41 protein-coding genes and 3 tRNA genes are annotated in these 48,661 nt (G+C 29.1%); 20 read left to right on the top strand and 24 right to left on the bottom strand.

All coding sequences use genetic code 11. The annotated features are described in order from the left end of the window. Positions 1-297: 297 nt before the first annotated feature. Positions 298-1,629 (bottom strand): hydroxymethylglutaryl-CoA reductase, encoded by a 1,332-nt coding sequence (locus GFV01_RS08330; RefSeq protein WP_160566413.1) that lies wholly within the window; start codon positions 1,627-1,629, stop codon positions 298-300. A gap of 301 nt (positions 1,630-1,930) precedes the next feature. Here GFV01_RS08330 and GFV01_RS08325 point away from each other — a divergent pair, with 301 nt between their 5' ends. Then, positions 1,931-4,102, top strand: a complete 2,172-nt coding sequence (locus GFV01_RS08325) for a helix-turn-helix domain-containing protein (protein ID WP_160566410.1) — start codon at positions 1,931-1,933, stop codon at positions 4,100-4,102. Between the two features lie 27 nt (positions 4,103-4,129). Here GFV01_RS08325 and GFV01_RS08320 read toward each other — a convergent pair whose 3' ends face one another. Beyond that, on the bottom strand, positions 4,130-4,828 hold the full coding sequence (locus tag GFV01_RS08320; RefSeq protein ID WP_160566407.1) for an OmpA family protein: 699 nt from the start codon (positions 4,826-4,828) through the stop codon (positions 4,130-4,132). A gap of 344 nt (positions 4,829-5,172) precedes the next feature. On the opposite strand from GFV01_RS08320, the gene GFV01_RS08315 reads away from it, so the two are divergent. Further along, positions 5,173-6,273 carry a hypothetical protein gene (locus tag GFV01_RS08315; RefSeq protein ID WP_160566405.1) on the top strand — a complete coding sequence of 367 codons (1,101 nt, stop codon included), beginning with the start codon at positions 5,173-5,175 and terminating at the stop codon, positions 6,271-6,273. A 646-nt stretch (positions 6,274-6,919) separates the two neighbouring features. Here the strand turns inward: GFV01_RS08315 and GFV01_RS08310 are convergent. The 3 genes from GFV01_RS08310 to GFV01_RS08300 all read right to left on the bottom strand — a co-directional run bounded on the left by GFV01_RS08310 (position 6,920) and on the right by GFV01_RS08300 (position 9,947). Then, positions 6,920-8,134 (bottom strand): hypothetical protein, encoded by a 1,215-nt coding sequence (locus tag GFV01_RS08310; RefSeq protein ID WP_160566402.1) that lies wholly within the window; start codon positions 8,132-8,134, stop codon positions 6,920-6,922. A gap of 242 nt (positions 8,135-8,376) precedes the next feature. Continuing rightward, positions 8,377-8,796 carry a DUF6384 family protein gene (locus GFV01_RS08305; RefSeq protein ID WP_160566399.1) on the bottom strand — a complete coding sequence of 140 codons (420 nt, stop codon included), beginning with the start codon at positions 8,794-8,796 and terminating at the stop codon, positions 8,377-8,379. Further along, positions 8,796-9,947 carry a merozoite surface protein 3b gene (locus GFV01_RS08300; RefSeq protein ID WP_160566396.1) on the bottom strand — a complete coding sequence of 384 codons (1,152 nt, stop codon included), beginning with the start codon at positions 9,945-9,947 and terminating at the stop codon, positions 8,796-8,798. The genes GFV01_RS08305 and GFV01_RS08300 overlap by 1 nt, the downstream gene beginning before the upstream one ends. A gap of 1,068 nt (positions 9,948-11,015) precedes the next feature. On the opposite strand from GFV01_RS08300, the gene GFV01_RS08295 reads away from it, so the two are divergent. After that, positions 11,016-11,921, top strand: coding sequence for a DUF5655 domain-containing protein (locus tag GFV01_RS08295; protein ID WP_160566393.1), 906 nt, complete (start codon positions 11,016-11,018; stop codon positions 11,919-11,921). A gap of 1,290 nt (positions 11,922-13,211) precedes the next feature. On the opposite strand, the gene GFV01_RS08290 is transcribed toward GFV01_RS08295, so the two are convergent. The 7 genes from GFV01_RS08290 to GFV01_RS08260 form a co-directional block, all read right to left on the bottom strand. Then, a complete protein-coding gene (locus tag GFV01_RS08290; protein ID WP_160557685.1) occupies positions 13,212-13,856 on the bottom strand; it encodes a hypothetical protein in 645 nt (214 codons plus the stop codon). Between the two features lie 20 nt (positions 13,857-13,876). Next, positions 13,877-16,213 carry an N-6 DNA methylase gene (locus GFV01_RS08285; RefSeq protein ID WP_160566390.1) on the bottom strand — a complete coding sequence of 779 codons (2,337 nt, stop codon included), beginning with the start codon at positions 16,211-16,213 and terminating at the stop codon, positions 13,877-13,879. Between the two features lie 185 nt (positions 16,214-16,398). Then, a complete protein-coding gene (locus GFV01_RS08280; RefSeq protein ID WP_160566387.1) occupies positions 16,399-17,016 on the bottom strand; it encodes a hypothetical protein in 618 nt (205 codons plus the stop codon). Positions 17,017-17,049: 33 nt separating this feature from the next. Beyond that, entirely contained in the window at positions 17,050-17,664 is a 615-nt protein-coding gene (locus GFV01_RS08275; protein ID WP_160557688.1) for a hypothetical protein, read from the bottom strand. Between the two features lie 376 nt (positions 17,665-18,040). After that, positions 18,041-18,114, bottom strand: a tRNA-Arg gene (locus GFV01_RS08270). A gap of 18 nt (positions 18,115-18,132) precedes the next feature. Further along, positions 18,133-18,205 (bottom strand) — tRNA-Pro (locus GFV01_RS08265). Positions 18,206-18,226: 21 nt separating this feature from the next. After that, positions 18,227-18,311 (bottom strand) — tRNA-Ser (locus tag GFV01_RS08260). Between the two features lie 135 nt (positions 18,312-18,446). Between GFV01_RS08260 and GFV01_RS08255 the strand changes: the two genes are divergently transcribed. The 3 genes from GFV01_RS08255 (at position 18,447) to GFV01_RS08245 (ending at position 20,994) form a co-directional block, all read left to right on the top strand. Further along, on the top strand, positions 18,447-19,370 hold the full coding sequence (locus GFV01_RS08255; protein WP_160566384.1) for an N-acetylmuramoyl-L-alanine amidase: 924 nt from the start codon (positions 18,447-18,449) through the stop codon (positions 19,368-19,370). Between the two features lie 29 nt (positions 19,371-19,399). Next, the gene (gene era / locus GFV01_RS08250) at positions 19,400-20,290 is read left to right on the top strand and encodes a GTPase Era (RefSeq protein WP_160566380.1); all 891 of its coding nucleotides are present in this window, start codon (positions 19,400-19,402) and stop codon (positions 20,288-20,290) included. Positions 20,291-20,421: 131 nt separating this feature from the next. Further along, positions 20,422-20,994, top strand: coding sequence for a DUF2892 domain-containing protein (locus tag GFV01_RS08245; RefSeq protein WP_160566377.1), 573 nt, complete (start codon positions 20,422-20,424; stop codon positions 20,992-20,994). 145 nt (positions 20,995-21,139) lie between these two features. Here the strand turns inward: GFV01_RS08245 and rho are convergent, their stop codons facing one another. Beyond that, entirely contained in the window at positions 21,140-22,813 is a 1,674-nt protein-coding gene (gene rho, locus GFV01_RS08240) for a transcription termination factor Rho (protein ID WP_160542851.1), read from the bottom strand. 90 nt (positions 22,814-22,903) lie between these two features. On the opposite strand from rho, the gene GFV01_RS08235 reads away from it, so the two are divergent. Next, on the top strand, positions 22,904-23,392 hold the full coding sequence (locus GFV01_RS08235) for a DUF4293 family protein (RefSeq protein ID WP_160566374.1): 489 nt from the start codon (positions 22,904-22,906) through the stop codon (positions 23,390-23,392). Here the strand turns inward: GFV01_RS08235 and GFV01_RS08230 are convergent. The 4 genes from GFV01_RS08230 to GFV01_RS08215 all read right to left on the bottom strand — a co-directional run bounded on the left by GFV01_RS08230 (position 23,389) and on the right by GFV01_RS08215 (position 26,790). Next, the gene (locus GFV01_RS08230; RefSeq protein ID WP_160566371.1) at positions 23,389-24,222 is read right to left on the bottom strand and encodes a hypothetical protein; all 834 of its coding nucleotides are present in this window, start codon (positions 24,220-24,222) and stop codon (positions 23,389-23,391) included. The genes GFV01_RS08235 and GFV01_RS08230 overlap by 4 nt on opposite strands. A 12-nt stretch (positions 24,223-24,234) precedes the next feature. After that, positions 24,235-24,801 carry a crossover junction endodeoxyribonuclease RuvC gene (gene ruvC / locus GFV01_RS08225; protein ID WP_160566422.1) on the bottom strand — a complete coding sequence of 189 codons (567 nt, stop codon included), beginning with the start codon at positions 24,799-24,801 and terminating at the stop codon, positions 24,235-24,237. Between the two features lie 17 nt (positions 24,802-24,818). Beyond that, positions 24,819-26,177, bottom strand: coding sequence for an orotidine-5'-phosphate decarboxylase (pyrF, locus tag GFV01_RS08220; protein ID WP_160566369.1), 1,359 nt, complete (start codon positions 26,175-26,177; stop codon positions 24,819-24,821). 121 nt (positions 26,178-26,298) lie between these two features. Continuing rightward, positions 26,299-26,790, bottom strand: a complete 492-nt coding sequence (locus GFV01_RS08215; RefSeq protein WP_160566366.1) for a hypothetical protein — start codon at positions 26,788-26,790, stop codon at positions 26,299-26,301. Positions 26,791-26,911: 121 nt separating this feature from the next. On the opposite strand from GFV01_RS08215, the gene recJ reads away from it, so the two are divergent. The 7 genes from recJ (at position 26,912) to GFV01_RS08180 (ending at position 33,807) form a co-directional block, all read left to right on the top strand. Continuing rightward, positions 26,912-28,624 carry a single-stranded-DNA-specific exonuclease RecJ gene (gene recJ / locus GFV01_RS08210; RefSeq protein ID WP_160557695.1) on the top strand — a complete coding sequence of 571 codons (1,713 nt, stop codon included), beginning with the start codon at positions 26,912-26,914 and terminating at the stop codon, positions 28,622-28,624. 9 nt (positions 28,625-28,633) lie between these two features. Beyond that, on the top strand, positions 28,634-29,209 hold the full coding sequence (gene nadD / locus GFV01_RS08205) for a nicotinate (nicotinamide) nucleotide adenylyltransferase (RefSeq protein ID WP_160566363.1): 576 nt from the start codon (positions 28,634-28,636) through the stop codon (positions 29,207-29,209). A gap of 51 nt (positions 29,210-29,260) precedes the next feature. Beyond that, positions 29,261-29,890 (top strand): 7-carboxy-7-deazaguanine synthase QueE, encoded by a 630-nt coding sequence (locus GFV01_RS08200; protein WP_160542858.1) that lies wholly within the window; start codon positions 29,261-29,263, stop codon positions 29,888-29,890. A gap of 370 nt (positions 29,891-30,260) precedes the next feature. Then, positions 30,261-30,899: a peroxiredoxin gene (locus GFV01_RS08195; protein ID WP_160542859.1), complete on the top strand. Its 639-nt coding sequence runs from the start codon at positions 30,261-30,263 to the stop codon at positions 30,897-30,899. Positions 30,900-30,924: 25 nt separating this feature from the next. Beyond that, positions 30,925-31,239 carry a co-chaperone YbbN gene (locus GFV01_RS08190; RefSeq protein ID WP_105296559.1) on the top strand — a complete coding sequence of 105 codons (315 nt, stop codon included), beginning with the start codon at positions 30,925-30,927 and terminating at the stop codon, positions 31,237-31,239. Beyond that, positions 31,220-31,477: a hypothetical protein gene (locus GFV01_RS08185; RefSeq protein ID WP_160542860.1), complete on the top strand. Its 258-nt coding sequence runs from the start codon at positions 31,220-31,222 to the stop codon at positions 31,475-31,477. Before GFV01_RS08190 ends, GFV01_RS08185 begins: the two co-directional genes overlap by 20 nt. Positions 31,478-31,632: 155 nt before the next feature. Continuing rightward, positions 31,633-33,807: a SurA N-terminal domain-containing protein gene (locus GFV01_RS08180; protein ID WP_160566360.1), complete on the top strand. Its 2,175-nt coding sequence runs from the start codon at positions 31,633-31,635 to the stop codon at positions 33,805-33,807. 170 nt (positions 33,808-33,977) lie between these two features. On the opposite strand, the gene hemB is transcribed toward GFV01_RS08180, so the two are convergent. The 3 genes from hemB to GFV01_RS08165 form a co-directional block, all read right to left on the bottom strand. Continuing rightward, on the bottom strand, positions 33,978-34,955 hold the full coding sequence (gene hemB / locus GFV01_RS08175; protein ID WP_160566357.1) for a porphobilinogen synthase: 978 nt from the start codon (positions 34,953-34,955) through the stop codon (positions 33,978-33,980). 104 nt (positions 34,956-35,059) lie between these two features. Further along, complete coding sequence (gene gldC / locus GFV01_RS08170) at positions 35,060-35,386, bottom strand: gliding motility protein GldC (RefSeq protein ID WP_160542863.1); 327 nt, start codon at positions 35,384-35,386, stop codon at positions 35,060-35,062. Between the two features lie 42 nt (positions 35,387-35,428). Further along, complete coding sequence (locus GFV01_RS08165; protein ID WP_160566355.1) at positions 35,429-36,445, bottom strand: gliding motility protein GldB; 1,017 nt, start codon at positions 36,443-36,445, stop codon at positions 35,429-35,431. 54 nt (positions 36,446-36,499) lie between these two features. Between GFV01_RS08165 and nadE the strand changes: the two genes are divergently transcribed. Further along, complete coding sequence (gene nadE / locus GFV01_RS08160; protein WP_160566352.1) at positions 36,500-37,288, top strand: NAD(+) synthase; 789 nt, start codon at positions 36,500-36,502, stop codon at positions 37,286-37,288. A 158-nt stretch (positions 37,289-37,446) separates the two neighbouring features. After that, positions 37,447-38,190: a YebC/PmpR family DNA-binding transcriptional regulator gene (locus GFV01_RS08155; RefSeq protein WP_160566349.1), complete on the top strand. Its 744-nt coding sequence runs from the start codon at positions 37,447-37,449 to the stop codon at positions 38,188-38,190. A gap of 160 nt (positions 38,191-38,350) precedes the next feature. Here the strand turns inward: GFV01_RS08155 and GFV01_RS08150 are convergent, their stop codons facing one another. Further along, positions 38,351-38,650: a DUF3817 domain-containing protein gene (locus GFV01_RS08150; protein WP_160542867.1), complete on the bottom strand. Its 300-nt coding sequence runs from the start codon at positions 38,648-38,650 to the stop codon at positions 38,351-38,353. A 279-nt stretch (positions 38,651-38,929) separates the two neighbouring features. Here GFV01_RS08150 and GFV01_RS08145 point away from each other — a divergent pair, with 279 nt between their 5' ends. After that, complete coding sequence (locus GFV01_RS08145; RefSeq protein ID WP_255448967.1) at positions 38,930-41,398, top strand: glycoside hydrolase family 3 protein; 2,469 nt, start codon at positions 38,930-38,932, stop codon at positions 41,396-41,398. Positions 41,399-41,548: 150 nt separating this feature from the next. Further along, positions 41,549-42,208 carry a YggS family pyridoxal phosphate-dependent enzyme gene (locus tag GFV01_RS08140; protein ID WP_160566343.1) on the top strand — a complete coding sequence of 220 codons (660 nt, stop codon included), beginning with the start codon at positions 41,549-41,551 and terminating at the stop codon, positions 42,206-42,208. On the opposite strand, the gene GFV01_RS08135 is transcribed toward GFV01_RS08140, so the two are convergent. The 3 genes from GFV01_RS08135 to GFV01_RS08125 form a co-directional block, all read right to left on the bottom strand. Further along, positions 42,196-43,128 carry a metallophosphoesterase gene (locus GFV01_RS08135; protein ID WP_160566340.1) on the bottom strand — a complete coding sequence of 311 codons (933 nt, stop codon included), beginning with the start codon at positions 43,126-43,128 and terminating at the stop codon, positions 42,196-42,198. The genes GFV01_RS08140 and GFV01_RS08135 overlap by 13 nt on opposite strands. An 11-nt stretch (positions 43,129-43,139) precedes the next feature. Next, positions 43,140-43,712, bottom strand: coding sequence for a 5'-nucleotidase (locus GFV01_RS08130; protein ID WP_160566337.1), 573 nt, complete (start codon positions 43,710-43,712; stop codon positions 43,140-43,142). 238 nt (positions 43,713-43,950) lie between these two features. Then, positions 43,951-45,189: an LTA synthase family protein gene (locus GFV01_RS08125; protein WP_160566334.1), complete on the bottom strand. Its 1,239-nt coding sequence runs from the start codon at positions 45,187-45,189 to the stop codon at positions 43,951-43,953. 949 nt (positions 45,190-46,138) lie between these two features. Here GFV01_RS08125 and GFV01_RS08120 point away from each other — a divergent pair. Beyond that, the gene (locus GFV01_RS08120) at positions 46,139-47,191 is read left to right on the top strand and encodes an NAD-dependent epimerase (RefSeq protein WP_160566331.1); all 1,053 of its coding nucleotides are present in this window, start codon (positions 46,139-46,141) and stop codon (positions 47,189-47,191) included. Between the two features lie 11 nt (positions 47,192-47,202). After that, on the top strand, positions 47,203-48,507 hold the full coding sequence (locus GFV01_RS08115; protein ID WP_160566327.1) for a nucleotide sugar dehydrogenase: 1,305 nt from the start codon (positions 47,203-47,205) through the stop codon (positions 48,505-48,507). The last annotated feature ends 154 nt before the right edge of the window (positions 48,508-48,661 follow it).

The following is a 48,661-nucleotide window of genomic DNA, read 5'->3' as shown; positions in this document are numbered from 1 at the left end:
TCTTTTTTTAATCTTTTTTGCTAATTTATTACTAATATACTGAATACGAACCACTTAACCTCAAAAAAAATTTTTAATTTTTTTTTATTTATTCCTGCTTCTCTCCTGATCATTCGTATTGGTGCTTATTGGCTCGTTCTTATTCTTTTCTATTTTATTATCTTTATAGGTTGTATTCTCTAATTGATAGTTTTGAATTCCTTTCCTCTAATGTTTTTATTCAAGTACTTTTTTTATATATATAGGTTGATAGTACTCTTTACTATTAATACTTTTTATTGTATCTTTTATTTAACATTATTGTTCTTTACGGAGTCTTTCCAGTTCTGCAGCTACTAAATGATGTGATATTGTTTTTTCTTTAAATATATTGAGTATCTCCTTCTTTTCTTTTTCCGTTGCTCCTAATTGATTTATTATATTGGTAAGATGCATTTTCATATGTCCTTTTTGAATTCCTGTTGTAATTAATGATCGTATTGCAGCAAAATTTTGAGCCAGTCCAGCAACTGCTATAATTTGCATAAGTTTTTCTGCTGAGGGATTATTTAATATTTGTAAGGATGCTATTACTAATGGATGAAGCTTCGTTAAGCCTCCAACTATTCCTAAGGATATAGGCAGATCAAGCCAAAAACGAAATTGATCGTTTTTAATTTCACAATGAGTTAAACTGGTGTATTTCCCTTTATGTGAGGCATAGGTATGTGAACATGCCTCAACTGCTCTAAAATCATTTCCTGTGGCTATTACTACAGAATCAACTCCATTCATAATTCCTTTATTGTGAGTAGCTGCTCTATAAGGTTCTACTTCTGCTATTTCAACTGCTTGTTTAAACTTCCAGGCAAATTCCTCCGGAGGCATTCCGCTGTCGTCCTTTAAGTCTTTTATTTTACAGCTTACTTCAGCTCTCGCCATACAATCGGGTGTATAATTGGAAAGTATAGACATAATAATCTGCAGGCTGTTCTTTTCTTCTTTATTAAATATATTGGATTTTTGAAATTCTGTTTTAAATGTTTTTGAAAATTGTTCGAGGCATGAATTTATAAAATTTGCTCCCATACTATCTTGTGTATTAAAAGAACCTTTTATCTGATAGTAGTTTTCAAGCTCTTTGGATTTATCTATTAACTCTATATTCACAATTCCTCCTCCTCTCATCTGCATATTCTTAGTGAGATCCTTCGATTGTTTAATGAGTTCTTCTTTTAAATGGGTGTTAAACCATTGTAATAATTTACTCCCTTCTCCTTTATATATGAAGTGTATATGTCCTAATTTAGTGTTTCCTAAAAGTTTCGTTTTAAAACCTCCTTTATCTAACCAAAATTTAGCCGATTTGGAGGCAGCCGCTACTACTGAGCTTTCTTCTATAGCCATGGGCAAGGCATATATTTCATCATTTATTAAAAAATTGGGAGCTATCCCATAGGGAAGGTAAAAATTGCTTATAGTGTTTTCTGTAAATTCATCATGTAGTTTTTGCAAATCATCGTTGTGATTCCAATACTGTTCTAATATATTTTTTAAATCTCCTGAACCTCCTCCGTATTGTTGGTTTAGCCAGTTAATTTTTTGTTCTTTATTTAGTTTAGAAAACCCTTCAATAATTTTACTTTTCATCTTATTACTTGATTAAGTCTTTAACAAAAGTAAAATTTATAATTTTATATCGTAATTATTTACATTTATTGTTCATGACATTTTGTTTTTTTAATAGTATAGTTTAGTAACATTCTTAGATGAACAATCTTTTATATATAGTATAAGTAATCAAATTATATTTTTTTGAATATTTTTTTATACATTTTACTCTTTTTAAATTATTTTTTAATTTTAGAATTAAAATCCTCTATTTTGTTTACTTTTTTATATTTATTTTTTTAAACTTTTAGTATATATTTGTATTAAAACCTAAAAGTAAATGGAAAACCCATCCACTGCAGTCAATATTGAACAGAAATTAGCTTTTGATTTAGCCAACTATACTAACAAAAACATTTTTATAACCGGAAAGGCGGGTACGGGTAAAACCACTTTTTTAAAGGAATTGAAAAATTCTACTAGAAAAAACACTATTATCGTTGCTCCCACGGGAGTAGCAGCTATTAATGCGGGTGGGGTTACTATACATTCTTTATTCGGATTTCCTCTTACAAGTTTTATTCCTGTTAATGACGGATGGATTGATCGGAATATTGCTATCACTAAATTAGAACTTCATCAACATTTTAGGTATAATAAAGATAAGAGAAAATTATTTTCGGAGGTTGAATTATTAATTATCGATGAAGTTTCCATGTTGCGTGCGGATATTCTTGATGCTATTAACTGGTCTTTGCAATACACAAGAAAAAATGCAGCTCCTTTTGGAGGTGTACAAATACTTATGATTGGAGACATGTATCAATTACCTCCTGTAATAAAAGAAGAACAATGGAATCTTTTAAAGAATTATTATAAAAGCCTTTTTTTCTTTGATGCATTAGTTTTGCAAAATTATCCTCCGGTATGTATTGAATTCAAAAAAGTATACAGGCAAGATGATCCTGTTTTTATAAATTTATTGAATGCTATTCGATACCAGGATTTTGATTCTATTGATTTTGAATTACTTCATGAAAGATATGATCCTGATTTTATTCCGAAGGAACCCGGTTATATAACTTTGACAACTCATAATTCTATTGCTACTTCCATTAATGAGAATGAATTAAGAAAACTCAATAAACCTGTTAAGTTTTTTGAGGCTATTGTAGATGGTGTTTTTCCTGAAACCTCATATCCCACTGATATGGAATTGGTATTAAAAGAGGGCACTCAAATCATGTTCATTCGAAATGACAGCTCCGGCAACAGAAGGTATTTCAACGGAAAAATCGGTATTATTGAAAAAATTGAGGATTTTGAAATTTATGTTCGATTTGAAAATCAAAAAGAATCCTTTTTATTGGAACATGAAGTTTGGAAAAATATAAAATATAGTATTGATCCTGAAACGGGCAAGATTACTGAAGAAGTTTTGGGATCGTTTTCTCAATTTCCCATTCGACTTGCTTGGGCTGTAACCATCCATAAAAGTCAAGGGCTAACTTTTGATAAAGTTATTGTTGATGCAGGAAAATCTTTTGCTTCCGGCCAGGTTTATGTTGCCTTAAGCAGGTGCCGAACTTTGGAAGGAATTATTTTAAAATCTATTATAAGAAATCATAATATTATTCAAGATTCTAAGATAAATGAATTTCAAAATCAAATGTGGAATGTGCATGAGTTAGAAAATACTCTTAATGAAGAGAAATATAATTTTGGACTTGAAACTCTTTTTAAATCTTTATCGGTTCTTTCTTTAACTCATAGGATTCAGGATTGGCGCAAAATGACTATTGAAAAATCTATTCCTGAAAAACAACAGGTTTTGGATTTAATTACTTCTATTGATGAGTGCTTACATTCTCTTTTGTTAATCAATCAAAAATTTCAACGAAATATTCTTTCTCGTTTTAATTCATCAACTATTACCAATAAAGAGGAAATATGGCGAACTATCGAAATGAGAGCTAAAGACGCTGTTGAATATTTTGCTGATGAGCTTTTTCTTAGAGTTTGGAAACCTTTGCAAACTCATTATCTTGATTATAAAAATAAATCAAGAATTTCTCAATATCTAAAATTCATTTGTGAATTTGAAAATGATAGTAAAGTGAAAATAAAATATATACTTTCCACGAATCTTATTGATCAACGGATTACATATAAAGAATATGTTTTTACTTCTGATTGTGAAACTTTTTCAAAAGCCAATAAAAAGGAAGACACGGTTGATTTAACTTTACAGCTTTTGCAGGAAGGAAAAAATCTTATAGAGGTAGCCAAAGTTAGAAATTTGACGGTTTCTACTATTAGCAATCATGTGGCTAAATTGATTTCTAAAAATAAAGTATCTGTATATGATTTTATCTCTGAGGAAAAGTATGTTTTGATTGAAAAAAAATTAGCTGAGTTAAATACTAAAGAATTAAAACTTATTAAGGAATCATTGGGAGATGAGGTTTCTTACGACGAAATTAAATTTGTACGAAGCGATTTGGGCATATAAATAAACAATACTGTGAGTAATTAAATTCTATTTTTCAAGTACGCGTATATCTACTCTTCTGTTTTGTGCCTTACATTCAGGTGTATCATTAGCTTCACAAACCGGATGCTGTGATCCATATCCTTCAGATGATATTCTTTCTGTTTGTACTCCTGATTTGATTAATTCTTCTTGAACGATTTTTGCTCTATCTTCTGAAACTTTTTTATTAGTTTCTTCTGATCCGGTAGTATCAGTATATCCTCCAATTTTAACTTTAGCTTTAGGAAATGCTTTTAAAATTTGAGCTAAATTTTTTATTTGTTTTCCTGATTCTGTAGTTAAAGTGGTTTTACCTGTATCAAAATATACTCGATCTAATGTAATCCAGCCTTTGGTTTTGTCTTCACTTACATTTAGAGTTGAATCTTTTAGAAAATTAAACAATTTAGCCTCGGTTGAATTGTTTCCTACTTCGAAAATTTCTTCTCCGTTCGGAAGTTTTATGGTAAATATATCCCCGGTTTCATATATAAAATTTCCTGTTGCAGTATCTAAGGTACCTTGAATGACTGTACCAATTTTATCTACTTCAACCGATTGTTCTTTTTCTAATTTTTCTTTTTCTGCCTGTTGTTTTTCAAGTTCTTCTTTTTTATCTCTGGCACATTCACAACTTGTTATAGTACAAACAATTGTTAAAGCTCCTAAAAATTTTACAAGGGGTTTATATAATTTTTTATTCATATTAATAATTTAATGTAAAAAAATTAACTCACAGTATTATTTATTAAGAAGGTAAATTTACATTAATATTTGATTTAGGAAAATTTTAATAAATAATTATTTTATACCTTATCATATATTTTATTTTTAAGATATTAAATAAATTTAAATTAAAAGAACTTGTATTTGTCGAATACTAATCATTTAAAAAATGATTTATAATTAAAATAACCATATCATTATCTTAATTTTTTTACTATTTTTATTGATCAATTTTCAATTGAGATAATGTGAATTAATTTTATTTTTTTATTATATTAATTGATTTTTTTATATTATGTTTAACCATTTGCAATAATTTAATAATGAAATATAAAAATATAGTATACATTTTCTTGGTTGCAATTATCATTAAAATAGTATATATTTTTACAGCAGTCTTTATTTTAAAGAACGCTATAGATTATTCTAATTTTAACACTTTTATTGGTGATATTTTTTATAGATGGGACTCCCATAAATACTATTCTTTAATAATAAATGGATACCCACATTCATCACCGGATATTTTAGCTGAAAAAGATCATATTTGGGCTTTTTTTCCGCTATATCCCGGAATTATTTCTGTTTTAATGAAAGTATTTTCTTTAAGTTTTAACACAGCTGCATTTTTTTGGTCTCTTGTATCTTCTTTAGCTGCTTTTCTTGGAATTTACTGGTTTTGTAACATTTATTTTAACAATACTAAGAAATCATTATTTATAACTATACTTTTTTTATTTCTCCCATTTAGTTACTACTTTTCAGCTTTTTTAACTGAAAGTACTTTTTTACTTTTATTAATATTTTCATTTATTAGTATTTATAAGAAAAAATATTTTATCTTCTCAATTCTATCTTCTTTGCTTGTTCTTGTTAGAGCTAATGGAATGTTATCGGTATTTATCCTTTTTTTATTTTTTTTAGAAAATAAAGGAATCATTTCTGGATATTTTAGATTTAATTTTTCAATTAAAAAAGAACTTGTTATTAAGTCATTATTTTTCGTTCCTCCTGTATTAGTATTTCTATGCTATTGCTTATATCAATATTATATGACCGGAGATTTTTTTGCTTTTTCAACAGTACAGAAGGCTTGGGGGAGAACAGGCGGAATTCCTCATGACTTTATTATTTTTAGAATTCCTTTAGCGTTACTATCTTTATTTTTGTTTGTTTATTTTTTAAATGTTAAAAAAAATCAATTAAGTTTTACTCTAATGATTATTTTGAATCTATTACTTCCTATTTCAACCGGAACTTTTGGTTCTATTCCAAGATACAGTTGTACATTATTTCCACTTTATATAATAGTTGGTAATGCTGTTAACAACACAAAAATAAAATGGCTTATTATTGCTTTAACTTTCTATATACAAATTTATTACTATATTTTATGGTTGAAACTTAGTTTTGTCACTGCTTGATCAATTAATTAAATTTAATTTACAAACTATATATAGATTTTTAGATTATTTAAATTACTAACTTGAAAAATAGAAGTTTTTTAGTAACTATATATGTTTATTTATATTAAAAAAGATCAAATTATTTTCTGTCAATAGAAGCCGGGATATTGATATTTTTATTATTAACCCCATACAAATGTTTAAAAATAAATAATCTCTTATAAGTCAAAAAGTTTACTTTATCTTACTTTAAAAAAATGATCATAAATTTATAAGGGTTTAAATTTTATATATGTCATTGTAGAAAAGAATGAAATATTTTTGGATTCCAATTTTTTAAACTCGTCGAGTTTATTTCATTAAATATCTGTCTCCCCTAATTAATCTAACTTAAATTTTAACATTAAAAGATAGAAATGTATTTTTTTCATCAGGTTTATAAAAATCATAAATTATCTCGTACCATAATTAGCCAATTGTATATTGGGAACTACTTATAAATTCCGGCTTATTTCCGTTGAAGAAGATAGTAGTAAGCTTTTATACACTTATTTTAAAATAAGAAAAATTTATTTAAATCTTTACGTTGTTATTAATTTACTTTCACAAAATAAAACTCTGATTATAAAATTATTAACAAAATATAAAGATGATAATTAATTTATCATTTAAGAATTCTACAAGAAATAAGGGCATGAATAATGGATTCAGGAAAAATATCTTCATCGTATATATTATTCAATAATTCGTCAAGATCATAGGATGAAATCTGATAATCATAATATAATTTAGGTATATTATTTTTTTTAAAAAGGTAAAGGGTTTGTTCAAAACGATTGTAAGTTTTTTCAAGAATCGTTATCTTTTGTTGTATCGATTCAAAACTAATTTCAAATTGGTTTATTTTCTGATCTAATTCAGCTATCTTTTCCAACAATATATCATCTTCTGTTGATCTAGTTTGTAATGTTATATCATGAAGTCGTTGTTGAGATTGACTTTGTAGCATTTTAGCCAATCGATTAGATATTTTTCTAAATTCATTACTTTCACCCGATCGAGTTTCAATTAATTCATTTTCTATATCCTGTTTCTGTTTTTTATAATAAGCCAAATACTCCTCAGTTTGTTTCAATTCTAATTTGAGTTTAGGCAACTTTAAGTTTTTTTCAACATCATATTCTTTTTGATCTTTCTGCTCTAATAAAGATAGGCATAAATTTTTTTCAGATTCATAGCATATTTTAGACTCTTCAACTAAAGCAATTAATATTTTATGGTTATTATAATTTTCAGAAAAATTTATAAATCTAGCAATCCAATTATCTAAATTACGAATAATACCAGAACCTTTATAACTACTTTCTCCATAATCACGATCAATCAAATAATTATAATATCGATTTTGATTGTACTTTTCTATTTTAGTTGAAAACTGTTGGTTTGAGGTTTCAATTTTTTTTTTATCTAGATTTAATTTTTCCTTAGAAACATTATATCGATTTAAAAGAGATATATACTCTGAATCATTGTCTAAACGTACAAGCTTTAGCTTATAAAAATCATCTAATCTGATAAGAATATTATCTATTTTTTGTTGATAATCATTGATTAGAATATCTAATTTATCAGATTTACGTTTCAAATTACTATTCAATTCTTGTAAATTCTTAATCGCTGTTTGTATTTGAGAATCTTCATTTTTGGGCGATTCCAGTAAATAAATAGTAGCTATCTTTTGGAATATTTTTACCTGTTCATTTTTTAATTTCGAAATTTTTTCATGAGTAACATCAATTTCTTTTTTCGTGATTTCAATAGAAGCTTTAATTTCCAACCCTTTCTTGGCTATTCTATTTTCGATTTTTTCTGTATCCATTTTTTTATTCTAAAATTCAACCTGCTTTAATTAAATTTGGACAATGTAAATTGAATTATATATTTAGTTTGTATAAATATTGATAAATCTTCTTTTACTTTTTGAGTAACAAAAGTTAACGTAATAAGTATTTTAGAAACTTTCAGATCAATATTTTGTGCAACCAAAATAGCAATTAAAGTTTCAATTTATTTGCTGAAATTTTAGCGTAAATAAATGGATTTTTCAATGTTATTAGCATGCTATTTAAGTTGATCAATATATTTAAAAATGTAATTTGTTACAATATGATAACATATTAGAAAATTTAATGATATTATACAAAACCAAATAAATATCATAACTGGAGTTAATAAAGCATACCTAAACCATTTACAGAAAACTCCACGCTTTATATAACAAAAGGCAAGAAAATGCTGAAACCTTGATCTTTTCGATTCTATAAAATGTAAACGATTATCAAACCACTGATCAATTCCCATTTCAATAGTCTCATTATCTACATCCAGACCCTGGGATTGATAATAATTTTTGATGCCATGCTCTAAATTATTGCGTAATTTATCACGATCAAGATGCTCATTTAATAATTGCTGTTTTTGATGTAATTCATCAATTATTGCCATTGCACCTAATTGGTCACTAACTTTTATTTCATCCATTAATCATTTACTTTCAATAAAATATTATTAAAGCGTTGTTTACCATCCTCAACAATACGATCAATTTCTTTCGCATTATCAATTGACTCATTTCTTAGTTCAGCAATTAATTGATTACTTGATTCTTGATAATTAACAATTGCTTCAACCAAAGCTCTTAATGAATCAGCTTTTATAGTTGAACCATATCCAGCTCTCAAACCTTCTTCTAGTTGCTTATTTCCTATTTTAGCAATACTTTCTATTCCTTTATTCATACCATCTTTCATCGCTTCTAATGTCTTGGTACTTTCACTTAAGCCATTTAATGAAGTGATAGAGGCACTTAAAGCTGTGAATACAACTTCATTGGTCGAAAAAAAACTCACGCTTTGTTGATAAACACGTTCTTTTACAGACGTTGTTTGCTGTAATCTGGCAAATACGGCTTCCGCTGAATTGTAAGAAACCATTAAATTATTAGATAAATCTAAAACTATTTGATATCGGCTATCTTCTTTTTGCAAATTGCGTAGCGCTTCATCTCGCAATAGCTCTAACCGTGCACGAGCTAAATTATCATTATCAGTAAAATTATCAACTTCTGCAATTGCTAATGATAACTTTTGTTTACACTCTTCAAGGCGGGCAGTAGCAATCTCTAATACTTCTTCTGCTAAGATTTGAGCTTGTTTTAAACCAAATCGAAAGTCTTGATAAGCATTCAATATTACACGTTCTCGTTCAATCTGATTTCCTGTTTCTTTAGCAACATCTAAATAGGTTTTCTTAATCAAGTTAAAACGATCTGGAATCGAACCTCGTATAAAGGTCATCCAACCCATTTTGATTTTTTCTAAAAAATCTAATTTACCATCATCTAGCCAATTTAACATTTTTTCCATATCGGCACGAATGCTATCAAAATATACAACAATTTTTGTATAACGATCGGAAGCGTGAACACCATCAATTTGCTCTCGAACTACTTCATTAAATGCACTTTGTTGTTGTAAAGTGCGAGCTATAGCTATAATTCGATTTTTGTCAATTTCAGCAACATGATCTAATAATTTTAAAATCGGCGCATCAGATTGAGGTTTTATTAAAATACCGATTTTATTTAACTTTTGTACAGCTCTATCTACATAAGTAATTAAATGATTAGACATCTTATAATATCTTTTTAAGTTTTTTGCAAACATATAAAATTTTTAATCATTTATTTTAATTGTACGTATAATATGTTAATATAATTTGATCTTAATATAATTCTAGTCAAAGATTTTAGATGGTTATTGTTTGGGATTGTTTATAAAAATTTAATTGAAAAATCTGATAAAATATTTAATTAATTAAATAAAAAAGTAATCATTTCAATAAGAATATGAATTATTTGTATAATGATTGATACATGATTAAAATTTTTAAAAAAAGAATAATAAGATCTTTTAAAAACAGCATAATAGCTAACAATATAAACATTTTGAATGTATTTAATTGTATTTCTTTATTAAGTCAAATTATCTTTCAATTTTATGTCCGTTATGTTTATTATTTCCAGAAATCATTAATATGTATCTAAGGGAAAAACCTTATCACAGTTATCCTATTATCATGACTGAATATCCTGAAATTTTTATTTCCATAAATCTGAAATCGATTTGAACATTAAAATAAAATTATCTATTATAAATTTTGACAGATGTTTTCAAGATATCATTCTCCGCATATTTGATTAATAATAGAATATTAACCTTAAAACCAAAAAATTTAAAAAATAAAGAAAAGCAATCCAAAATTACTTTTCTGGATTCTGTTTCTTACTCTTGAAGATAATTACAAAAAATACGATAAAGTATACATGAATTTTTAAATTTTAAAAACTAAATTTGTCGTAAATTACATTACATGTTTGAATAGATCTTTAATAATAGAGATAATATATTTCGTAAGGACGACGGATGCGGGAAAGAGCTTGTTGATGTGAAACAATATTTCTTAGACTTATTTCTCAAATATTTATCCGATTTAAAAGGAAAAATCTACAAATCAATTATCAAAGATGAATTTCAATAAAATAAATAAGCATTCTTAAAACTTAAGAAGTCAAGCCCGACTATAAAAGGTTTTGTACTCCAACAATATATAAATATGGGAATAAAAAATGCAAAAAATACCTTATCGTATTTCAGAAACATATGTAAATATCTATCCCTTAACTATTAAAACTGATTTATATGTTCGTACTTTCTCAAAATAAAAACCAATTGTCTGAACTAAAAGAAAAGCCTTTTAAATTGGAAAAGGAAATTCAATTATTATTTGAAAATAATATGGAAATCTTAACAGGATTAAAGTATATTAAATCAGAATTTACAATTAAAAATAGCCGGATTGATACCCTTGCTTTTGACATGGAAAGTAAAGCCTTTGTTATCATTGAGTATAAAAGAGAACGGAATTACAGTATTATAGACCAGGGCGTTTCTTATCTTAATCTGATGCTTGAGTATAAAGCCGATTTTATTGTCGAATATAATGAAACCCAAAAGCATTCCATTAAAAGGAATGAGGTGGATTGGTCGCAGAGCCGAATAATTTTTGTTTCCCCTTTCTTTACCGAATTTCAGAAACAGTCTTCCAATTTTAAGGATTTAGCAATAGAATTATGGGAAATTAAACGTTATGAAAATGATAGTCTCATAATAAATCCGATAAAAAAATCGAAATCAGCTCCTAGTATTAAACAGATACAAAGTGACAGAAACTCTAAAATATCAAAAGTAACTAACGCTATAAAAGTATTTACAGAAGAGGATCATTTGGATCACAAATCTGAAGAGGTTAAAGAATTATACGAAATGTATAAAAATGCGATTTTAAACCTTCCTGCTAATATTGAAACAGAGCCTAAAAAACTATATATTGCTTTCAAAAAAGATAAAAATATTGCAGATATTGTACTATTAAAAAAAGGGTTGAAAATTTTTATAAATAAGAAAAGTGGAGAATTGGATGATCCTAAAAAATTGACGAGAGATGTATCTAAAGTTGGACATTGGGGAAATGGAGATTATGAACTTATTGTTGAGGATACGCATAACTTAGAATATATTATGAGTTTAATAAAACAGGCTTTATAGATTAAAAAATATCTATTTTTCTAATTATATCATTTTTTTATTATATTATCTAACCTGTTCTACATAATTATTTAATAGTATTTAGATCAAAATTAAATCCGATATACAAACTAAAAAAATAATTCTTCTCATTATTCAGAAAATTATAGGTAGCTATTTCAAATTCTATATTTTAACGATTTCATTAGATTTATTTTTAATAAAATCTTTAGTAACAATTATTTATTTCAACCATTTTAAGAACATAAATAATGAACTATTATTTTATAATAAATAAAAAAACCCCTATAAATATAATATTTAAAGAGGCCTAATAATATTTTTAGAGTAATAAACTACTCTTGAAGATTGTGATCGCGAAAGGACAATAAAAATCACATTAAAGGAGCATAATATTCAATAAAAATAATAAAATAGTCCTAAGAAACGTTTAATATTTTTTGATCATAAGTTAAATAATATTCCTACTGTTAATTTTTCACTAATTGAAAATTATTTCATTAAGTAAAATTTGAAAGTGGAGTATCTATTTCCAAAAATTAAGAATTAAATGGTAAACTTTATAAAAAATTGTTTATCATTTAAATAAAGATTAACTAAAAGATAATCTTCATTTTTTTATTATCAATCTATTTCCGATAAAACAGCTATAGTATTCCATTTAAAAAATATTAAACAATTCAGTTTGTCTAATACTAGCACTAAAATAATCATGAATTATTTTAATTTCACTAGCAACCTTATAATTAATAATACACTTACCAAATATATTTTAAAAATATAGTTAAGAATAATTTATTAATATCATATATTATATCAATTCTGGGTGGAGAAATAAATAAAAGATTATATTAATTTAAAAAATTAATAACATTCAAAGGTATTGTAAAGAAAAAGTTTCCCGATTCTTCTTTAATAAATAAAAGAACTGTACCCGAACCTTGTAAGAATAAAATCGTCTTATCTGTATCTATATTAGATTTGATATAAGCGTATAATACACTTTATTATGTATAAAGTTTTATATAACTTTATTTTAACGAAATCAACAATTATATCATCTATCTTCTGACTATATAATAATTGAAAAGCAAAAAACAAAAAACAAGCTATAAAAGAGAGTTTCATTAAGTTTTTTTGTAGAAAATAAAAAAGACTTTCAAAAAATTGAAAGTCTTTATAATTATATTGTGATCGCGAAAGAATAGAAACCCAGACTTGTAACCTGTTTATTTTCCAACATATAACAATTTTCAAATTCTGACAGGGGGATGTATAGGGGGAATTATTTTACAAAATTACATATTCAAGCTCTACCCTTAGATGTGCTATGATTCCTTGCAACCATTTAACAATTTTATCTTCATCATCAATTTTATGAACATGTCCTTGGCTACTTTGCCAATTACCATTCATAGCAAAATGAATTTTATTAACATCAATAACTTTCTGTTTTTCGTCCTCCAATATTAATAAAAAATCATCTTTATCAAAAGTTTTTGAATATTCCTCAAACGTTCTTTCAATTGCTTGATTTGCAGTAATATGCCAATGAGGTTGAGAATGATTTTCATTAGGATTGTAATTATCATCCCACTCTGCTCTAAATAATTGATATTTTCTATAATCACTATCTTCACCTTGAAAGACAGATAAAGAAATATATGTATGAAATATATTATTATTTTTATTAGGTAATTTCTCTGTTATGATAATAAATTTTATTTCTAAAAATATCCAGAAATCTCTAAACCATTTTAAAACATCTACCGACTCAGAGGGATAATCAAATCTATTCAAAGCCTTAGAAGAACCCTCTATTCTATAAAAAATACTAGTATGACTCCTTGTATATGATTTTAACCTAAAAGGATTAATAAATAGGTTTTTACAATTTATATTAATGGAATCTATTAATTTTTGAGGCTCTATCATGAACAATATTATTAATTATTTCACACATTAAGATAGAAAAAACTCCTTAAAATATCATCTATTACTTGTTTAACATAGACATTGCCTGATTCTAATTCTTTTCCTAATTCTATCAATCTAAAATATACATCTGGATTTTTTTCGAATGTTAAATGAGCCTCTGGAATAGGTATATTACTTGTATTTTTTTTCCCAAGATCATACCATTCTCCACCAGCAAGTTGTTTAGAATAAATTGATAATAATCTATTAAAAATATTACTTGAAAAGAATGCTAAATAAAAATAATAGTCGTCAAAAGTAAATTCTTTTTTTGGAATCCAACCATTTCCTCTTTCAATAACATACTCCCCTAATTTATCTAAACCAAAAGAATTTGCATTACCAAACTCCGTCGAATATAACCTTTTCTCTTTATTAATTAGCCATGCTCTATGTTCACTTAAAATCCACCAAGAGTTCTCATCTTTTCTAGCCCTATTAGACAACTGTTCTTTGAAAGAACTTAACTTTTCATAAGAATATGGAGCAATTTCCCTAAAAGTCTCTTCGTTTTTTATTATTAAACCTTTCTCATCATAGGGATACCAAACATAATTTTTTATTTCTATCTTCCCATTTTTTATTGATTCATTATTAATCATTTTTCGATAAAATCTTTTTTCTGAAATAGGTATGTCTTCAAATTGGGATAGCTTAATAATAAACATTTTACTCCCTGTTCTAATACCTTGTTTAACGGAAAAAAGATTTGAGACTCTTGTTAATAATCCATCTTGCACAAAACGCTCAATATTTTTTTTGAATTTAGTTTCTGCTAATGAAATTATTTTCCAATTATCAGAAATAATAGGAAATTCTGTAGAAGTATAAATACTATAATTTTTTTCCTCAACTGCTTGTTGATTATTAATATCCATTCTTCTTAAATCTCTTAAAACATTTTGAACTATTCCTTTTTCATTTTTACTCCATATTAATTTGGGTAAATCACGTGTTTTCGGTTTTTGCCCAATAAAAAAACTGACATCAGTTAATGCATCCTCAAAAACAAAATTTCCAAGTTTAGCAATTATTTTTATTGTCAGATCTTCATTAATTTCATTTCGTAAATTATTATATGAAGCATATGTAAAAATAGAAGATGGTAAAATACACCCTAATATTCCTTGATTATTCAGAGACTTTACCGATTTATAAAAAAAAGCACTCGCTAAATTTGGTTTTCCTTTTCTCACTTCACCCCCTAATGTTTCTAATACGACATCTCTTTCTTTCTTATTTTTCAATAACTCCCAAGACAGAAATGGAGGATTCATTAATATTAGGTCAAAATCATCATCCCATTTTTCTTCAAGCGAGTTATTTACTTGCCTCACTTCAAAAGTCATATTATCGTCATTCCATTGTGTCCTCTTTTCATATTGTAATAAAAATTTAGATGTATTTACAGCACTTTCTGAAATATCCCAACCTTTTACATCTATTTCCCCAGAATAACCTAAATTCTTAAGTTGTTTTAATACTTCTATTAAAAATTCAGACGAACCACAAGCAGGATCAAAAATTTTTATTTTTTTTACCGAAAAATCTAAATATTTTAAACAATTTTCAACTATTGAACGAGCTAAAAATTGAGGAGTATAATGTATACTTGAATACATATCTTCCTTCATGAATAATTGATTAGAAATACCTCCAAATAAATCTCGTTGAGGATTAAAATAAATCACTTCCCGATGAGCTTCTTGAAATAAAGTTCCAGAAACATGACGTAAAATCAAATCAAGTCTTGGGTTAATAGATTTAACACCCAGCTTCATCAATTCAACAAAATAATCAAATTGACTGGGAATCTCACTATCCCTAATTCCCCATTTTTCATAATCTATATTTGAATAATCCTCTTCTAAACTTATTAATAATTTAAAAAGTAAATTTAAAGCATCTGATGGTTTTTCTCTTTCAAGAGTGACATTCCGTAGTCTTCTAAAAATATCTAAGACAAAGGGTACCACATCACTTTCTGTCTTATATGATTTAGATAACAGATATTTATAAAATCTATCTGAATAATTCTCTACCTGTTGTTTAGGAATGGTTTCTACTTCTTCACTTAACCAATTATAAACTTTTATATTATCGTTATTAATTACAACAAAATTTTTAGTATTTGTTGACCACGATTTTTCAAAATAAGACTCTATTATATCCTCCTTTGAAGAAATTTCCAAACAAAAATCAGCATATCCTCCATTTAACATGAGAAACTTCATATCACCAATATTAGGATTAAGATGGATTGGAAGTAATCCAAAACTTCTTGTCCAATTATCTATTACAGCTAAATCTCTCATTATAATATTTATGCAAAAGTAAAAAATAATTGATTAGCAAAAATATTCATTAATTACTCTTTTTATGGAATTAAATATAAATATATATAATAAATAATATCTAATTTTAAGTCATATTTTTATTTAGTTTAACAAATTTAAATTGTAATTAAAACATTTTTAACTATTTATAATAATTAGTTTTACTAATTCTTCAATTTCCCAGCAGACCAGAATACAAAGTCCATTTTTTTTATTTCATTGATTTTGTATTCTTTAAATCTTTCATCAAAATATACATTAATCTTAGGCAACAAATGTTTATTCAAAATTTCTTTGTAGACATTTTTTATTTCTTCATACTGCTTCATATAGATTTTCAACTTTTCATCGAACGGAGAAACATAAGGTCTAACAAAACTAAACATTCTAGCTACTCCACTATCGTAAATAGGCATTTGTTCATCTATCATATTTAGCATTTTAGTAGTAAAAGAAAATTGAAAAGTGTTTAGCCCTCTTCTGCTAGGAATTTCATACAAACGTTGTAATACATCAGAAAAGTTAAAAAAATTTTGATTTCTATACTCTTCCAGAATAATAAAATATTCATTTTTAAATTCAGAGGTTAATCCTGCATTATCTAATCTATAAAAACTTCTATATACAAATTGAAACAAGTAATTCTTCCTTACATCAAAATCAGCAAATTGCTTTTTCAAGAAATTATATGTCACAATACTTTCAAATTCAATATTTTCAACAATTTCATCAGAATTCTCCTCTATGAAATCTATAATTTTTTTAGTTTCAGTCATTTTCATAATAAAGGGATAAGTTTAATGTTTAGGATTAAGCTAGTCCTCTACAATTGTATATCTAGCTTTAATTTCATTAATAGTAACTTCTGGTAATATCTCTAATTTACTCAATTCCCAATCTTGAACGATATTTGAATAAATTCCTTCTACCAAATCTTCAAAACTAGGAATGAAAATTGTTGTCAAAGTATTATCACTTTTATCAGAAAAATCCCCCGACCAATATTTAGGAATAACAATTTCATTATTTTTTTTAATAGATAACAAAAATTTAAAACTTCCTGCACCTTTATCTTTTTTTTCTGTAGCTAACCCAAACTTATGAACTAAACTATTTCTTAAAGCTTTGATTGCATCTATTTTTTCTTGATTTAGTGGGGAAAAATATTTTAAAGTACAGTATATACCATTAGTTTTCTCAATTTTATCTATTTCCTTAGGTTTAAATATACTTCCGATTTGCTCAAGGAGGATAAGATAATTAATAAGAGAAGTATATTGCATTGAATAATAAGTTTGTTCAACAAAATTATTCTCATTCACCTCATTCATTTCATAAACTCCAGTCTCAATATTTCTTCCAGCAAGTTTTCTTGCATTTCTTAATAATAGCGCCATCATCGAATAACGACATGGCGTTTCCCCTTCCATAGGTTGATTTATTTTAAGGAACTTCTGTGTATAAATTCAAAATCGTTAGTATTCATAGATTTATGTTTTTATTCGTTTAGTTCAAATATATAAATTTTGTCTCATTATTTAACTTAAGTACAGTCTCATTTAATCCACTTTCAGCTACCCAACTTAAACCGAAAATAAACCCATATAATCAAAGATTTAAAGGCTTAATATTGATATTCCGATTCAAGTTAATCCGTAGGCTTAGGATTCTAAGAAAAACAAATTCAGTATAAAATAGCAAAAAATGGGGAATTGGATTTAACCTTTACGAATAAAAAACCCCTATAAATAATATTTACAGAGGCCTAATAATATTTTTAGAGTAATAAACTACTCTTAAAGATTGTGATCGCGAAAGGATTCGAACCTTTGACCGTCTGCTTAGAAGGCAGATGCTCTATCCAGCTGAGCTACGCGACCCCTTTCTGATTTATCAAGTCGGGGTGACAGGACTCGAACCTGCGACCCTCTGGTCCCAAACCAGATGCGCTACCACCTGCGCTACACCCCGAATATACCTTGTGTGTTAATGCGGAGAGTGTGGGATTCGAACCCACGCGACAGTTTCCTGTCGACAGTTTAGCAAACTGCTCCGTTAACCACTCCGGCAACTCTCCAAATTTAGTCTGAATTCCAACTAATTTGGAGTGCAAAAGTAAATGTAAGATTTTACATATGCAAGTATTTTTTTAAAATTTTTGACTTATAATTATTTTACTGTTTTTTAACTTTGTTATTATATAATAAAATAAATGATACAAATAATAAAATTCAACATTTTGTGTTGTACACTTTTCCTCTTAGTTAGCTGTGGATCACAAAAAAAGATTATCGTTGATAGCAAGGTTATTAGAGATACTGTATATATAACCCATGCTAATCCTAAATACCATATTATTACCCAAGCCAACATTCCGGAATATGTTATTTCTCAAAAAAATTTCCCTTCCGTTGCATTTAATGAAAGAATTAAATTTTTAGTCTTACACTATACAGTTTCAGATTATCCAACCTCTGTTAAGATATTGGCTAAAAAAGGGCAAGTAAGCGCTCATTATTTAATCACCGACCAGCCGAACGATACCATTGATATCTTAGTTAGTGAGGACAAAAGAGCCTGGCATGCGGGAGTGAGCTCATGGAACGGTACAGAAAATTTAAATGATACTTCCATAGGTATTGAAATAGTAAATAAAGGATATACCAAAATAAAAGATTCTTTGGTATTTACTTATTTTCCAAAATATCAGATTAAGAAAGTTGCGACTTTATCCAAAAACATTATTAATCGTTACGAGATTGACCCTGTGAATGTTGTGGGGCACAGTGATATAGCCCCGTTAAGAAAACAAGATCCCGGACCTATGTTTCCTTGGAAAGAGTTATATACTCAGTACGGAATTGGAGCTTGGTATGAGGAGTATGACAAAGAGTATTATTTGACGCAATATATTCCGGATACCTATCCTTACAGTTCTCCGTTGGAATTTCAGAAAGCACTTAAAAAATACGGTTATAAAATAGATTTAACCGGAGAATGGGACAAAAATACATATCTAACAATCCGTGCATTTCAATGGCATTTCAGACCTGAAAAGGCTGACGGCAATGTAGATGCTGAAACTTGGGCTATTTTACAAGCCTTGAATAAAAAATATCGTTCCAATACTAAATAACTTTATAATTTTATCAAAAAATTAATTTCATGTCACACCACTCAGGATTTGTCAGCATTGTAGGTAAACCCAATGTAGGAAAATCCACTTTGATAAATCAATTAATAGGAGAAAAGCTATCCATTGTAACTCCAAAAGTACAAACTACTCGTCATCGAGTATATGGAATTTGGAACGATGAAAATACACAAATTATATTTTCCGATACCCCCGGAATCATACAAAATCCTGCTTATGAGTTGCAGGAAAAAATGAATGATTTTGTAAAAGAGTCTTTTGAAGATGCTGATTTGATTTTATTTATCACAGAATTTGGCGAAGAAAAAAATCCTTCAGAATTTTTAGTTAAAAAATTAAATTCGGTAAAAATACCTGTTATAGTATTACTAAATAAAGTTGATAAAGCTAAAGATGCTTCAACTATTTCAGAAAGCGTTGCATTTTGGCATAACCAATTACCAAATGCAGAAATTCTTCCTATATCTGCCTTACATACTCTCAATACCGAATTAATTCTTCCAAAAATTAAAAGCTTATTGCCGGAAATGCCTCCTTATTATGATAAAGAACAATTTACCACCTTATCGGAACGTTTTTTTGTGAATGAGACCGTTCGGGAAAAAATATTGCTCAATTATCAAAAAGAGATTCCTTATTCTGTAGAAGTCGTTACCGAAAGCTTTAAAGAAGAAGATCATATTATCCGTATTGAATCGACTATTTATGTAGAAAGAAATACACAAAAAGGCATTCTTATCGGTCATAAAGGACAAAAAATTCAAAAGGTAGGGACGGAAGCTCGGCTAGACTTAGAAAAATTTTTTAATAAAAAGATTTTCCTCAACCTTTATGTCAAAGTAAAAAAAGATTGGAGATCCAATGATCGGGATTTAAAAAATTTCGGATATACAAATAAATAAGATTAAATAACTGGTTGATAGGTTAACTTATTTTTTTGTGCTATTTTCATTAAAAGTACTTTTCACCTTCTTATTAATCCTTATTTTTTCAACACTTATTGTTACCTTTGTCGAAATTTGAAGACTTTACCATGAATAAATATATAAAACTTGTTATTGCAGCCCTCATAATCGGATTGGGCATTTATCTGATGTTTAATCGTCAAATAGGATTAGGAATTCTATTGGTTATTCTTTCTGCCGTGCCTATTTTATTATTTTTCAGAAACGAATATATTTTATTGGCTTTTTGGAAACTGAGAAAACAAGATCTTGTAGGTGCTCGTTCCTGGTTGGACAAAATTACTAATGTGAAAAGTCAATTAGTAAGAAAACAATACGGATATTATAACTATCTTATGGGGATTACTGAGGCTCAAGGCAATGCTGCTAAGGCCGAATCGTATATGAAAACAGCTTTAGATTACGGTTTAAGCTTTAAACACGATCGCGCATTGGCTACACTAAATTTGGCGGCAGGAGCTATGATGAGAGGCAATAAAAATGAGGCAGAACGTTTTTTAAGTGAAGCTAAAAAATTAGATACTTCCAACATGCTGGGAGATCAAATTAAAATGATGAAAGAACAAATGAAAAGAGTAAATGTTTCGAGAAGCAATATGATCAACCCTCAAATGAGAAGTCGTTCTAAATTTATGAAATAATTAATTTTAGCTTATATTTGTTATATAAAAAACTTTTTCAAATTTCAAATATAACTATCCTAGTTTTAGATTTTTATTAATAAAAAAGGCTGTTAAATTAACAGCCTTTTTATCTTCTATATTTTATATTTTTTATTAGCTATTTTTATTGATTCATCGTTAATAAGAATTCTTCATTGGAAAGAGATCGGTCTAATCTCATTTTTAAGAACTCCATAGCTTCCAATGGGTTCATATCTGCTAAATGATTCCTTAATATCCACATTCTTTGTTGAGAAACCGGATCTAATAATAAATCGTCACGACGGGTAGAAGACGAAACCAAATCAATAGCCGGATAAATACGTTTATTAGCAATTTTTCTATCCAGTTGAAGCTCCATATTACCGGTACCTTTAAATTCTTCAAAAATTACCTCATCCATTTTAGATCCGGTATCTATTAATGCCGTTGCAATAATGGTAAGAGAACCTCCTCCTTCAATATTTCTTGCTGCTCCAAAGAAACGTTTCGGTTTATGAAGTGCATTGGCATCCACCCCTCCGGAAAGTACTTTACCGGATGCCGGAGAAACCGTATTATAAGCACGAGCCAAACGGGTAATGGAATCTAACAATATTACTACATCGTGTCCACATTCCACCATTCTTTGTGCTTTAGACAGAACAATATTGGCAACTTTTACATGTTTTTCAGCAGATTCATCAAAAGTTGAAGCAATTACTTCTCCTTTGACGCTTCTTTGCATGTCGGTTACCTCTTCCGGACGCTCGTCAATCAATAATACAATCATGTAAACTTCCGGATGATTTATGGAAATTACATTGGCAATATCTTTCAGTAAAATTGTTTTACCTGTTTTAGGCTGAGCAACGATCATCCCTCTTTGTCCTTTTCCAATAGGTGAGAATAAATCTACCACACGAGTTGACAAAGTAGCTCCTTTACCTGCTAATTTAAATTTTTCTTCAGGAAATAAGGGAGTTAAATGCTCGAATGATACTCGATCTCTAACAAATAAAGGATCTCTTCCGTTTATTTCGATAATCTTAACTAAAGGGAAAAATTTTTCACCTTCTTTCGGCGGACGAACTTCTCCGGTAACAGTATCTCCGGTCTTAAGTCCGAAAAGCTTAATTTGGGAAGGAGAAACATATACATCATCGGGAGATGAAAGGTAATTAAAATCAGAAGAACGTAAAAAACCATATCCGTCCTGAGTGATCTCTAAAACTCCTTCTGTTTTTATAATACCCTCAAATTCATAATCGGAGGAACGATATTTATTACCATTGGTATGCGGTCTGTTAGCATATTCCTTAGTATTGTTTTTCTTCGGGCTTTGATAATTGGTTTTAGGCTCTTCATCAAAAAGCTTTTTATCATCCTTAGAAACTGTAGTTTTTTGAAAATGAGTGCTGTCTGCACTTTTTCTTAATATAACTTGCGGCTTTCTGTAAACCGGAATATCAATTTTAAAATCTTCATCATTTTCCGAAACTTCTTTTTGAACGTCATCATCTATTAGTGAGTCATCATCTTGGGAACTTTTATTTTCAACCACTTCCTCTTTAGAAAATAAAGTATCTCTCTGCTGTTGTTTAGCAGGTATTCTTTTTCTTTGTCTTTTTTCCGTTATTATAGGCTCTTCATCGGTTGATTTTTCCGACTCATTATGGTGTGTTTGTTTGTTTTGATGAGCTAAAATTAATTCAATTAATTCTGATTTTTTTAATCCTGAACTTTTAATTTTTAATTCATTAGCAATAGACTGCAAATCAGCCACTTTCATTGCTTTAAGCTTTTGTTCCTCAAACATAAGTTATGTTTAGTATGATTTTAAAATTACTCGAAAATTACGTAAAATATTGATTTTGATTATTTTATAAAAGAATAAAGTGGTAACTTTATGAAAAATAATGCACTAATCTTTAGTAGATTATTCAGCAATATTACAAAATATTTTATTAAAACGCTAATTTTTTATACATTTGCTGTTCAAAAAAGCGAAATTTTGATCCAAAGAATTCAAAGTATTTATCTATCATTAGCCGGTATACTGGGATTTGCTGTCGGTTATATAACTGATTTCATTCCTAATGATTTAACAGATATGTTCCTTTTGTTCCTCATCGGATTGTTAGCTTTTATTTCCCTATTCTGCTTTAAAAGCAGAAATGTTCAAAGAAAAATTAATTATATAAATATAATTATAAACGTATTGTTGATCGGTTTTATGGTTTATGATTTGCTAAATTCATCTGGAGGAAGTACTACACTTCCTGAGAAAGGTGTTGAGCTACTCGTCCCGGTCCTGCTGATTATTCTGCTTGCCATGGCAAATAAGTACATCAATAAGGATGAAAAGCTCATAAAATCTGTAGATAGATTCCGTTAAAACTCATAACAACTTTTAATGAGTGCAAGAGTCGTTTTATAAAATAAAACGACTCTTATTTTTTGCAACCATATAATAATTATGGGTAAAGCAGAACAAGCTTCCATCCAAAAACGGGTGTAAAAAAATTGATGTGTTTTTCCCATAAATACTACCATACCCATACTGATTATACACACCACTTCCCATGCTGTCACATAGATTAAATCGCCTTGCTTATAAAAAGTCAAAGCAAAAACTAGTGCAGATAGAAATAAACATATACAAGCTATACCTTTGCTTTTTCGTATCCCTAAATAGTTGGGTATTGTACAAATAACATCTTCTTTCATGTCGCAAATATCAAAAGGCAGAGTTATCCCTATGATAAAAGTATACAGAATTAAAAATTCTGAGAGAGTATTACGATTACCTGTATTTCCTATATATAGAATCGCATAGGCCCATGCAAATGATATAATAAAAATTTTTAATAAAGGAATGTTTCTAAATGGAATCTTTATAAAGTCCGAATTATACATGATTACAATACTTCCAATAAATGCAATATGAAAAAATTGTAGTAAATCTTTTTCCTTACATACTATAAAAGCCACAAGTATTAAACTGATGATTGAAATATGAAAAGAAAGTTTTTTTAAGATATTTCGCGACCAAGTATTTTGAAAGCAAATAAAATTATAAGCAGCTAAGGCAGAAAAAAAAATTATTGCAATTCTGTTGTAATTTACGGAGTGGTTTAAACTTCCAAAAAATAGACATAATAAAGAAATCATGAAAGAAACCCACAATTGAGTATTGATTAAAAACCTTTCAATCGATTTTTTCATTTCACGGCCTTATCAACTGCCCACTCTTTTTGGATTATTTTTTACAAAGGAATCCCACCCCGAATATGATTTTGAAGTATTTGCCGATGAGGGAGCTCTACTGTTTAAAAAGTGGCATACTGCCAGAGCCAGTCCATCGGAAGCATCCAAATATTGAGTAGGAAAATCTTTTAAATTCAATAAAGTTTTTAACATTCCTGCAACTTGTTCTTTGGATGCATTACCGTTTCCTGTTATTGACATTTTAACTTTTTTTGGAAAATATTCTGTAATAGGAATTTCTCTTAGTAAGCCGGCAGCCATAGCCACACCTTGCGCTCTGCCTAATTTTAACATAGACTGAACATTTTTAGCGTAAAAGGGTTCTTCAATTGCCAATTCATCCGGATGATAGGTATCAATCAGCGACAAGGTTTTATCAAATATTTTTTTAAGCTTTAATGCATGGGATTCAACCTTTTTAAGAATTAGCTCATCAATGCACAAAAGCTTCATTTTATTACCCACTACACTAATAATCCCATATCCCATAACATTCGTTCCGGGATCGATTCCTATTATAATTCTTTCCGTCAAAATGTTTTAATAATGTAATCTTAACAATTCTTTAAATATGCTTTCCAGCCTTCTTCTTTATATTTCTTGGCAGCTTCTTCCGGATTCTTAGCTCCGTAAATGCCTCTGCCGACAATAATAAAATCTGTATGATAGTCGGAGAATACTTTTTCAGGAGTATTGAATTGCTGACCTTTGGAATCTCCTGATTCAGTTAAATTCACCCCCGGAGTGAATAACAATAAAGCAGAAGGTAGTTTGGATTGGGCAACACATCCTATTACATTGGATACTTTACTTGAAATTTCGATAACTTTCGACTTATAGTTTTCATCTGTTAAAGTTCCTTTTGACGACATTTCTGCAATAGTCACTACTCCGGTTTTTTCACCAAATACTTGTAAGCTTTCTTCTCCGGCTATAACATGAGAGGTTATTAAATCTGCCCATTCTGAAATTTTATAAATTCCTCCGGTAAACTGCATATGTTGTGTATTACCAATATCTCCAAATTTTCTATCCTCGAATAATAAAAAGTTTTTAGCTGCAGCAATCTCTTTCAATTCGTGTATAAAATTTTCAGTAAAGTCTGAAATTATATCTGAATGCAATTTAACAGCCACAATGGAATCCCCTATTTGATGGGCTAATTTTAAAATTTCTGCAGATTTATGGGTATCTAAGGAAGCTATTAAATTGGTTTTTTTTGATAATGCAATTTCGATCAGCTTCTTAGAAACCGAATGATTCTGTAACTTTAATTTTTCCTCATAGGTTAATCGAGGAGCACTTAATTGTACCGTTGGTTTTTCTTTAAGAAAGTCTTTAATTTTAACAACTTGTGATTGATTTAAAAATTCATGATTGTACAGAATATCAATTACATTTTCAATACTGAATAAAGTGTGAACATGATATCCTTTGCTTTCCAATAATTCTTTACCCCCTTGTTGCCTATCTAATACTACAACAATATCTTTTACTTTTAGTCCTTCTTTTTCTACCTCTTCTATTGTTTCAAGCAAACTTTTCCCACTTGTTATTACATCTTCCACCAATACGCAACGTTGTCCTTCTTTAAAGATCCCTTCCAACATTTTTTTCGTCCCGTAATTTTTACTCTCTTTTCTTTTTATAATTAATGGCACTTTAGATTCTAAAGACATCGCCGTAGCCATAGGTAAAGCTGCATAGGGAACACCGCAAATAAGTTCGTGCCTACAATCTTTTAGCATAGCCAATAAAAGTTGTGACAATTCGCTTAGTAATTCCGGACTGGAGGCTAATGGTCGTAAATCAACGTAAAAAGGAGAAAGAATCCCACTTTTTAAAGTGAATTCACCAAATTTTATTATTCCCAGTTCATAAGATTTGAGTAAAAATTTTTCTTTGTTAATCATCTTTCTTTTGATTTAAGCAAAGGTAATAAATTAATAAATTTAAGTGTTTGTAAAAAACTAAGAGAAATTAAATTCCTTAACTATTTAACATTTTGGTAACAATAATAAAATTTATCCATATTTATCTTTTATTTGATGATGAATCCTTTAACTCAAACCCTCTTTTGTTGGCAAATGATTTTTGGGCTTCTACAATTTTACCGTCAATTTCATTTAATTTAACTTCATTTACATCCATGTCTTCCAGAGCTTTTTCAAATTGATCTTTTGTTAATTTTTCTTTTGAAGTAAATCCTTTTATCGACGTAATCATATTATGGATATACTCTTCACATAAGTTTTTTAAATCTTCCCCATCTTTGGGTACTTCATAGCCATTAATTTTGTTGATCAATTTTTCTAATTCTTCAGAAGCAACTTTTCCTTTTTTGGTGACGGAAACAAAGTCACCGGTATCAGGGTGCTGTTCAACCAAAGCATAAAAGGTGGTATATTCCCTGTCTGCTCTATTTAAATTTTCCATTAAATTGTCATTAAATTTTCCGGGTCCCGGATTACAAGAGTATAAGCTAAACAGCCATACATAAAAGAATAAAATTCTTAATTTTTCCATTATATTTTATTTTTAATCAAATATATAAAAACATTCAATCTTTTTTTAGCCAATCTTCTATAATTATAAAAGATAAAATCAAAGTACTCATATTTACTAAAATTATATACATTTGTAAACTATGCGAAATCGTTGGTTAATTTTACCTCAACCTGATCCAAATAAAGCCCAAAAACTAGCTGAAGAACTGGGATTCCCTGTGGAAATTACCAGCCTTCTTTTAAAACGAGGTGTTTCTACATTTGATGAAACTAAAACTTTTTTTAAACCTTCGCTTGATCAACTTCATGACCCTTTTCTTCTAAAGGACATGAACATTGCTGTAGAAAGAATCGAAAAAGCCATAAATACTAATGAAAAAATACTTATTTATGGAGATTACGATGTGGATGGTACTACTTCTGTGGCAATGATGTATCTTTTTCTAAATTCTTTTTATAAGCATATCGATTATTATATACCGGATAGATATGAAGAAGGGTATGGCATCTCTTACCAGGGCATCGATTTTGCCGCTGCTAATGGTTTTTCCTTAATAATTGCATTAGATTGCGGAATTAAAGAAAAAGATAAGATTTCTTATGCAAAAGATAAAAACATTGATTTTATCGTATGCGATCATCATTTGCCGGATGAAGTTCTTCCGGAAGCGGTTGCTATTTTAGACCCGCAAAGATCAGATTGCAAGTATCCCTATAAATTTTTAAGCGGATGTGGGGTTGGCTTTAAGCTTATTCAAGCTTTGTCCTCCCAAAAACAAATTCCACAGGAAGATATATTTCCCTACTTAGACTTAGTAGCTATCAGTATCGCTGCCGATATTGTACCGATAACCGGTGAAAATCGAATTTTAGCTGCATTTGGTTTGAAACAATTGTTGGAAAAACCCAGAGTAGGTTTAAAGGTTTTTTTACCCAAAGAAACCCGTGAAGCTTTTTCAATTAATAATATTGTATTTGGAATAGCTCCTAAAATAAATGCTGCAGGAAGAATCAGCCATGCAAGCAATGCTGTAAAGCTACTTATTACAACTAATGACATTGAAGCTCGAAAGATCTATACTCAAATTAATGAGCTTAATAACGAACGTCGAGAGCTTGATGCCAATATCACTTCCGAAGCCATTCAAGAAATTATAAAAACAGGTCAAACCAGTACTTATTCCACCATTGTTTTTAATCGCAAATGGCACAAAGGGGTCATTGGAATTGTAGCTTCCCGATTAATTGAAGAATATTACAGGCCTACTTTAGTCTTTACAGAAGGAAAAAATAAAGACCTGGTTGCTTCTGCTCGAAGTGTTACCGGTTTTGATATTTATAAAACTTTGGAAAAAACCTCTGAGTATTTGGAACAATTTGGAGGTCATATGTATGCTGCAGGACTCTCGATTAAAAAAGAGAATTTTTTACCCTTTAAAGAAAAATTTGAATCTGTTGTTAAAGAAACGATTAAGGAAAGCCAAAGAACGCCTACTATTGAAATAGACGAAGAAATATCTCTATCCGTAATAAATAAACGTTTTTTCAAACTTATCAGTTATTTTGCTCCATTTGGCCCGTCTAATTTGCGCCCGGTATTTTTAGCTAGAAATGTTTATTTTGGAGGCGATTATACGCTTATGGGTAAGGATCGTTCCCATTTAAAAATTATTGTTTTCCAAGATTCCATTAAAAATTCATTTGAAGCTATCGCCTTTAAAATGGGTCATCTTTTGCCTAAATTTGAAAAATATCCTTTTGATATGGTTTTCACTTTATATGAAAATTATTGGCAAGGCAAAACTTTTTATCAACTGCAAATTAAAGATGTTAAATTTTATGAGGATTTGTAACTTTGTTGAATGAAAGTTGGTTTATTTTTCGGATCATTCAATCCTATTCATATAGGACATTTAATTATTGCAAATTATATCATTGAAAATTCAGACCTTACCCAAATCTGGTTTGTTGTAACTCCGCAAAACCCTTTCAAAAATAAATCTACTCTGTTAAAAGATCATCACAGATTGGAAATGGTAAACCTTGCCATTGAAAAATACCCGCATTTCAGATCTTCTTCAGTTGAATTTGCTTTACCCAAACCTTCCTATACCATTGATACGTTGGTTGTACTAAAAGAAAAATATCCATCCTATGATTTTGTTTTACTAATGGGAGAAGATAATTTGAATTCATTTCATAAATGGAAAAATTATGATCAAATTTTAAAATATCATTCATTATTTGTTTATCCTCGAATTAACAGTATTCAGAAGGAACAAACTATGGACCATCCACATATTCATAAAATTTCCGCTCCCATCATTGAAATTTCTTCTACCTTAATACGCTCCATGATTAAAGAACATAAAAATGTTCGTCCCATGCTTCCTCCGGAAGTCTTCAATTATATTGATGGAAGCAATCTTTATAAATAATTACTTTTTTGTAATTTTGCAAGTTGTTTTTTGCTAAAAAATTATAAGTAAATGGAAGATAGTATAACTATGGATTTAGAATCCGGTCTATCATTACCTATTATGGAGCATTTTTACACCATTCAAGGAGAAGGTAGATATACCGGTACGGCTGCATATTTTATAAGAATAGGCGGTTGTGATGTAGGATGTCATTGGTGCGATGTAAAAGAGAGTTGGAATCCTTCTATTCATCCGGTTAGTTCGGTAGATAAAATTGCCGAAACGGCTGCTTCCCAATCGAAAACCATTGTTTTAACCGGAGGGGAACCTTTAATGTGGAATTTAGAGCCCTTAACGTCCAGACTAAAAAATTTGGGCTGCAGAATACATATCGAAACTTCGGGAGCTTATCCTCTATCGGGACATATTGATTGGATTTGTCTGTCTCCTAAAAAAACAGCCCTTCCTCTCGAAAGTGTGTATGCAAAAGCAAATGAATTAAAAGTAATTGTTTATAATAATCATGACTTTATTTTTGCGGAAGAACAGGCTTCTAAAGTAAATGATAATGCCATTTTATATTTACAACCTGAATGGAGTAATAGGAATAAAGTTACTCCAAAAATCATTGATTATGTGATGAAAAACCCTAAATGGCAAGTTTCTTTACAAACTCATAAATATTTAAACATTCCCTAATAACAGCAATTGATAAAGTCTAATCCTATTTCCTTTCCCCCTTCTACACTACATTTTTTAGTTTTTAATGCCTTTAATCTTTATTAGAATTAGCCGAATCATGTCTTTATAACCGATTACTATCAGATTTCAATATTTTTTAATTAATTCATCCTTTTGTGTTTATATCATTTAATAGGATAAATTATTTATTTTTACTATCTTAATAAAAAATCCGGGAAGTTATCGTGAAATTTTTTTATGTATATAGTTTTTTTTTATTCTTCAATAAAAAAGAATTATGCTTACAAAACATAGGGACTTTGTTTTATTGACTAATTTTGAAATATAAAAAATGAAATAATATTTTGATAAACAAAACAATAAAATTATGTCAATAGTAGGTAAAAAATTTCCAAACATTTCAATAGATGCCATGGATCACATGGGGGATGATTTAAAGATCAATATTTTTGAGGAGGCAACTAAAAAAAATAAAAAGGTTTTATTATTTTGGTATCCTAAAGATTTTACTTTCGTTTGTCCTACCGAACTTCATGCTTTTCAACAAGCACTACCTGAATTTGAAAAAAGAAATACTATAGTTATAGGGGCTTCATGTGATACTAACGAAGTACATTTTGCCTGGTTAAATACACCTAAAGACAATGGCGGTATAGAAGGAGTTACTTATCCAATCTTAGCAGATACAACACGTAATCTTTCTAATATTTTAGGAATTTTAGATATTGAATCTTCCGAATATGATGAAGATTATGAAACTGTGATATTGAAAGGATCCAATGTTGCATACAGAGCAACCTTTTTAATTGATGAAGAGGGAAAAGTTTTCCATGAAAGTATTAATGACATGCCATTAGGAAGAAATGTTCAAGAATATTTACGCCTTATAGATGCCTATACTCATGTTCAAAAATTCGGTGAAGTATGTCCGGCTAACTGGGAAGAAGGAAAAGATGCGATGAATGCCAATCGTAAAGGAGTATCGGATTATTTATCTTCTCATTAATAACTATAATTTAAAATACAAAAAAATGGTACAAGAATTACAAGAAGATAATTTAAGTGAAATTATCAAAGAATCTCCGATCGTTCTCGTTCAGTATGCTGCTTCATGGTGCGGAAACTGTAAAATTATGAAGCCGAAATTTAAAAAAATTGGCGAAGAAAACAGCACCATTCCTTTTTTAATTGTCGATGCGGAAAAATTTCCTGAATCCAGAAAATTAGCAAATGTGACTAACTTACCGACTTTTGCTTCTTTTAAAGACGGAAAGCTGGTTAATCAAATACAAACAAATAAAATAGAACCTTTACAAGAATTAGTAAATGAAGTTACCCATAATTAAACATTTAACTCAATTCATTGAAAATAATGATGAAGATTATATCAATGAAACAATTGAAACCTTAGAGAACTTAACGGAAGCTCCGGGTTTGAAAGATGAAGAATTAGATGTTTTAGGAGAAGTGCTTTCTAATATGTACGGAGCTATTGAAGTTAATAAGCTAATGAGAGAGGGTATGGATGAAAAAAATGCTTTAAATGCATTTATGAAACGTGTCCTCGGGTCAATAGATAAATAGTCTATACTTTTAAATTTAATTTTTAAAAGCCTTGCAAGATTTTTCTTGCGAGGTTTTTTTTATTTTTAAAAATGAACTATTAAGGTAAATATTATTTTCATATTTCATGTCGAAACCGTAATTTCGTAAATTAAAATAAATTAAATTACGAATAAATGGCTATTCTTGGACAAATAAGAAAAAGAAACGGGTTATTAATAGGTTTTGTTGCTGTAGCATTATTATTATTTTTATTAGGTGGAATTGATTGGAGCAGAATTGGCAAGAAAGATCCCAATGTTTTGGGAAAAGTAAACAAAGAAGCGATCTCTCGCCAGGAATATTATAGTCAACTTAGTCTTCTTTCTTCTCAGTACCAAGGGCAATATCCGGAAAATTTACTTGAAGGACAAGTTTGGAATTCGTTAATTGAACAAAAATTAATTGAGCAAAAATTTAATGCCTCAGGATTAATTTTAACTGATAAAATGATTTGGAATATAGCCAAATCCTCTCCTTTATTTAACAATCCTCAATTCAAAGATAAAAGCGGAAATATTAATACCAAATTGATTCAGGATGAATTCCAAAAAATGGAAGAAAGCCAAAATGCTTCTCCGCAATACAGAGAATATTTTCAAACTATGATGACTTTAAAAAAGAATTTTGGTTATCAGGCAATGGGTAAACAATATTTAGGGACTTATGGTTCCGGAATGTTAACCAATAACAAGGAAATTGAACTTTTAGCACAAAATCAATCCAATATTGCAGATATTGAATACGTTAAAATCGATTATAATACATATCAGAAATCAAACCCTGTTAAGGTCACAGACGAAGATTTAAAAGCTTATATTGAAAAACATAAATCATTATTTAAAATAGACGAAAACAGAACGTTAGATTTTGTATATTTTTCTGCAAAACCTACTCCTTCCGATGAAAATAACACATTACATTCATTAAATGCCTTATTATCTCAATCCATTATTGAAGGGGATACCATTCAAGCATTTGGTTCGGTTAAAAATGATTCACTATATATCAGCGAATTAAATACCGCACAAATTGCAGATAAACCTTTTATCTCTCAATACAGAAGCGAAAAGCAATTGCCTCAAAATATTCAAAATTGGGTAAAAAATGCTTCTATCGGACAAATTTCTAATGCTTATAAAGATAATGGTTACTATGTATTATCTAAATTAATAGCTAAAAAAAATACGGATTCTGTAACTGCTAAAAATATATTAATAAGTTACACCGGAGCTCAGCAAATACAGCCTAAAACTGCCAGAAACAAGGATCAGGCAAAAAAACAAGCGGATGAACTAGCTGCAAAATTAAATGCAAATCCTAGTGATTTTGCAAAATTAGCTTCTCAATATTCAGACGATCCGACGGCATCCTCGAATAATGGTGAAATGAAGTTAACAACAGCTCAAGATTTTCCTGCTCCTTATAAAAAATTACAACGTTTTTTAGAAACTTCTCCTACAAATAAAGCAGAAGTTATTGAAACTCCTCAGGGATATTTGGTATTAATGATATCTCAAAGGAAACCGGATGAAATTGTTTATAAACTAGCAGATCTTGCGAAAGAAATTAAACCTTCTGAGGAAACTATCGAGACTGCCCGTAAACAATCAACCAATTTCATACAATCCATTCAAGGAAAGTCATCTAGAGAATTTATTGATTTCGCTAAAAAATCTAACTATAAACCTCAACAGCAACGTGGCATATTACGTTTTGGTTCTATGTTGAACGGATTACATACAGATAAAGATTCTGATATTATTGCTTGGGCGTTTGATTCTAAAAGAAAACTTGGTGATACTGAAGTATTCACTACCGGTGACCAAAGTTATATTGTAGCCAGAGTTTCATCTTTATTTTGTAAAGGGTTGGCAGATCCTTCTTTAGTTAGAGATGAAATTGAAACTGAGGTAAGGAATGAAAAGCTGGGTAAGATAATTGCTGAAAAAGTAAATTCAGGAAACAAATCACTTGACAACTTAGCAACTGAATTTAAAACTACAAAAAGCAATGCTTCAATAAGTTTTGATAATCCATCAGTAAACGGAGAATTTGAGCCTAAGGTGGGGGGTGCAGCATTTGGATTAAAACAAGGAATTACCTCAAAAGCAATTGAAGGAAAAAGCGGAGTTTATGTAATTGTAACTAAATCGATTACTAAAGGACAAGTTGGAGACAAAAAACAGCTTAAAACTTCTTTAATGAGTCAATATGCTCAACAAATGCCTTCTTTGCTTTTAAGATCATTAGTTCAAGAGTCAGATATTACCGATTATAGAGGTATCTTGTTAAATCAACAACAAAAATAATTTAGACAATAAATTTTAAAAAAAGCATACTTATAATTAAGTATGCTTTTTTGTTTTTAGTGATACTATTTTCAAACAATTTTAGAGCTACTTATTTTAGTAATTTAAATAAAAAAACCTCTCTTATTGAAATAAAAGAGGCTTCTTATATAATATTTATTACTTACAATTTATCGATTCAATAGTTTAGCAGCTTCTTTGGCAAAATAGGTAGAAATAAGACTGGCGCCTGCTCTTTTTATACATGTTAAGCTTTCAATAATAATTTTATCATTATCTAACCATCCATTTTTTGCAGCCGCTTTAATCATGGCATATTCACCACTAACCTGAAATACCGAAATAGGCACATCTACTATTTCATTTAATTTAGAGACTATATCTAAATAAGGAAGGCCCGGCTTTACCATAACAATATCTGCGCCTTCTTCAATATCTTTCAATGCTTCATTGATGGCTTCTTTACTGTTACCGTAATCCATTTGGTAGGTTTTTTTATCTCCAAAACCGGGAGCACTGTCCAGAGCATCTCTAAAAGGACCGTAATACGAACTGGCATATTTGGCTGCATAACTCATAATACCTACTTCATTAAATCCATTTTCTTCTAATGCTTCTCTAATTGCAGCAACTCTTCCATCCATCATATCGCTTGGCGCAATAAAATCTGCTCCTGCTTCTGCATGGCTTAAACTCATTTTTACCAAAGCATCCACGGTTGCATCATTTACAATTTTACCGTTTTCAACAATTCCGTCATGTCCGTAAATTGAATAAGGATCAAGAGCGACGTCCGGCATAATTACCATTTCGGGTACAGCATCTTTAATAGCTTTGATTGATTTTTGCATTAAGCCGTTTTTATTCCATGCTTCTTTGCCTGTATTATCTTTTAAATTTTCATTGATTTTTACATAAATATTCACCGCTTTAACTCCTAAAGACCATAATTCTTTAACCTCTTTAATTGTTAAATCCAATGATTGTCGATATATTCCCGGCATAGAAGAAATTTCTTCTTTTATATTTTCTCCTTCTGCAATAAATATCGGCATGATAAAATCATCGGTAGTTAAAATCGTTTCTCTTACTAAATCTCTTACGGCTTGAGTTGATCTTAATCTTCTATTTCTATTATATAGTATCATTTTTTGTTATTTCGTGTTAATAGTTGACCTTAAAAGGTATAATTTAAAAGAATTTGGTAAAAACCCATAAGATAAATAAAATCTTATTCAGTTTAAAAATAATATTACATTTTTATACCACTCCTATCTGCAAAATATTCTGCAAATTTTCTTATTTCTTCTGCTATTTCTTCCTCATCTGTGGCTCTCTGATAAGAATCTCCTAAAGAATGCAATACTTGATGAAAGAACCGCTTCATATCATCAACAGGCATTTCTTTGGTCCATAAATCAATCCTTAAAGCTTCTTTAACTTTATCATCCCAAACGGATAATAAAATGGCTTTACTTTCTGCTCCAATTACTCCTCCGTCCGGGGCTGCCCATACAATTTTTTCGGGTATATGGTTTTCATCCAATTGTACATTAAAATTTATTTCAGTTTCTTTCATTAGCTCCTATTAAAATATTACGTTGTTTTATATCTTTAAATATTAGTGTGTCTCTACCTCAGGATGGGGCTTATATTTGGACTTGGCAAATATTTGCTCATGGTTAGGATTTTTAATAAAGTCTTGAAGGCTTATTTGAGGATTTTCAAGTAAGTATTTTCTACAAATTTGCCATCCGGTCCAACAACCTATTCTCCCCGGACTTTGAGAGTCTACCTCCGTATAAAATTTAGAAAAAGGCGCTAACGATAAAAACCGATCAGATAAAGAAATATCGTCACTAAACACATAATTACTTTCAATAAAGAAATTCCATATTTCATATTCGTTAGTTTTCGCCCAATTTATCTGGTCTTGGGTATATCCTATTTTATAACAATCTTTTACTTCCGGCAAAAAGGCATCTTCCAAAACTAAAATTTTGCCTTGATAAATCATTTGTGAAACAAAAGATTGGCTGTTCGTCTCTCGCGGAACTATTGCCATTCCTTTAATTATTTCTTTTGCCGTTTTTGATGAAAAATATTCCATGCTCATTGTTCTCTGGATATATTTATCTATATTCATCATATTATAGTATTTATTATCAAAACCTAAAAAGCAATCTGTAGCAATAAGTAAATAATTATTTTGTGGAATATATGTAATCGGATTCAAATAATCTGAGGTAAATGATGAATATAAATATACTGCGGGAGATTTAAATTCCGGATAATAATACTTGATATGCTGAAAAAGATTCTCTAATTCAGCTTTAATTCTATCGTTAGAAACTTTTTTCTTTATTTCAGAATAAATATTGAGTTCTGTACTATCCCTTCGATCTTTTTCAAATCGGGAATCCGGGGTATTCTGACTCAAATAAAAAGGATATTTTTTTCTGAAATTCGGTATTGAAATATCTAAATTGTAAAAATCTTTTGCTATATCATGAATTTCAATAGGTTCTTGTATCTCGCTAACCTCTACTTTCCACCTCTTATTCAAATCTTCTTTATTGTTTTTATGAGTGCAGCTTATTACTAATAACAATACTGTAAGATATTTAATAATCTTCATTATCTTTACACTTGATTTTTAAATATATAATATTACGCGCAAAGATACAATATTATGAAAACAACCAGAGTAATTTCCTATATTGTTAATTGGTTAAACGATTATCTCAAAAATAGTAGAGCAAAAGGATTTGTTGTAGGAGTATCCGGAGGAATAGATTCCGCTGTAGTTTCTACATTAGCTGCTGAAACAGGTAAACCCGTTTTAGTTTTAGAGATGCCTATTCATCAACCAGAAGACCAAGTTACTCGAGCCAGAGAACATATAAAATATCTTACTGAACACTATACAAATGTTACCGGAAAAACTATAAATTTAACCAACACTTTTGAGGCTTTAAAATCTGATTTAGAAGCGGATGAATCTCATGAAAAAAACAATTTATCTTTAGCCAATACTCGGTCTCGTCTTCGTATGACTGCCTTATATTATTATGCAGGACTCAACAATTTCTTGGTTTGTGGAACAGGTAATAAAATAGAGGATTTTGGTATCGGCTTTTTTACTAAATATGGAGATGGAGGAGTTGATATCAGCCCTATTGCCGACCTCTTAAAAAGTCAGGTTTTTGAAATAGCCAAAGAATTACATGTTTCCGAATCTATTCAGAAAGCGAAACCTACCGATGGTCTTTGGTCCGATGACCGATCTGATGAAGACCAAATTGGAGCTTCCTATCCGGAACTGGAATGGGCAATGAATGTTCATGAAAATCATAAGGCTTCTGATTTTACAGGAAGAGAACGTGAAGTTTTCGAAATTTATGATCGATTAAACAGACTTGCTCAACATAAAATTAATCCTATTCCGGTTTGTAAAATTCCTAAAGAATTACTTGATTAACCTTTGTTAAGGATACTGTTTAACTACATGGTTATTATAATATATTAATTGTTCTTAGTTTATCTATATATTATTTGTAAAAAAGATTTAAAAATTAATAATTTATTTTTCTATAACTCATTCAATTATTATTTTTGTTTTAGAAATTAAACTTGATTATGGGACGCGCATTTGAATATAGAAAAGCTTCAAAATTAGCCAGATGGGACAAAATGGCAAAACAGTTCAGCCGTATTGGTAAAGAAATTGCAATTGCTGTAAAAGCCGGTGGCCATAACCCTGAATCTAACCCTGCACTTCGTCGTTGTTTACTTAATGCGAAAGGTGTAAATATGCCTAAAGACAATGTAGAAAGAGCGATTAAAAAGGCTTCAGGGGCAGATGCAGAACAATACGATGAAATAACCTATGAAGGATATGGACCGGGAGGAATTGCCATTTTTTTAGAATGTACTACTAATAATCCTACCCGAACTGTAGCCAATGTTCGTGCTATATTTAACAAATTTGAAGGAAATCTGGGCAAAAATGGAGAACTTACATTTATTTTTGATCGAAAGGGGATTTTTACTTTAGATAAGTCAAATCTTACTATGGATTGGGACAGTTTTGAATTGGAAATGATTGACGCAGGAGCCGAAGAAATTGAAGAAGATGAAAATGAAGTGATTATAACCTCTTCTTTTGAAGATTTTGGTTCTATAAACCATAAATTTGAAGAATTGGGTATAGAGCCTAAGAGTGCAGAATTACAAAGGTTGCCTAACAATACAAAAGCTCTTCCGTTAGAACAGGCACAAACTATTTTGAAAATGCTTGAAAAATTTGAAGACGATGATGATGTTCAACAAGTATTTCATAATATGGAAATTACTGAAGAATTGCAAAACGCTGTAAATTAGAATTTTTCACATATATAAAAAATAGAAAGTTTCTTATGCTTATAAGAAGCTTTTTATTTTTTTTATATCTATCGTATTCCTGTTAAATCATTAAGCAATAACTTAAACAATTTTAAATTATTAGTTGATTTTTACAACCGGAAATCTAAAATTGGTTAATTTATGTTCGATTGATCTTAGCTAATTTTTTTTCGACCCATAGCGTTGCGAACGGGAAAAAGGCTGACATTAATACAAATACAAAATCTTCATCATCCCATTTATAATGCTTTCTAACTAAAATCGCCAATATAATATATGCGGTAAAAAATAAACCGTGTATCATACCCGTCGGAATCATAAATAAGGTATAATGAAAAAAATATTTTAAGGGCATGGCTACTAAAAAAAGTAAGAAACAACTTATGCATTCTGCATAACAAGCTAAATTAAAATATTTTTCTACCTTTTTTTTATTCATTTGCTTACCTTTACTCGTACAAAAATAATCATTTATCAAGATAATTTTTGCATTTACATAAATGGTTCGTATTATCTTTTTATTTAGATACTACTGTATGTGAATACATCTTTAGTTCAATTTCATCTTTTTTTATTATATAAAATCAGAATATATGTCTTATTGTATATCAATTATTAAATATTATATAGCAATAGCAAGGCACTTAACACCTAATTTATATCATGTCTATGTTAATATATAATAAATAATTTGTACCTTATGAGAAAAAAAAATAATATGATGAAAAAAAGATTTGTATTATATGCATTAGCCGGTTTTTGCGCATTTAACCTCAGTAAGGCGCAAACCTATCCTCAAATCGTTGTAAATAATCAAAGATTTTCTGATTGGAACAAAGATGGAAAACTACAACCTTATGAAGATACTCGACTGTCGGATTATGAAAGAATTAATGATTTAATTTCTCGTTTATCTGTTGATGATAAAATACATTTACTCTTGGGTACGGGAATGGTTGGATTTGAAATGTTGAAAGGGTTTGAAGCTATAGACCCTAAAGGAGTCACAATACCAAGCTATCTTATTCCCGGGTCAGCAGGTTCAACTACACCCATTGACAAATGGGGCGTTCCTGCAGTAATATTTACCGATGGTCCTGCAGGTGTCCGCATTTCTTATAAAAGAAAAGGAGAAACAAGAACTTATTATGCCACAGGTTTTCCTGTAGGGGCCCTTATTTCGACCACTTGGGATACAGAATTAGCAAAAGAAGTTGGAAATGCTATTGGAGATGAAGCCTTAAAATATGGCTCGGATATTCAATTGGCTCCGGCATTAAACATCATTCGCAACCCTTTGTGTGGGCGTAATTTCGAGTATTTCTCAGAAGATCCTTTAATAGCCGGTAAATTCGCTTCAGCGATCACACAAGGAATTCAAAAAAACGGTGTGGGTGTTTCTTTAAAACATTTTGCCGCAAACAATAGTGAAAACAATCGAATGGACTTAGATGTTCATCTATCTCAAAGAGCGTTACGAGAAATTTACCTACGCGGATTTGAAATTGCTGTTAAAGAATCTAATCCGGCAACCATTATGTCTTCTTACAATAAAATTAACGGGACTTACACTTCGGCAAGTTATGACTTATTAACTACCATTTTACGTCACGAATGGGGCTTCAAAGGAGCAGTAATTACAGACTGGTTTGGCGGATATGCCAATGTATCAGCTATAAGTGATACCAGCCATGATGGAATAAGTAAAGATTCTTATGATGAAAACATATTTGCAAAGCAATTACATGCAGGAAATGATTTGTTAATGCCGGGTACACAAGTACAATTTGAAACCCTTAAAAAATACATTGAAACTAAACGTCTTTCTATAGAAGATGTAAATAATTGCTTGAGAAATGTATTGGAAATGATCTATAAATCTCCACGGGTAGCCGGTTATGTACCAACTAATAATCCGGATTTGAAATCCCATGCACTTTTAAGCAGAAAAGCAGCTTCAGAAGGTATGGTTTTATTAAAAAATGAGCAAGGGGCTTTACCTTTAAATAAAGGAAGTAAAATAGCCTTATTTGGAAGTGGTTCATATAATATTATAGCAGGAGGAACAGGAAGTGGAAATGTAAATAAAGCATATGTAATTTCTTTACCTAAAGGATTGGAAGATAACGGTTATGTGATTGATAAAAATTTAAATCAAACCTATTCTCAATTTGTTAAGGAGGAATTAGCTAAAACTGAGGAATTAAAGAAAAAATTACTCGCTATCTTACCAACTTTAACTCAGCCGACCATTAAGGAAAAAGCGATCCAAAACAGTGCTAAAGAAAATGATATTGCAATCATTACTATTGGAAGAGAAGCGGGTGAATCCGGAGACAGAAAAATTCCTGATGATTTTGATCTTTCCGAAAAAGAACAAAATTTAATTTCTGAAGTATCAAAAGCATTTCATCAACAAAATAAAAAAGTGGTTGTGATTATAAATTCAGGAAGCGCTATTGAAACTTCCAGTTGGAAAGATAAAGTAGATGCTATAGTTTGGGCAAGTCTTCCCGGTCAGGAAGGTGGTTATGCTATAACCGATGTACTTTCAGGAGCTGTGAATCCATCCGGAAAATTAACTCAAACCCTACCTGTTAAATATACAGATGTTTCTTCTTCTTCTAATTTTGACGGAGTTCCGGCAGAAAAACCAACTGACGTATCTTATAAGGAAGGCATTTATGTGGGATACAGATATTTTAACACATTTAATGTTATTCCATCTTATGAATTTGGGTACGGCCTTTCTTATACAAAGTTCGACTATTCTGAACCTGTATTGAGTTCCGCTGAATTTAATCAAAAACTTTTGATCTCTCTTAAAGTTAAAAATACAGGAAGTGTTGCAGGTAAAGAAGTTGTTCAATTGTATCTTTCAACTCCTAAAGGGAATATAGATAAACCATCAAAAGAATTAAAGGGATTTGTTAAGACCAGAGTATTGAAACCGGGAGAAACTCAAGTGGTATTTTTCGAACTTCAACCCAAAGACTTAGCTTCTTTTAATCCTTTGGCTTCCGCATGGATTGCCGATGCTGGAATCTATAAAATTGAGTTTAACTCATCTCTTACTAACACTAAGCAAGTATCTAATTTTTCATTACCAAATAAGTTAATTGTTGAAAAAGTAAACAATGTGTTAAATAATGATCTTAATTTTCAAGATTTAAAATCTAATAGATAAATCATAATCCATCATTTTTAAAGTCATATTAATTTAACAGAGCGGAAAATAAAATATTTTCCGCTCTTTTTTATATACTATGTTTCTACCATTATTTTATCAAAAAATTTATTAGTACTTTTAACCTTCGTAAAAATATATTTTCAATCCATGTCTATAGCAGATTCATTACAAACAACTTTAGAAACTCTACCCTCTAATGTTCAATTAATAGCCGTTTCAAAAACTCATCCTGCAAAGGAAATTGAAGAAATGTATCAATGTGGACAGATCGATTTCGGTGAGAATAAAGTTCAAGAATTAGTTGAAAAATATAATCAATTGCCTAAAAATATTCGCTGGCATCAAATTGGGCATTTACAAAAGAATAAAGTAAAATATATTGCTCCTTTTGTTTATTTGATACATTCTGTTGATCGTTTGGAATTGCTTGATACTATTGAAAAAGAGGCGGTAAAAAATAATCGCCCGATTTCTGTTTTATTACAAATAAAAATAGCTCAAGAAGATTCTAAATATGGATTAACTTTCGATTCGGCTCTTGAAATACTTAAGCTTAAAAAGGATGGAATGTTTCCACATGTTACTATTCTTGGTCTTATGGGTATGGCTTCATTTACTGATAATACTTCTCAAATTGAAAAAGAATTTTCTTCTCTTCACGATTTTTATATAACCCATCAAAATGAATTTAATCTATCGATTTTATCCATGGGCATGTCTGATGATTATCTAATTGCCATAAAGTGCGGAAGTAATATGGTTAGAATTGGATCTAAATTATTTGGAAAGCGAAATTATACGGTGTAATTTTTTACGGGAATTGTTTGATAAGCTATTTCTTTTAACGTATTGTCTTGGGTAAAGAGAAAATCAATTCTGCCTAATAATAAACCGGCCCATCCCACTTGATTGAGCAATACTACTTTGCCTTCTTTGTTTAGAAATTTTTCCGGTTCTTTAAAAAAGGTATGTGTATGGCCTCCGAGTATTAAATCTATATTCGATGTTTGCTGACACAATTTCACATCGCAAATTTTATCGGGAAAATTAGGATATTTATATCCTATATGGGAAAGGCAAATTACTAGATCGCACTTTTTTTCTTTTTTTAACATTCTTGCTCGATCTTGTGCAATTTCTATAGGATCCAGATATTTAGTTTCTAAATAATTCTTTTTTTCTACCAATCCGGCTAATTCAACGCCTAACCCAAATAATCCTATTTTAATGCCTCCCTTTTTTATGATTTTATAATCTTTGGTTAATCCTTCCAACAGCGTATTGCTAAAATCATAGTTGGAACAAAGAAAATCAAATTTAGCATGTGGCAGTTGTTTTTTAAATCCCTCCAATCCATTATCAAATTCATGATTTCCCATAGTTGAAGCTTCATATCCCATGGTTGACATTAATTTAAACTCCAGTTCACCTCCGAAAAAATTGAAATAAGGAGTTCCTTGAAAAACATCACCCGAATCTAATAATAATACCTGTGATTCTTGTTTTCGTATAGCATCTATTAAAGTTGCTCTTCTGGCAAAACCTCCTTGATTGGGATTTTTGGTATAAGTCGCCGGAAAAGGGTCTATTCTACTATGTTGATCATTGGTATGTACTATGGTTATTTTTTTGTCTGAATGTAATATTTGGGAAGCAAATGATAGGGAGGGAAAACTTAAAGCTCCTCCTGCTAAAGCAGCTGTTTTGATAAAATCTCTTCTTTTCATTTGAATTTTTTTTAATCTTCAAAGACTAATCTTTGATCTTTAATGTCCGGCAATACTTTGTAATTTTTTACCTGTTCTAATAGAATATCTCGTAATTTTAAATGAGTGATTTCTTGGGCATCCGATTTCATGAAAAAATTCATTCTATCTCCGCCATTCATTAGATAATCTATGGTAACAACCCAATATTTTTTTGTTGGATCAAAATTTTTACCTTCAATTTGTGCAGAAATTAATTTATCTTTCTTATATACTAATTTTATTCCTGCCAACGGATGCCCTTTTTTTTCAATTCTTAAATAATCAAACATTTCTTTCATTCGAGATCCCTCCAATTGTAAAAGGACCATCTCATTTTCAAAGGGCGATACTTCAAATATGTTTTCAACAGTAACAACTCCTCTAGGGATTATAGTTCTGATTCCTCCGCTGTTTAACAAACAAAAATCGGGTTCAGGTTTATTGTTTGTTTTAGTATATTTTTTAGCATATTCCAATACTAAGTCTGCTAATAGATTACCTTCGTTGCTGGAGTATCCTGCTTTGGTGAAGTCTACATTGGCATAACTAATGGGTTGATTCATTATTGAATCTAATTGTTTTTTATATGGATAAATGAAATTTATAATTTGTGAATCTGATTTAATTGAATCAGTAATTTTTTTATTAAGATGTATTTGGTATACCTCTTTTACCTTATTTGTTTTACAATGTATCAATAACAACAAAAGGAAATTTAAAAAAATCACCTTACAAATTAATTTCATAATATTATAATCTATTGATTTAAAATTATATAAAATCCATTAGATGCACAATTTTTTAATAGAAATTATTTTTAGACCAAAAGGATTCATATAAATTTGAATTTTTATTTAATTCTGCTTCTAAGCTATCTTTCCCCATTATTTCTATTAGAGTTTTCTGATCATTATAAAGTGATCTTCCAAACCCTAGACCTTTAGCTTTTATTTCTCCTCCTATACTTTCAATAATTGTTGGAAACCAATCATAGGTTGTAAATTTTCTATTCTTAGATTGAATAGGTTTTTTTCTCGAATTAATAATACAATTATAGGGATATCTTGGACATTTAATTTTATTAAAAAATTTTTCATCCATAGACAAGTGGTCTCCTAACAAGACTATAGTGGTATTTTCATAAAAGGGCTGTGCTTGAATCCACTTTATAAAATCATATATTTGTTTGCTTGAATAAGATATTACATTGGCATATTGTTCTTTATATAAAATCTTAGCTTCTGACTCTAAATACCCATTTGAAAAATGGGTGTTTAGGGTGTTAATAATAACACTAAATGGCTTTTTTTTCTGAGATAATCGATTTATTTCATGTTTTGAGAACTCAAATAATTTTGAATCTTCTATTCCCCACCATACAAAATAATCTTTCGGAATCATTTGTTTTTCTTTAAAATAGATATAGTCTACTATTTTAAAATTTCCATGAAATTGAAAAAATTTTTTCATGCCTGAATAATTCGAATCTGATCCTTGAATTAATAATTGAGTATATCCATTCTTTTCAAGTATATCTCCTAAGGTAATTACTCCTGGCAAAAAAGATTCATATGTAGATATATCATTGCCCTTCAATGGAATTTTTAAAGGGAGACCTGAATTTGATGAAACCATAGCGGCTATAGTCCATCCAGTAAAACTAACTTGAATACCTCCCCCAACGTTTTCTATTGCACTAAAATTTAAGTTTTCGTTAGCCAACTTGGTTAATTCGGGTATTAAATTTGTATCAAAACAACCGCCTTCTTTTTTTGATTGCATTGTTGATTCGATTGATTCTAAATAAATAAGGATTAAATTATTGGAATTTTTAGGAATTTTAATATCTACATTTTTAGGATTAATGTATTCTTCATTATAAAAATCTGTTTCTTTAAAAAAATAATTATAAATGTTATTTACCTTTATATGTGTAGCAAAAAACCATATAGATATCGTTAGTGTTATAAAAGAAAAAATAGATATATTCCTATAGTTTTTTAAAAAAACAATAGGATATAATTGAAACTTATTTTTCAATTTAAAAATTCTTATATATAAAAATAATTTATTAGGTTTATAAAAATTTGTAGATAGAATTATTAATAATATAACTACAATTGATGAAAAAATTAAAGACTTTGTAATTAATTTTAATATATATTCATGATTGGGATTATAATCACGGACATTTATATGAAACCATAGTTGTTCAAAAACAACCCCATTAAAATTATTAATAATCCAATTTGCTGTACAAAATATAAGTATAGAAATAAATATAGTGATATATGAAAATATTTGTACTAGCTTTTTAAATGTTTGAAACATTATTTTCCTCTAAAAACTAAAATTGTCTTAACTTTTTTAATTATTACGTAAGCTACAATTGAATTTAATAAAGCAAATATTAATGCTAATAATAAATATTTTATACAAAAACCTATTGTATACAAACTTTTATCTTCTAAAGACAAATCTATATTGGTTAAAAAATAAAAGCTTCCAATAACCATAAAATTTATTACGTTAATAAAAATAATAGCTCTTTTAATGTATATATAAAAATTAGTTGATTTATTTAATAAATATTCAAGAAAGGATGCAGATATAAAAGCAGGTAAAATGAACAATATTATTTGTATCATATTTTAAATATAATTTCAAAAAATTTTATCTTCTCACCAAATATAGTTAAATTTTTGAACCAACTAAAACATTGGTATAAATAATTTTGTATTTATGTATTTAAAATATACAAAATACATTATGTAAGATTTTTTATTTAAAAAATTTTTAAAACATTTTTTTGTCTATAATATAATTTACTATATTACACTACATAATATAAGGAACTTTTAATATTTACTATGTTTATCATAGAATAAATCACTTTATAGAGAATATTCATTTCAACATACAATTTTTAATTAATTTTAATTAAATCAATATTATTTATATTTGTAAAGATTATAATTATCTTAAGTAGATGAAAATCCTTATAACTGGAATAGCAGGGTTTATTGGGTACCATTTAGCTGAGTATTTAGCCACAAGAGGAGATGAGATAATTGGAATTGATAGTATTAATGATTATTATGATGTTAATTTAAAATATGGAAGACTTGTTGAATTAGGTTTTAACAATTCGGAATTTGAATATAATGAAATCATTGTAAGCGCTAAACATCCCAATCTTTCTTTTATAAAACTCAATTTAGAAGACAAAATTAAATTAGAACATTTATTTGCTGAAAAAAAATTTGATTATGTTATTAATTTAGCAGCTCAAGCAGGAGTTAGGTATTCATTAATAAATCCAAATGCTTATATTGATTCTAATATAGTTGGTTTTATTAATATTTTAGAATGCTGTCGAAATTATCCCGTAAAACATTTGACTTTCGCCAGTAGTTCAAGTGTATATGGATTAAATTCCAAACAACCTTTTTCTACTAAAGATAATGTTGATCATCCTGTAAGTTTATATGCTGCTAGTAAGAAAAGTAATGAGTTAATGGCCCATACCTATAGCCATCTATTTGGTATTCCTACAACTGGATTACGTTTTTTTACTGTATATGGTCCTTGGGGGAGACCTGATATGGCGTTTTTTATTTTTACCAAGGCCATTTTAGAAAATAAACCAATTAATATTTATAATTATGGTAACATGAAGCGGGACTTTACTTATATATCTGATATTATTCAAGGTATCGTAAAAGTAAATGACAATCCGCCTAAAGAAAATAAAAATTGGAACACTATGGATCCTGATCCATCTTCTTCTCAAGCTCCATATAAAATCTATAATATAGGTAATAGTAAGCCTGTAGAACTCATGACTTTTGTTAAAACTATTGAAGATAAATTAAATAAAAAAGCTATCATAAATCTACTCCCTATACAACCCGGTGATGTTCCATCTACATATGCTGATGTTACTGACCTAATTGAAACATTAGATTATAAACCTGAGGTTTCCGTCAATGATGGAATTAAAAATTTTATTACATGGTATAGAAATTATTATTCTATATAATTGAAAAAATCATGCTGTCTTACTTTAAAGATATTAAGATATGTATAATCGGTCTTGGATATGTTGGGCTACCTTTGGCTATTGAATTTGCTAAAAAATATAAGGTTATAGGTTATGATATATCATCTGAAAGAATTTCTCAATTAATGAATTTTGAGGATATAACATTAGAAATAGCATCAGAAGAAATATCAAAAGTATTAGTAAATTCTACAAACAGCTTTAAAAATAATATCGGTTTTTATCCTACAACCAATTTACAAGACATAAGTGATTCCAACATATATATCGTTACAGTACCTACGCCAGTCGATTCATCTAACAAGCCAGATTTGAGCTTTTTAAATTCAGCAAATATAACTATAGGTAAGGTAATTGAAAAAGGAAATATAGTTATCTATGAATCTACATTTTATCCAGGATGTACCGAAGAAGAATGTATTCCTATTATTGAAAAAATATCTGGATTAAAATATAATTTAGATTTTTTCGCAGGATATTCTCCGGAAAGAATTAATCCTGGAGATAAAATTAATACTTTATCTAAAATAAAAAAAATTACATCTGGTTCAACTCCATATATTGCTGACATAGTAAATAACTTGTATGCATCAATTATTACCGCTGACACGTATAAAACAAGTAGTATTATAGTGGCAGAGTCTGCTAAGATAATTGAAAATGCTCAACGAGATATAAATATCGCTTTTGTTAATGAGCTGGCAAAAATATTTAATTTATTAGAAATAGATACTACAGAAGTTTTAGAAGCAGCCGGAACTAAATGGAATTTTATACCATTTAAACCAGGGCTAGTCGGAGGCCATTGCATAGGAGTAGATTCTTACTATTTAGCCCAAAAGGCTCTGAAAATAGGTTATCATCCAGAAATTATACTTGCAGGGAGAAAATTAAATGATTCCATGCCTCATTATATTGCTTCTGAAGTTATTAAGTTAATGGCTAAAAAGAATATTACAATAAACAATTCTAAAGTATTAATTTTAGGAATAACTTTTAAAGAAAATTGTAACGATATTAGGAATAGTAAAATTATAGATATTGTTTATCAACTTAATGAATACGGTATTTCCGTTTGGGTTTATGATCCAATTGCTATTTCGGAGAACGTTGAAAAAGAATTTGGGTTAAAAAACATAAACACCATACCAGATCAAGTATATGATGGAATTATTTTAGCTGTTTCTCATAATATTTTTAAAAAATTTAATTTAAAAAAATATTTGAAAAAAAATTCCTTCATTTATGATTGTAAATCATTCTTTGACAAAGAAATGGTTGATAAACGTCTTTAAAAATTTGTACTATGAAAAATCCTTTAATTACTTTTCTGTCCCAGTATATATTTAAAAAATTTATCCTTTATGATTGTAAATCATTCTTTGATAAAGATATGGTTGGTAATCGTCTTTTAAAAATTTTTACTATGAAAAATCCTTTAATTACTGT

The sequence above is a fragment of the Apibacter sp. B2912 genome (assembly GCF_009827835.1).
GTDB lineage: Bacteria > Bacteroidota > Bacteroidia > Flavobacteriales > Weeksellaceae > Apibacter.
Note: the sequence above shows the minus strand (reverse complement) of the source record. Positions and strands in the feature narration are given on the sequence as shown.

Coding starts and splice junctions, on each gene's coding strand:
- GFV01_RS08330 (WP_160566413.1), bottom strand. CDS start 1,629: ATGAAAAGTAAAATTATTGAAGGGTTTTCTAAACTAAATAAAGAACAA.
- GFV01_RS08325 (WP_160566410.1), top strand. CDS start 1,931: ATGGAAAACCCATCCACTGCAGTCAATATTGAACAGAAATTAGCTTTT.
- GFV01_RS08320 (WP_160566407.1), bottom strand. CDS start 4,828: ATGAATAAAAAATTATATAAACCCCTTGTAAAATTTTTAGGAGCTTTA.
- GFV01_RS08315 (WP_160566405.1), top strand. CDS start 5,173: ATGAAATATAAAAATATAGTATACATTTTCTTGGTTGCAATTATCATT.
- GFV01_RS08310 (WP_160566402.1), bottom strand. CDS start 8,134: ATGGATACAGAAAAAATCGAAAATAGAATAGCCAAGAAAGGGTTGGAA.
- GFV01_RS08305 (WP_160566399.1), bottom strand. CDS start 8,796: ATGGATGAAATAAAAGTTAGTGACCAATTAGGTGCAATGGCAATAATT.
- GFV01_RS08300 (WP_160566396.1), bottom strand. CDS start 9,947: ATGTCTAATCATTTAATTACTTATGTAGATAGAGCTGTACAAAAGTTA.
- GFV01_RS08295 (WP_160566393.1), top strand. CDS start 11,016: ATGTTCGTACTTTCTCAAAATAAAAACCAATTGTCTGAACTAAAAGAA.
- GFV01_RS08290 (WP_160557685.1), bottom strand. CDS start 13,856: ATGATAGAGCCTCAAAAATTAATAGATTCCATTAATATAAATTGTAAA.
- GFV01_RS08285 (WP_160566390.1), bottom strand. CDS start 16,213: ATGAGAGATTTAGCTGTAATAGATAATTGGACAAGAAGTTTTGGATTA.
- GFV01_RS08280 (WP_160566387.1), bottom strand. CDS start 17,016: ATGAAAATGACTGAAACTAAAAAAATTATAGATTTCATAGAGGAGAAT.
- GFV01_RS08275 (WP_160557688.1), bottom strand. CDS start 17,664: ATGGAAGGGGAAACGCCATGTCGTTATTCGATGATGGCGCTATTATTA.
- GFV01_RS08255 (WP_160566384.1), top strand. CDS start 18,447: ATGATACAAATAATAAAATTCAACATTTTGTGTTGTACACTTTTCCTC.
- era (WP_160566380.1), top strand. CDS start 19,400: ATGTCACACCACTCAGGATTTGTCAGCATTGTAGGTAAACCCAATGTA.
- GFV01_RS08245 (WP_160566377.1), top strand. CDS start 20,422: ATGAATAAATATATAAAACTTGTTATTGCAGCCCTCATAATCGGATTG.
- rho (WP_160542851.1), bottom strand. CDS start 22,813: ATGTTTGAGGAACAAAAGCTTAAAGCAATGAAAGTGGCTGATTTGCAG.
- GFV01_RS08235 (WP_160566374.1), top strand. CDS start 22,904: ATGAAAAATAATGCACTAATCTTTAGTAGATTATTCAGCAATATTACA.
- GFV01_RS08230 (WP_160566371.1), bottom strand. CDS start 24,222: ATGAAAAAATCGATTGAAAGGTTTTTAATCAATACTCAATTGTGGGTT.
- pyrF (WP_160566369.1), bottom strand. CDS start 26,177: ATGATTAACAAAGAAAAATTTTTACTCAAATCTTATGAACTGGGAATA.
- GFV01_RS08215 (WP_160566366.1), bottom strand. CDS start 26,790: ATGGAAAAATTAAGAATTTTATTCTTTTATGTATGGCTGTTTAGCTTA.
- recJ (WP_160557695.1), top strand. CDS start 26,912: ATGCGAAATCGTTGGTTAATTTTACCTCAACCTGATCCAAATAAAGCC.
- nadD (WP_160566363.1), top strand. CDS start 28,634: ATGAAAGTTGGTTTATTTTTCGGATCATTCAATCCTATTCATATAGGA.
- GFV01_RS08200 (WP_160542858.1), top strand. CDS start 29,261: ATGGAAGATAGTATAACTATGGATTTAGAATCCGGTCTATCATTACCT.
- GFV01_RS08195 (WP_160542859.1), top strand. CDS start 30,261: ATGTCAATAGTAGGTAAAAAATTTCCAAACATTTCAATAGATGCCATG.
- GFV01_RS08190 (WP_105296559.1), top strand. CDS start 30,925: ATGGTACAAGAATTACAAGAAGATAATTTAAGTGAAATTATCAAAGAA.
- GFV01_RS08185 (WP_160542860.1), top strand. CDS start 31,220: ATGAAGTTACCCATAATTAAACATTTAACTCAATTCATTGAAAATAAT.
- GFV01_RS08180 (WP_160566360.1), top strand. CDS start 31,633: ATGGCTATTCTTGGACAAATAAGAAAAAGAAACGGGTTATTAATAGGT.
- hemB (WP_160566357.1), bottom strand. CDS start 34,955: ATGATACTATATAATAGAAATAGAAGATTAAGATCAACTCAAGCCGTA.
- gldC (WP_160542863.1), bottom strand. CDS start 35,386: ATGAAAGAAACTGAAATAAATTTTAATGTACAATTGGATGAAAACCAT.
- GFV01_RS08165 (WP_160566355.1), bottom strand. CDS start 36,445: ATGAAGATTATTAAATATCTTACAGTATTGTTATTAGTAATAAGCTGC.
- nadE (WP_160566352.1), top strand. CDS start 36,500: ATGAAAACAACCAGAGTAATTTCCTATATTGTTAATTGGTTAAACGAT.
- GFV01_RS08155 (WP_160566349.1), top strand. CDS start 37,447: ATGGGACGCGCATTTGAATATAGAAAAGCTTCAAAATTAGCCAGATGG.
- GFV01_RS08150 (WP_160542867.1), bottom strand. CDS start 38,650: ATGAATAAAAAAAAGGTAGAAAAATATTTTAATTTAGCTTGTTATGCA.
- GFV01_RS08145 (WP_255448967.1), top strand. CDS start 38,930: ATGATGAAAAAAAGATTTGTATTATATGCATTAGCCGGTTTTTGCGCA.
- GFV01_RS08140 (WP_160566343.1), top strand. CDS start 41,549: ATGTCTATAGCAGATTCATTACAAACAACTTTAGAAACTCTACCCTCT.
- GFV01_RS08135 (WP_160566340.1), bottom strand. CDS start 43,128: ATGAAAAGAAGAGATTTTATCAAAACAGCTGCTTTAGCAGGAGGAGCT.
- GFV01_RS08130 (WP_160566337.1), bottom strand. CDS start 43,712: ATGAATCAACCCATTAGTTATGCCAATGTAGACTTCACCAAAGCAGGA.
- GFV01_RS08120 (WP_160566331.1), top strand. CDS start 46,139: ATGAAAATCCTTATAACTGGAATAGCAGGGTTTATTGGGTACCATTTA.
- GFV01_RS08115 (WP_160566327.1), top strand. CDS start 47,203: ATGCTGTCTTACTTTAAAGATATTAAGATATGTATAATCGGTCTTGGA.